Annotated in this window: 58 protein-coding genes, 1 tRNA gene and 3 pseudogenes (1 of these 62 running past the window's edge); 28 read left to right on the top strand and 34 right to left on the bottom strand. The window is 67.0% G+C overall.

All coding sequences use genetic code 11. The features are described from left to right. Positions 1–1,226, top strand: the 3' portion of a protein-coding gene (locus tag A5711_RS01555) for a CHAT domain-containing protein (RefSeq protein ID WP_369829915.1). 136 nt of this gene lie to the left of the window's left edge; only the last 1,226 of its 1,362 coding nucleotides appear in the window; the start codon falls outside the window, past its left edge; it ends in the stop codon at positions 1,224–1,226. A 3-nt stretch (positions 1,227–1,229) separates the two neighbouring features. On the opposite strand, the gene A5711_RS01550 is transcribed toward A5711_RS01555, so the two are convergent. Next, a complete protein-coding gene (locus A5711_RS01550) occupies positions 1,230–1,568 on the bottom strand; it encodes a hypothetical protein (protein ID WP_067943380.1) in 339 nt (112 codons plus the stop codon). Between the two features lie 44 nt (positions 1,569–1,612). Between A5711_RS01550 and A5711_RS01545 the strand changes: the two genes are divergently transcribed. The 4 genes from A5711_RS01545 to A5711_RS01530 are packed head-to-tail and all read left to right on the top strand — an operon-like array spanning position 1,613 to position 5,791. Continuing rightward, complete coding sequence (locus tag A5711_RS01545; RefSeq protein WP_067943443.1) at positions 1,613–2,926, top strand: hypothetical protein; 1,314 nt, start codon at positions 1,613–1,615, stop codon at positions 2,924–2,926. Beyond that, positions 2,923–4,059: a hypothetical protein gene (locus A5711_RS01540; protein ID WP_067943378.1), complete on the top strand. Its 1,137-nt coding sequence runs from the start codon at positions 2,923–2,925 to the stop codon at positions 4,057–4,059. Before A5711_RS01545 ends, A5711_RS01540 begins: the two co-directional genes overlap by 4 nt. 29 nt (positions 4,060–4,088) lie before the next feature. Continuing rightward, on the top strand, positions 4,089–5,156 hold the full coding sequence (locus A5711_RS01535; protein WP_067943376.1) for a dihydrodipicolinate reductase: 1,068 nt from the start codon (positions 4,089–4,091) through the stop codon (positions 5,154–5,156). Next, entirely contained in the window at positions 5,153–5,791 is a 639-nt protein-coding gene (locus tag A5711_RS01530; protein WP_082975621.1) for a cutinase family protein, read from the top strand. Before A5711_RS01535 ends, A5711_RS01530 begins: the two co-directional genes overlap by 4 nt. Here A5711_RS01530 and A5711_RS01525 read toward each other — a convergent pair. Further along, positions 5,786–7,060, bottom strand: a complete 1,275-nt coding sequence (locus A5711_RS01525; protein WP_067943439.1) for a serine hydrolase domain-containing protein — start codon at positions 7,058–7,060, stop codon at positions 5,786–5,788. The two genes, A5711_RS01530 and A5711_RS01525, sit on opposite strands and share 6 nt — an antisense overlap. A 66-nt stretch (positions 7,061–7,126) precedes the next feature. Further along, a complete protein-coding gene (locus A5711_RS01520; RefSeq protein WP_231971948.1) occupies positions 7,127–7,279 on the bottom strand; it encodes a hypothetical protein in 153 nt (50 codons plus the stop codon). A gap of 59 nt (positions 7,280–7,338) precedes the next feature. Here A5711_RS01520 and A5711_RS01515 point away from each other — a divergent pair, with 59 nt between their 5' ends. The 5 genes from A5711_RS01515 (at position 7,339) to A5711_RS01495 (ending at position 11,928) form a co-directional block, all read left to right on the top strand. Then, on the top strand, positions 7,339–7,512 hold the full coding sequence (locus tag A5711_RS01515; RefSeq protein ID WP_046182002.1) for a CsbD family protein: 174 nt from the start codon (positions 7,339–7,341) through the stop codon (positions 7,510–7,512). Beyond that, the gene (locus A5711_RS01510; RefSeq protein WP_197520721.1) at positions 7,509–8,216 is read left to right on the top strand and encodes a cutinase family protein; all 708 of its coding nucleotides are present in this window, start codon (positions 7,509–7,511) and stop codon (positions 8,214–8,216) included. The genes A5711_RS01515 and A5711_RS01510 overlap by 4 nt, the downstream gene beginning before the upstream one ends. A 27-nt stretch (positions 8,217–8,243) precedes the next feature. Further along, a complete protein-coding gene (locus tag A5711_RS01505) occupies positions 8,244–9,227 on the top strand; it encodes an NAD-dependent epimerase/dehydratase family protein (protein WP_067943372.1) in 984 nt (327 codons plus the stop codon). A gap of 121 nt (positions 9,228–9,348) precedes the next feature. Beyond that, complete coding sequence (locus A5711_RS01500) at positions 9,349–10,752, top strand: wax ester/triacylglycerol synthase family O-acyltransferase (RefSeq protein WP_067943435.1); 1,404 nt, start codon at positions 9,349–9,351, stop codon at positions 10,750–10,752. Positions 10,753–10,764: 12 nt separating this feature from the next. Next, positions 10,765–11,928, top strand: coding sequence for a zinc-binding dehydrogenase (locus A5711_RS01495; protein WP_067943370.1), 1,164 nt, complete (start codon positions 10,765–10,767; stop codon positions 11,926–11,928). On the opposite strand, the gene A5711_RS01490 is transcribed toward A5711_RS01495, so the two are convergent. Next, the gene (locus tag A5711_RS01490) at positions 11,912–12,298 is read right to left on the bottom strand and encodes a PPOX class F420-dependent oxidoreductase (RefSeq protein ID WP_067943433.1); all 387 of its coding nucleotides are present in this window, start codon (positions 12,296–12,298) and stop codon (positions 11,912–11,914) included. The two genes, A5711_RS01495 and A5711_RS01490, sit on opposite strands and share 17 nt — an antisense overlap. 132 nt (positions 12,299–12,430) lie before the next feature. On the opposite strand from A5711_RS01490, the gene A5711_RS01485 reads away from it, so the two are divergent. Then, entirely contained in the window at positions 12,431–12,994 is a 564-nt protein-coding gene (locus A5711_RS01485) for a TetR/AcrR family transcriptional regulator (protein WP_067943369.1), read from the top strand. Position 12,995: 1 nt separating this feature from the next. On the opposite strand, the gene A5711_RS01480 is transcribed toward A5711_RS01485, so the two are convergent. After that, a complete protein-coding gene (locus tag A5711_RS01480; protein ID WP_067943431.1) occupies positions 12,996–14,198 on the bottom strand; it encodes a cytochrome P450 in 1,203 nt (400 codons plus the stop codon). A gap of 201 nt (positions 14,199–14,399) precedes the next feature. On the opposite strand from A5711_RS01480, the gene A5711_RS01475 reads away from it, so the two are divergent. Then, complete coding sequence (locus tag A5711_RS01475) at positions 14,400–15,704, top strand: diaminopimelate decarboxylase (protein ID WP_067943366.1); 1,305 nt, start codon at positions 14,400–14,402, stop codon at positions 15,702–15,704. A 98-nt stretch (positions 15,705–15,802) separates the two neighbouring features. Beyond that, positions 15,803–16,459 (top strand): rhomboid-like protein, encoded by a 657-nt coding sequence (locus A5711_RS01470; RefSeq protein WP_231987401.1) that lies wholly within the window; start codon positions 15,803–15,805, stop codon positions 16,457–16,459. Here the strand turns inward: A5711_RS01470 and A5711_RS01465 are convergent. Then, complete coding sequence (locus A5711_RS01465) at positions 16,456–18,498, bottom strand: glycoside hydrolase family 172 protein (RefSeq protein ID WP_082975620.1); 2,043 nt, start codon at positions 18,496–18,498, stop codon at positions 16,456–16,458. The genes A5711_RS01470 and A5711_RS01465 overlap by 4 nt on opposite strands. Before the next feature lie 1,510 nt (positions 18,499–20,008). After that, positions 20,009–21,047 (bottom strand): annotated as a pseudogene (gene ligD, locus A5711_RS01460) (non-homologous end-joining DNA ligase). A 26-nt stretch (positions 21,048–21,073) separates the two neighbouring features. Between ligD and A5711_RS01455 the strand changes: the two are divergent. Further along, complete coding sequence (locus tag A5711_RS01455; protein ID WP_067943361.1) at positions 21,074–22,144, top strand: ATP-dependent DNA ligase; 1,071 nt, start codon at positions 21,074–21,076, stop codon at positions 22,142–22,144. Here the strand turns inward: A5711_RS01455 and A5711_RS01450 are convergent. After that, positions 22,141–23,676 carry an HNH endonuclease signature motif containing protein gene (locus A5711_RS01450; RefSeq protein WP_067943359.1) on the bottom strand — a complete coding sequence of 512 codons (1,536 nt, stop codon included), beginning with the start codon at positions 23,674–23,676 and terminating at the stop codon, positions 22,141–22,143. The two genes, A5711_RS01455 and A5711_RS01450, sit on opposite strands and share 4 nt — an antisense overlap. A 127-nt stretch (positions 23,677–23,803) precedes the next feature. On the opposite strand from A5711_RS01450, the gene A5711_RS01445 reads away from it, so the two are divergent. Continuing rightward, positions 23,804–24,172, top strand: a complete 369-nt coding sequence (locus A5711_RS01445; protein WP_067943357.1) for a hypothetical protein — start codon at positions 23,804–23,806, stop codon at positions 24,170–24,172. 1 nt (position 24,173) lies between these two features. On the opposite strand, the gene A5711_RS01440 is transcribed toward A5711_RS01445, so the two are convergent. From A5711_RS01440 to A5711_RS01425, 4 genes are read right to left on the bottom strand one after another with little or no spacing between them, the layout of a single operon-like run. Continuing rightward, on the bottom strand, positions 24,174–25,400 hold the full coding sequence (locus tag A5711_RS01440; protein WP_067943427.1) for a cytochrome P450: 1,227 nt from the start codon (positions 25,398–25,400) through the stop codon (positions 24,174–24,176). Positions 25,401–25,436: 36 nt separating this feature from the next. Next, entirely contained in the window at positions 25,437–26,342 is a 906-nt protein-coding gene (locus A5711_RS01435) for a haloalkane dehalogenase (protein WP_067943355.1), read from the bottom strand. A 1-nt stretch (position 26,343) separates the two neighbouring features. After that, entirely contained in the window at positions 26,344–26,829 is a 486-nt protein-coding gene (locus tag A5711_RS01430; protein ID WP_067943353.1) for an NUDIX domain-containing protein, read from the bottom strand. A 4-nt stretch (positions 26,830–26,833) separates the two neighbouring features. Beyond that, the gene (locus A5711_RS01425; protein WP_067943352.1) at positions 26,834–28,189 is read right to left on the bottom strand and encodes a wax ester/triacylglycerol synthase family O-acyltransferase; all 1,356 of its coding nucleotides are present in this window, start codon (positions 28,187–28,189) and stop codon (positions 26,834–26,836) included. 93 nt (positions 28,190–28,282) lie between these two features. Here A5711_RS01425 and A5711_RS01420 point away from each other — a divergent pair, with 93 nt between their 5' ends. After that, positions 28,283–28,780: an adenosine-specific kinase gene (locus A5711_RS01420; RefSeq protein WP_067943425.1), complete on the top strand. Its 498-nt coding sequence runs from the start codon at positions 28,283–28,285 to the stop codon at positions 28,778–28,780. A gap of 1 nt (position 28,781) precedes the next feature. On the opposite strand, the gene A5711_RS01415 is transcribed toward A5711_RS01420, so the two are convergent. Both A5711_RS01415 and A5711_RS01410 read right to left on the bottom strand, forming a co-directional pair. Next, a complete protein-coding gene (locus tag A5711_RS01415; protein ID WP_067943350.1) occupies positions 28,782–29,168 on the bottom strand; it encodes a DUF1330 domain-containing protein in 387 nt (128 codons plus the stop codon). 8 nt (positions 29,169–29,176) lie between these two features. Continuing rightward, entirely contained in the window at positions 29,177–30,034 is an 858-nt protein-coding gene (locus tag A5711_RS01410) for an SDR family NAD(P)-dependent oxidoreductase (RefSeq protein ID WP_067943348.1), read from the bottom strand. Between the two features lie 105 nt (positions 30,035–30,139). Between A5711_RS01410 and A5711_RS01405 the strand changes: the two genes are divergently transcribed. The 3 genes from A5711_RS01405 to A5711_RS01395 are packed head-to-tail and all read left to right on the top strand — an operon-like array spanning position 30,140 to position 32,597. Then, positions 30,140–31,219 (top strand): dihydrodipicolinate reductase, encoded by a 1,080-nt coding sequence (locus tag A5711_RS01405; RefSeq protein ID WP_067943423.1) that lies wholly within the window; start codon positions 30,140–30,142, stop codon positions 31,217–31,219. Further along, on the top strand, positions 31,216–31,989 hold the full coding sequence (locus A5711_RS01400; protein ID WP_067943346.1) for an SDR family NAD(P)-dependent oxidoreductase: 774 nt from the start codon (positions 31,216–31,218) through the stop codon (positions 31,987–31,989). Before A5711_RS01405 ends, A5711_RS01400 begins: the two co-directional genes overlap by 4 nt. Next, positions 31,986–32,597: a TetR/AcrR family transcriptional regulator gene (locus tag A5711_RS01395; protein WP_067943344.1), complete on the top strand. Its 612-nt coding sequence runs from the start codon at positions 31,986–31,988 to the stop codon at positions 32,595–32,597. The genes A5711_RS01400 and A5711_RS01395 overlap by 4 nt, the downstream gene beginning before the upstream one ends. On the opposite strand, the gene A5711_RS01390 is transcribed toward A5711_RS01395, so the two are convergent. After that, positions 32,598–33,596, bottom strand: coding sequence for a D-2-hydroxyacid dehydrogenase family protein (locus A5711_RS01390; protein ID WP_067943342.1), 999 nt, complete (start codon positions 33,594–33,596; stop codon positions 32,598–32,600). Between the two features lie 30 nt (positions 33,597–33,626). Between A5711_RS01390 and A5711_RS26720 the strand changes: the two genes are divergently transcribed. Continuing rightward, a complete protein-coding gene (locus A5711_RS26720) occupies positions 33,627–33,803 on the top strand; it encodes a hypothetical protein (protein ID WP_197520720.1) in 177 nt (58 codons plus the stop codon). A gap of 10 nt (positions 33,804–33,813) precedes the next feature. Here the strand turns inward: A5711_RS26720 and A5711_RS26715 are convergent, their stop codons facing one another. From A5711_RS26715 to A5711_RS01360, 7 genes are all read right to left on the bottom strand, one after another. Then, positions 33,814–34,089, bottom strand: a complete 276-nt coding sequence (locus A5711_RS26715) for a hypothetical protein (protein WP_156744710.1) — start codon at positions 34,087–34,089, stop codon at positions 33,814–33,816. A 49-nt stretch (positions 34,090–34,138) separates the two neighbouring features. Further along, on the bottom strand, positions 34,139–35,110 hold the full coding sequence (locus tag A5711_RS01385; protein WP_067943340.1) for an LLM class flavin-dependent oxidoreductase: 972 nt from the start codon (positions 35,108–35,110) through the stop codon (positions 34,139–34,141). 1 nt (position 35,111) lies between these two features. Next, complete coding sequence (locus A5711_RS01380; protein WP_067943338.1) at positions 35,112–35,591, bottom strand: VOC family protein; 480 nt, start codon at positions 35,589–35,591, stop codon at positions 35,112–35,114. Between the two features lie 15 nt (positions 35,592–35,606). Beyond that, complete coding sequence (locus tag A5711_RS01375) at positions 35,607–36,356, bottom strand: SDR family NAD(P)-dependent oxidoreductase (RefSeq protein WP_067943336.1); 750 nt, start codon at positions 36,354–36,356, stop codon at positions 35,607–35,609. Further along, a complete protein-coding gene (locus A5711_RS01370) occupies positions 36,353–37,594 on the bottom strand; it encodes an MBL fold metallo-hydrolase (RefSeq protein WP_067943333.1) in 1,242 nt (413 codons plus the stop codon). Before A5711_RS01370 ends, A5711_RS01375 begins: the two co-directional genes overlap by 4 nt. Before the next feature lie 18 nt (positions 37,595–37,612). After that, complete coding sequence (locus A5711_RS01365; RefSeq protein WP_067943331.1) at positions 37,613–38,875, bottom strand: sulfotransferase; 1,263 nt, start codon at positions 38,873–38,875, stop codon at positions 37,613–37,615. Positions 38,876–38,945: 70 nt separating this feature from the next. Further along, on the bottom strand, positions 38,946–39,332 hold the full coding sequence (locus tag A5711_RS01360; RefSeq protein WP_067943329.1) for a DUF2237 family protein: 387 nt from the start codon (positions 39,330–39,332) through the stop codon (positions 38,946–38,948). A 201-nt stretch (positions 39,333–39,533) separates the two neighbouring features. Here A5711_RS01360 and A5711_RS01355 point away from each other — a divergent pair, with 201 nt between their 5' ends. The 3 genes from A5711_RS01355 (at position 39,534) to A5711_RS25905 (ending at position 42,950) form a co-directional block, all read left to right on the top strand. Then, positions 39,534–40,667, top strand: a complete 1,134-nt coding sequence (locus A5711_RS01355; protein WP_067943328.1) for a 1,4-beta-xylanase — start codon at positions 39,534–39,536, stop codon at positions 40,665–40,667. A 75-nt stretch (positions 40,668–40,742) separates the two neighbouring features. Continuing rightward, the gene (locus A5711_RS01350) at positions 40,743–42,422 is read left to right on the top strand and encodes a DUF4185 domain-containing protein (protein WP_067943326.1); all 1,680 of its coding nucleotides are present in this window, start codon (positions 40,743–40,745) and stop codon (positions 42,420–42,422) included. Positions 42,423–42,443: 21 nt separating this feature from the next. Beyond that, positions 42,444–42,950, top strand: a complete 507-nt coding sequence (locus tag A5711_RS25905; RefSeq protein WP_082953198.1) for a hypothetical protein — start codon at positions 42,444–42,446, stop codon at positions 42,948–42,950. Between the two features lie 8 nt (positions 42,951–42,958). On the opposite strand, the gene A5711_RS01345 is transcribed toward A5711_RS25905, so the two are convergent. Both A5711_RS01345 and A5711_RS01340 read right to left on the bottom strand, forming a co-directional pair. After that, positions 42,959–44,269 (bottom strand): hypothetical protein, encoded by a 1,311-nt coding sequence (locus A5711_RS01345; protein ID WP_231987400.1) that lies wholly within the window; start codon positions 44,267–44,269, stop codon positions 42,959–42,961. Between the two features lie 134 nt (positions 44,270–44,403). Next, a complete protein-coding gene (locus tag A5711_RS01340) occupies positions 44,404–44,883 on the bottom strand; it encodes a CAP domain-containing protein (protein ID WP_197520723.1) in 480 nt (159 codons plus the stop codon). 193 nt (positions 44,884–45,076) lie between these two features. Here A5711_RS01340 and mtf2 point away from each other — a divergent pair, with 193 nt between their 5' ends. Beyond that, positions 45,077–45,919 (top strand): fatty-acid O-methyltransferase Mtf2, encoded by an 843-nt coding sequence (gene mtf2 / locus A5711_RS01335; RefSeq protein WP_156744709.1) that lies wholly within the window; start codon positions 45,077–45,079, stop codon positions 45,917–45,919. 27 nt (positions 45,920–45,946) lie between these two features. Here the strand turns inward: mtf2 and A5711_RS01330 are convergent. The 3 genes from A5711_RS01330 to A5711_RS01320 form a co-directional block, all read right to left on the bottom strand. Then, positions 45,947–46,036 (bottom strand) — tRNA-Ser (locus A5711_RS01330). A 29-nt stretch (positions 46,037–46,065) separates the two neighbouring features. Then, positions 46,066–46,524 carry a nucleoside deaminase gene (locus tag A5711_RS01325; RefSeq protein WP_067943321.1) on the bottom strand — a complete coding sequence of 153 codons (459 nt, stop codon included), beginning with the start codon at positions 46,522–46,524 and terminating at the stop codon, positions 46,066–46,068. Next, positions 46,521–47,042, bottom strand: coding sequence for a tRNA adenosine deaminase-associated protein (locus A5711_RS01320; protein WP_067748783.1), 522 nt, complete (start codon positions 47,040–47,042; stop codon positions 46,521–46,523). The genes A5711_RS01325 and A5711_RS01320 overlap by 4 nt, the downstream gene beginning before the upstream one ends. Positions 47,043–47,172: 130 nt before the next feature. Here A5711_RS01320 and A5711_RS01315 point away from each other — a divergent pair, with 130 nt between their 5' ends. Next, positions 47,173–48,117 (top strand): prephenate dehydrogenase, encoded by a 945-nt coding sequence (locus A5711_RS01315; protein ID WP_197520123.1) that lies wholly within the window; start codon positions 47,173–47,175, stop codon positions 48,115–48,117. On the opposite strand, the gene A5711_RS01310 is transcribed toward A5711_RS01315, so the two are convergent. From A5711_RS01310 to A5711_RS01290, 5 genes and pseudogenes are all read right to left on the bottom strand, one after another. Next, a complete protein-coding gene (locus tag A5711_RS01310) occupies positions 48,080–48,679 on the bottom strand; it encodes a putative glycolipid-binding domain-containing protein (RefSeq protein WP_156673061.1) in 600 nt (199 codons plus the stop codon). The two genes, A5711_RS01315 and A5711_RS01310, sit on opposite strands and share 38 nt — an antisense overlap. Positions 48,680–48,683: 4 nt before the next feature. Then, positions 48,684–49,393, bottom strand: a pseudogene (locus A5711_RS01305) (ABC transporter permease). Beyond that, the gene (locus tag A5711_RS01300) at positions 49,390–50,076 is read right to left on the bottom strand and encodes an ABC transporter permease (RefSeq protein WP_067943312.1); all 687 of its coding nucleotides are present in this window, start codon (positions 50,074–50,076) and stop codon (positions 49,390–49,392) included. Before A5711_RS01300 ends, A5711_RS01305 begins: the two are co-directional and overlap by 4 nt. Then, positions 50,034–51,181: pseudogene (locus tag A5711_RS01295) on the bottom strand (ABC transporter ATP-binding protein). The gene A5711_RS01300 and the pseudogene A5711_RS01295 overlap by 43 nt, the downstream one beginning before the upstream one ends. After that, a complete protein-coding gene (locus tag A5711_RS01290; protein WP_067943308.1) occupies positions 51,178–52,125 on the bottom strand; it encodes an ABC transporter substrate-binding protein in 948 nt (315 codons plus the stop codon). The pseudogene A5711_RS01295 and the gene A5711_RS01290 overlap by 4 nt, the downstream one beginning before the upstream one ends. Before the next feature lie 100 nt (positions 52,126–52,225). On the opposite strand from A5711_RS01290, the gene A5711_RS01285 reads away from it, so the two are divergent. Further along, complete coding sequence (locus tag A5711_RS01285; protein WP_067943306.1) at positions 52,226–52,573, top strand: lipopolysaccharide assembly LapA domain-containing protein; 348 nt, start codon at positions 52,226–52,228, stop codon at positions 52,571–52,573. A gap of 3 nt (positions 52,574–52,576) precedes the next feature. Here the strand turns inward: A5711_RS01285 and A5711_RS01280 are convergent, their stop codons facing one another. Then, entirely contained in the window at positions 52,577–53,623 is a 1,047-nt protein-coding gene (locus A5711_RS01280) for a phosphotransferase family protein (RefSeq protein ID WP_067943304.1), read from the bottom strand. Between the two features lie 9 nt (positions 53,624–53,632). Next, positions 53,633–54,241, bottom strand: coding sequence for a histidine phosphatase family protein (locus tag A5711_RS01275; RefSeq protein ID WP_067943302.1), 609 nt, complete (start codon positions 54,239–54,241; stop codon positions 53,633–53,635). A gap of 104 nt (positions 54,242–54,345) precedes the next feature. On the opposite strand from A5711_RS01275, the gene A5711_RS01270 reads away from it, so the two are divergent. Further along, positions 54,346–55,002 carry a class I SAM-dependent methyltransferase gene (locus tag A5711_RS01270; RefSeq protein WP_067943301.1) on the top strand — a complete coding sequence of 219 codons (657 nt, stop codon included), beginning with the start codon at positions 54,346–54,348 and terminating at the stop codon, positions 55,000–55,002. Between the two features lie 62 nt (positions 55,003–55,064). Beyond that, positions 55,065–55,967 (top strand): phosphotransferase family protein (locus tag A5711_RS01265; protein WP_067943299.1); only part of this gene is annotated, 903 nt, incomplete at its 3' end.

Raw genomic sequence — 55,967 nt, 5'->3', positions numbered from 1 at the left:
CGCTGTTGCTGGCCGCGCTGGAAGAACTGGCGAACGCCCTGCCCGAGCCGCACGGTTCCGAGGACCCGCGGGACGCCATCGAGCGGGCGCTGACCGCCGGGCCGTTCGCGGCGGCGGACAGCGAGCTGACGCTCGCCTACATCCTTGGGGTGCTGCTGATCGGCTCCCCCGGCTGGCAACTGTTGGCCGAATGCGTGGCCACGCCGCGGCCCGTGCTGTTCGTCTCGCCCAGCGCGCGGCTGGCCCGTGTCCCGTGGGGGCTGCTGGCGGTACCGAAATCGGGTCCCAGCAAGGAAGAATTGGTGCGCGCCCGCCAGGAGGCCATCACCGCCAGCGGCCGGGCCGCCGCCCGGATCCCCTGGCAGCTCGCGGACATCGGGAAACACACCGACGGCTACCGGCTGATGGAACTGGTCGACGTCCTGATGGCGGTACCGCCGAACATCGTGCATTCGCCGCGGGCGCCCGCCGGATGGGACGCCAGGAAGGACGGCCCGCCGCTGCTGGTCCTCGACCCCAGGGTGCCGGGGCAGCGCCCGGACTCCGCGCTCGGGTCGGTGTTGGGCAGGCCCGCGCCGGACACACCCTTGGCGCGGCACTTCACCGGGGTGCTCGAGCACCGACCGGTCCTACCGGCCATTGAATCGGCGGTCGAACTGTTCCGCCGCCAGGATGCCGATCGCACGTGGCTGGCCAAGCTGCTGGCTCAGAGCCCGAGCAGGCTGCTATATGTGGGCCACGCGAGTTCGGCGGACGGCCAAGCCGATCGGGCCGCGCTGCACCTGGCCGATACCGCCGACATTCCCGGCGACGCCGACGCCATCGGCGATCACCGCCCGCTGACCGCGTCGGACCTGATGGCCCTGCAACTGCCGATGCCCCCGCGGGTGGCCCTGCTCGCGTGCGGTTCGGGCGGGGACTACCAATTCGACGAGGCCACCGGGCTGGTGGCGGCGATGGTCCTGGGCGGCGCCCAGTTGGTCACCGCCACGCTGTGGTCGCTGCCCACCACCGCGGCCTACCGCCAGTTCACCACGGCCACCGCCGATCCGATGGCCGACGTCGTCGCCGCCGTCGATCGCGCACATGACGCCGACGGAGACGCCGGGTGCGCGGTGAACCGTTGGCAGCGCGAACGGATGCGGCGCTGGCGCGACGGCGAGGCCACCGCGAGCCCGCTGTACTGGGGTGCGGTGGTCAGCTTCGCCGTGGACGGCGCGCGCTAGCCCTCAGAGCGACGCGACGAAGGCCGCGTGTACCGCCAGCACGTCGTCGGGCAGCGAAAGTTCTTCGCGCGCAGCGGGATCGAACGCCACCAGAACGACCAGGCCGGGCCGCAGCATCGACACGTCGAGATCGTCGCCGCAGCGTGCCAGCTTGCCGATGAAGGTCTCCCCGGAGACGGCGACCACCTCGATGAAAACCTGACGCTCGACCGCGCGCACGGTGCCGATCCCGACGGCGCGGTCCCCACCGCCGCGACGCCGGGCGCACCTGAGCCGGTCAACCAGCACCAACAGCTTGTTCATGCGACCAGGGTGAAGCCACCGACCGGCTACCGAACCCAAGTTTTCGGCTGCCGCGTTTCGCGCGATGCCCCTATTCTGTGCAGATGAGCGCGGATTCGCAGCTTGCCGTCGCGGTCGGCCACCCACGCCGGTCGGTGATCGACGCGGCGTGGCGGGCCATCGGCCCGGGTGTGGAGGTGCTCAGCAGCGACGACGGCGGCCCGTTGAGCCGTACCGTCAAACGCATCATCGACCCTTTAGTGCTCCGGTTGCGGTCGAACCCGCAATATTCCGCTCCCGTCGTCACCCCCGAGACGGCCGCGGCGATGCGCGACCTGATCGTCGGCAGTGGAGCCGAATTACGCTCGGCCGCAGCGTGGTTCGAGGTTCTCAAGATGGAGCGCCGGCGACAGCGCATCCGCACGGGGAACGCCCAGGAACTGTACTTCCCGGTGTGCTTCGAGCTCGCGGTAACGAAAGGCCCACCGGCACCGCAGGATCGCGAGACGGCCGCCGCGGTGCTGGGCGACGTCCACCAGGGCCGCGACCGCACCGCGATCGAGGTCCTGAACCAATACGTGGCCGACCCCGAAGCGGTCGCGAAGCTGGCGGACCAGCTCGACCACAGCTGGCGGGACGTGCGGCCTGGTGACACCGTCACCGCCCCCTTTCTGGCCGAACTCGCCACCGTGCTGGGGCCCGCCAACAGCCACCGGAGCGCGACGGCGCGGCAGCGGGTCTGGTCGGCGATGATCGCCGACGCCACGCCGTACAACCTCGGGGCGCTGGCCCGCGTCGAGGCGGCGGAACTGCCGTGGTCGATTGTCGAACTCGGCCTGAGTTCCGTTGCCCCGCAACGTCCTCCGCAAGTCGCAGGCGACTGCGACAGCGACCGGCCGCTGGACCGCAGCGTGGTGGACCGGGTGCGCGCCACCCTGCGCCGCGCCCTGGACCGTGACGCACTGCCCGATATCCCGCTGCTCTGCGAGGAAGAGGTCGACCGGGCCTGCGCGCCCTGGGGGCTGATGGCCGAGGACAAACAGGCCACGCTCGTCGCGGGGATCGAGGTCGCGGTGGAGCTGGCACCGCTCGACCCGTCCGTCGCCGGCCGCTATGCCCTGGCGGCGCAGATCCAGGCCCGGTTGCGCAAGGAGGCCTACGTACTGCACGCCAGGCGCTACCTCGTCGAAGGCGGCCCCATCCACCCGCGCCAACGGCAGGTGGTCGACGACCTCGCCGCCTACGCGCAGCCGTACCTGAGCCGACTCTGGGCACGGCTGCACGGGCGCGACGTATGGCAGGAGTCCTGCGACGATGTCGACGATGTGCGATCGCTGCTCGAGGGCGTCGCGCGCTCGGTGAGCCTGGACCACCGGCAGCGGATCAAGGCGATGCTGGAATTGCAGGTGGCCGGATGAGATTGGTTGCCGATTCCGGCCTGTGGAGCACCGGACCCGTCAGCGAGGCGACGCCGCTGGCCGCGGTGCTGGAGGTCAGCGGCGCGGTGCTGTCGTGGACTTTGGACCAGCCAGGCGAGCCGGACGGTGCGGCAACCCACATCACGTTCACCGATTTCGGCCGCGCCGACTGGCTTTGGCGGATCCTCGGCGAATCCGGACACGTCGCCCTGGCTTCGGCGATCGGGTCGGCGGACGACCCGCACGGCATCGACCTCGCCGGCGTGGACATCCTGCCGGGCTCGGTCGCCCCGCTGCGCAGGCTGGCGGTGGGCCATTGGCTGCGGCGCTGGTGGCCCGCAAGCCGGCGCGACGGCATCGCCGGCCTCGACCGCGCGTTGCTGGACCTCGAGGTCGCGTTGCTGACCGCCGGCGCGCAGGGCTTCTTCGCCGACGACACCTTGGATTCCGACGTGGCGGGATTACTGGCGCCGCACGCCGATGCCCTGGCCGCCCACGTCGCCGACGGCGATCCGCGCGCACTCGATCTGGTGCGGGCGGGCGCCGGCCTGGCCGACGAACTGGGCGTGGACGGCCCCGGCTGGCCCGAACTCTGTGCCGCCCTTGATGATTCGAGTATGCCCCTGAGCGTGCCGAGCGGCCGCCGCGACGACTACGCCCTGGCCGCGGGTGCGGGAGCGGGTCCGGGCGCCGCGGCTCCGATCACCCGCGGCGTCGCGTCCGTCAACTGGGGCGGGGTTCCGCCCGGCATCTTCGACGCGGGCGAAAACACCGTCGACTGGACGATCGAGGCGGCCGGGACGGCCGTCGCCTTGGTGCGGACCGCGGTCATCGGGCCGGACGCGCCCACCGGCATCGCCGTGCGGCTGCGCTCCGGCGCCGTTTCCGGCACCGGTGCCCTGGACGCCGACGGCCGAGCGACCCTCCCCCTGGTCGATGGCGCGCAACATCCGCTGACCGAATCGGCGGCGTGGGGCCACGATTGGTCGGCCACGGCGGTGCACGTCGGGGCGGAGACGACGGAGTCCCCCGAAACCCGGGAACGCGTGCGGCGGTGGGCGCGGGCGCGGCTGGACCGGCCGGCCGGCGACGCGTTCCTGGCCGAAATTCTGGCGGCCGAATCCTCCTACTAACGCCGGCCCCGATTCCCTATGCTGAGCGAGTGCCAAACAACTATCGAGTGGTTCAGTGGAACACCGGCAATGTCGGCAAGAGCTCGCTGAAGTCGATCGTCGCCAACCCCACCTATGAGCTGGTGGGCTGCTACGCCTGGTCGGCGGAGAAGGTCGGCCGCGACGCCGGCGAACTGGTCGGGATCCCCCCGCTGGGTGTGGCGGCCACCAACGACGTCGACGCGCTGCTCGCGCTGAAGCCGGACTGCGTGGTCTACAACCCGATGTGGATCGATGTCGACGAGTTGGTGCGCATCCTGTCCGCGGGCGTCAACGTGGTGACCACGGCGTCGTTCATCACCGGGGGAAACCTCGGGAACGGCCGCGAGAAGTTGGCGCAGGCCTGCGAGAAGGGCGGCGCCACCATCTTCGGCTCCGGGGTGAGTCCGGGCTTCGCCGAGCTGCTGGCCATCGTGTCGGCGATGGTGTGCAACCGCATCGACAAGGTCACGGTGAACGAAGCCGCCGACACCACGTTCTACGACTCACCTGAAACCGAGAAGCCGGTGGGCTTCGGCCAGCCGATCGACCACCCCGACCTGCCGGCGATGGCGGCGAAGGGAACGGCCATCTTCGGCGAGGCCGTCCGGCTGGTGGGCGACGCGCTCGGCGTCGAGCTCGACGAGGTTAAGTGCGTGGCCGAGTTCGCCCAGACCACGGCGGATCTCGAGATGGCCTCCTGGACCATCCCCGCGGGCTGTGTGGCGGGCGTCTACATCAGCTGGCAGGGCATCGTCGGTGACACCACCCTGATCGACCTGAACGTGCGGTGGCGCAAGGGACAGACGCTCGAACCCGACTGGAAGATCGAACAGGACGGCTGGGTGATCCAGATCGACGGGCAGCCGACGGTGACTACCAAGGTCGGCTTCCTGCCGCCGCCCTACTTCGAGGCCACCACGCTCGAGGAGTTCATGGACCTCGGCCACATCATGACCGCGATGCCGGCGATCAACGCGATCCCCGCCGTCGTCGCGGCGGCGCCGGGCATCGTCACCTACACCGATCTTCCGCTGACGCTGCCGCGTGGGAACGCCTGTGTCAGCATAAAGCGGTGATTGCGAAGCGCATCGTCATTGGTGTTGCGATCGCGGTGACTTCGGCGGCGTCGGGCGGCACGCTCAACAGCCCTGGCGCGCATGCCGATCCGTGTCCCGCGGTCGAGGTGGCCTTTGCCCGCGGCACCGGCCAGCCCGCGGGTGTCGGCAACGTCGGCCAGGCGTTCGTCGACTCGCTCGGCTCTCAGATTTCTGGTCGCTCGATGGGGGTCTACCCGGTGAACTACCCCGCGACCGAGGCTTTCGCGGCGAGCGCCCAGAACGGTGCGGATGACCTGGTCGCTCACGTACGGGACATGATCGGACGCTGCCCCAACACCCGAATGGTGCTCGGCGGATTCTCGCAGGGCGCGGGTGTGATCGATCTGGCCACGCCGGCCATGCCGCCCCAGGCGGCCGATCATGTCGCGGCGATCGCCGTCTTCGGCAATCCGACGAGCGCACTCGCGAATCGCTTGTCGGGCACCGTGTTTCCCACGATCGGCCCGCCGTACGCCGCGAAGACCATCGACATGTGTGCCGCCGGCGACCCGGCGTGCTCCGATGGCTCCAGCATCAACGTCTTCGCGCACGGCTCGTATGTGCAGTCCGGGATGACGGCGCAGGCCGCGAACCTGGTCGCCGCCCGGTTATAGAACCGCCTTGCGCCGAGTGGTTTTGGCGTAAGTGGCCCCGAGCTGCGGCACCCGCAGCGGGCCCTGATCGCGGGCCGCCAGGATGGCGTTGCGCAGCGGACGAGCCAGGCCCGCAAAGGATCCCATGTCGAACAGCAACGGCGTCAGCAACCGGTTGTGGACGAAGCCGAACGAGCTGCCGGCCTCCGGGTCGGCCCAGCCGAGCGTCCCGCCGAGACCGACGTGGCCGAAACCCTTTAGCAGGCCGGGCACCGGCGATTCGTGGTAACCGAGGTGAAATGGCATGGGCACCACCATGTTCGCGTCCGGCCACTTCCGGCGCGCCTGTCCGGCCAGGCCGCGCGCCAGCTCCTCGGACAGGTACTTCTTGCCGTCGATACGCCCGCCGTTGGCCAGCACGGCATACATCTTCGCCAGTCCACGGCCGGTCACCACGCCGTTGGCGGCGGGCACCTCGCCGTCCAGGAAGGGGGTGTCCCCCTTGATCAGGGATACGACGCCGGGAAAGTACATCGCGCCCAGCGCGCCGGAGAACGGCAGGCCGGCCATCTTGGGTGCGATGAAGTTGAACACCGGGGCGCGCAGCCTGCCCTGCGGTATCAGGATCTCCGCGGGCGTGGTCGGCGAGCCTTCCGGAGGGCGGCCGAGGTGCAGGCCGTCGGTGTTGAGGGGCCGCGCTATCTCCTGGCGGATCAGCTCCCGCATGCCCTTGCCCGTCACCGCCCTGGCCAGGCCGGACAGCAGCCATCCGTAGGTCAACGCGTGATAGGCCTGCACGCCTCGCAAGTGGTCGACCGGCGCGGCGGCGAGGCGTTCCTCCATCAGGGCGTGGTCCATCAACTGCGCCTTGGTTACGCCGCGCAGGTGCGACAACCCGGAGCGGTGCCGCAAGACGTCGCGGACCGTGATTTCGGCCTTGCCGTTAGCCGCGAACTCGGGCCAGTATTCGGCGACGGGCTCGTCATAGGACAGCAGGCCCCGGTCGGCCAGCCGATGGATCACCGTCGACGCGACACCCTTGGTCGCCGAGAACACCATCGCGCCGGTGTCGGCGGTCCAGAGCTGGGTGCCGGCCCGGTCCGACCAACCCGTCCAGACGTCGACCACCGGCACGCCGTCGATGTAGACGCTCAACGCTCCGCCACCGAACCGGCGCCCGGGAAACAGCTGCGCGAACAGCTTGACGACGTTGCCGAAATGGGGGTCGGCCGCACCGGAGACACCGCGTGGCAGACCATCGTCGGCGACCAGAAGAGCCGACGGCTTCACGGTGCCGCGCCGCCCCGCTGCCACGAGGACGAAGCTATCAGCCGGCCCCGCGCGGCGGGCCGGTTTCTAGCCGGGCGGCTCCGTGGGCTCCGGGGCGGGCGGTTGCGCGGTCGGCGAGTCCCTCAGATACCTGCGCAGCCGAAGCAACTGGTTGACCACCATGCCGATGCCCAGCAGCATCAGCCCCACCACTATTGCGACCACGATTGCGGCGCTCACCCCTCCATGATGGCAGGACGGGGTTTCAACATCTCCCATTGCTGGGTAGCCACACCGGCATGAGTAACGAGGACAAGCTGAAGAACAAGATCGAAGACCTGGGCGGGCGGGCCAAAGAGGCCATCGGCAAGGCGACCGGCGACCACGACACCCGGGACGAGGGCCGGGCGGACCAGGCGAAGTCCAGCCTCAAGGACGCGGGCGAAAAGGTGAAAGACGCGTTCAAGAAGTGATCGGGCTTTCCGCGTTGCGCCGGCTGCCGGCGCTCGTTGGACTGGCGGCGCTGACAGCCGGCGCCCTGGTGTCCAGCGCGCCCAGCCCGTCGGCCTCCGCGGACCCGTGCCCCGATGTCGAGGTGGTGTTCGCCCGCGGGTCGGGCGAGCCGCCCGGCATCGGCGGCATCGGCGGGTCGTTCGTCGATGCGTTGCGCTCGCAGATCGGCCCGCGCTCGCTCAGTGTGTATGCGGTCAATTATCCTGCCAGCACGGACTTTTCGGCCCCCGACTTCCCACAGACGGTAGTCGACGGCATCCGCGACGCCAGCTCGCACGTCGAAGCCACGGCCAAGAACTGCCCCAACACCCGTGAGGTGCTGGGCGGCTACTCGCAGGGCGCCGCCCTGGCCGGGTACGTCACCTCTGCGGCCGTGCCGCCGGGCGTCCCAGCGTCGGCCGTGCCCCCGCCCATGCCGCCCGACGTCGCCAACCATGTCGCCGCGGTCACTTTGTTCGGAACGCCGTCGGGCGACTTCCTGCAGAAGTACCACGCACCGCCGCTGGCGATCGGCCCGCTGTATCAGCCGAAGACCATCGAGCTGTGCGCCCAGGGCGATCCGGTGTGTGGCAGCGGCAACGGCAACGACTTCGCCGCCCACACGTCCTACGGGATGAACGGCATGACGGGCCAGGCCGCCAACTTCGCCTCCAGTCACCTGTAGTCCGGACGGCCCTGCAAAGATCGCACCATGCGCGTTCTGATCACAGGCGGTACGGGATTCGTCGGCGGCTGGACGGCCAAGGCCATCGCCGACGCGGGGCACTCGATCCGGTTTCTGGTGCGCAACCCCGGCAAGCTGGAGACCACTGTGGCCAAGCTGGGCGTCGACGTGTCCGACTTCGCCGTCGCGGACATCACCGATCGGATCGCGGTGCGCGAGGCGCTGGACGGCTGCGAGGCCGTCGTGCACAGCGCCGCCCTGGTCGCCACCGATCCGCGCCAGACGACGGAAATGCTCACCACCAACATGCAGGGCGCCCAGAACGTCCTCGGCCAGTCGGTCGAGCTGGGCTTGGACCCGATCGTCCACGTGTCCAGTTTCAGCGCGCTCTTTCATGCCGGCCTGGAAGAGCTGTCGGCGGACCTGCCGGTCGTCGGTGGGGCGGACGGCTACGGGACCTCCAAGGCGCAGGTCGAGATCTATGCCCGCGGTCTGCAGGATGCGGGCGCGCCGGTGAACATCACCTACCCGGGCATGGTCATCGGTCCGCCGGTGGGCGACCAGTTCGGGGAGGCCGGCGAAGGCGTCAAGGCCGCTTTGCAGATGCATGTGATCCCGGGGCGGAGCGGGGCCTGGTTGATCGTCGACGTGCGCGATGTGGCCGCGTTGCATGCGGCGCTGCTGGAACCCGGCCGCGGCCCGCGCCGGTACATGGCGGGCGGCCATCGCGTTCCGGCGGCGGAGTTGGCGAAGATGCTCGGCGAGGTGTCCGGGTCGGCGATGGTCTCGGTTCCGATCCCCGATACCGCCCTGCGCGTCGCCGGCGCGGTAATGGATCGCGCCAGCCGGTTCGTACCCTTCGACACGCCCTTCACGTGGGCCGGGATGCAGTACTACACGCAGATGCCGGCGTCCGACGATTCGCCCAGCGAGCGCGAACTGGGCATTACCTACCGGGATCCCCGAGAGACTCTGGCTGACACATTCGAAGCGCTCCGCGCCGTCAGCTGAGCGTCACCGGGCTGAAGGACCAACGACTGCCGTAACGGGGTCCTAATGCCCTCGCGGGGCGTGGTCTGCGGAGAGAACATCACCGTAACGTTCGGCTCCTCCGCGTCCGGGGATGTACAGCATGACCAAACCGATTCCGCCCCTGGATCTTTCATGGCTCTTGATCGAGTCGCCGGCCGGCACGACGCATGTCGGCGCCATGCTGTTGTTCAAGAAGCCCGCCGGCCGCGCGCCCATCGTGCGCGAGATCGTGCAGGCGTATCGCGCGTGCGTGCCGGCACCGCCGTTCAACTACGTTCCGGAGCTGCTCGGTCGGGGGGCACCTCATTTCCGGGAGGTGACGCACTGGGATCCCAACTACCACGTGGGACACCTGGCCCTCCCCGCTCGCGCCTCCTACGACGACCTGCTGCGGCTCGTCGCGGATCTGCACGAGCCACAGCTCGACCGCAACCGGCCGCTATTCCGGTGCTGGGTGATCGACGGGGTGCCGGGCGGTAGGTTCGCGATCTACACGAAAACCCATCACTCGATCATCGACGGCGAATCCGGCCTCAAGCTTCTGTACGCCGGGCTGAGCACGACCGGGGAGCGCACCGTCCCGACACCGGCCTTCGCGCTGGGCGCGCCTCAAACCACGCCGCACCCGCCGACCCCTTTCACGTCGCGGATCACCGACTCGATTCGCGCGACCCTCACGCAGGTCGAGGCGCTCAGCCAGATTTCGATCGGCGCGCTGCGCAAGCTCTTCGCGACCATCGTCCGATCGCACCTGGAGGGCAGTCTGCCGTTCGGGGCGCAACACGCCCCGACCAACGCCCCGCTGCAGATCGGGCGCAGCTTCGCGACGCTTTCCCTGCCGCTCGAGGAGATGCACGAGGTCGGGCGGCGCCTCGGGGCGACCCTGAACGACGTGGCTGTCACGGTCATCGATGCGGGGCTGCACGACTACCTACGCGAGACGGGCCAGGCCTTCGCGCATCCCTTCATTGCGATGTGCCCGGTCTCGCTGCGTGGCGGCGCGGACACGACGATCGGCACGCGAGTGTCCGCGGTGTTCCCGCGACTCGGAGAGCCCGGAGCGAGCATGCGGGAACGGATCCAACAGGTGGTGAACTCGGTCGCCGCGTGCAAGAAAGAGCTCAGCCGCATGTCCAGCGAGGCGGCACTCACCTATGCGGCCGGGCTCGTTGCGCTCGCCGGGCTGGGTTCATCCACGCACCTGGACCGTGTCGCGCACCCGGCGTGCAACCTCGTCATCTCCAACGTGGCGGGCGCAGAGGAGGTCAAATACCTCAACGGTGCGCGCCTTCTCGGCATCTACCCGGTTTCCGCCCTCGCGGCCTCCATCGGACTCAATGCCACCTTCGCGTCCTACCACGACACCATGGACTTCGGTTTCGTCGCCAACGCCGCGGCGCTCGGTGACCTCCCGCACCTCGCCCGGTGCACCCGGCGGGCCTACGGACAGTTGAGAGCAGCGGCAGGGCTGCAACCTTCGAGTTCCAAGTCGGCCACCGTGTAGGAGGATCGACTGATGAAGAGCGTAACGTGCACCAACGCGAAGCTGGAGGTCGTCGACCTGCCTGCACCGACCCCGGCCAAAGGCCAGTTGCTGATCGACGTCCTACGGTGTGGCATCTGCGGATCGGATCTGCACGCGCGCCGGCACTGCGACGAACTCGCCGACGTGATGGCCGAGTCGGGATATGACGCGTTCATGCGCTCGGATCAGCAGGTGGTGTTCGGTCACGAATTCTGCGGAGAGGTCATCGATTACGGTCCTGGCACCCGCAAGGCCCCGCGGCCCGGCACCCCGGTCGTGGCCCTGCCGCTGCTGCGGCGCGGCAAGGAGGTGCATGGGATCGGGTTGTCGACGATGGCGCCGGGCGCCTACGCCGAGCAGCTCCTGGTCGAGCGGTCGCTGACGTTCGCCGTGCCGAACGGGCTGTCCCCCGACGTCGCCGCGCTGACCGAGCCGATGGCCGTCGGGTGGCACGCCGTTCGCCGCGGCGAGGTGGGCAAGGGCGACGTCGCCATCGTCATCGGCTGCGGCCCAATCGGTCTCGCGGTTATTTGCATGCTCAAGGCGCATGGGGTCCGCACCGTCGTCGCGAGCGACTTCTCGGCGGGCCGCCGGGCGCTCGCGACGGCCTGCGGCGCCGATATCGTGGTCGACCCCGCACAGGACTCGCCCTACGAGACCGAGGCCGGCCGCAAGCATCTGCAAGGCATCCTCGAGGCGTTCGACCTCGCGGTGGGGACGATCGAGAAGCTACAAAGGCTGCGGCTGCCGTGGTGGCACGTGTGGCGCGCCGCCGAAGCCGCCGGCGCGGCAACCCCCAAACATCCAGTCGTCTTCGAATGCGTCGGCGTCCCGGGCATCATCGACGGCATTATCTCCAGCGCGCCGCTGTTCTCGCGGGTCGTCGTCGTCGGCGTCTGCATGGGCGCCGACCGCATTCGGCCGGCGATGGCGATCAACAAAGAAATCGATCTGCGGTTCGTGCTCGGCTACACGCCCCTGGAGTTCCGCGACACCCTGCATATGCTCGCCGACGGCAAGGTCGACGTCGCGCCGCTGATCACCGGGACGGTCGGATTGGCAGGCGTCGAAGCCGCTTTCGATGCACTCGGTGACCCCGAGGCGCACGCGAAGATCCTGATCGACCCCAAGAGCCACGCTACGCGGCCGGTTTGATCTCAAGTCCCACGTGCACCTTGTCGACGCCGCCGCGCACGATCGAGTGGGCATAAAACCACCACGCGTGGTACCAGTACCGCTTGAGCACGGCGTTGTACACGCGCCGCGTCTCCGACTTCGGCAGAACGCGCGCGATCCCTTCGACCGGCTCGCTCTTCGGCTTCCCCAGGGATCCACTCCTCGCGATCGTCACCCGCGGCGTGTTGTTGATCCGCTTGACCTTCCACGAACCGTCGTCGGTGATGACCAGGAGCTTGTCCCCGTCGGGCACGCCCCAGATCGCCGTCGGTTTGGGGCGACCGTCCTTGGTGAACGTGGTCAGAAGCAGGTACTTGGATGCGATGACGTCTTTAAAGCTTGGGGCCACGGTATTTTCCTTCACTTTTTGAACTGTCCGGATGGCAGTTCCCCGGCCGCCGATTCCTTAATCATGGACTTGGCCTGCGCCTGTCCAGGCGCCGTGTTGATTTTTAGCGATCGCCCAAATTAGGGTCCGTTGATGGCCAGGGACTCCGCGACCCGCGACACGCTCATTGACGCGACGATCCAGATCATGGTCGACGAGGGTTATGCCGCGGCGACGTCGCGCCGGGTGGCGGCCGAAGCCGGCGTCAAGCCCGCCCTGGTGCACTACTACTTCCCCACCATGGACGACCTTTACCTGAACGTCTTCCGGCGTGGCGCGGCCGCCTACCTGGAGCGCCAGCAGCGGGCGTTGGCGTCCGACCGCCCCCTGCATGCCTTCTGGGACACGCTCATCGAGCCGAAGGACACCCGCCTGCTGCTGGAGTTTATGGGGCTCGCCAACCACCGCAAGGAAATCAGGACCGAGATCGCGGCCTGGTCGGAGCGTTGGCGCGAGATGCAGATCACCGCGCTGAATTTCATTGTCCGCGAACATGGTTTGGACACCGGTGATTTCCCGCCGGCCGGCCTCGCGGTCATCCTCGCCGCGGTAGGCCGCATGCTGATCCTGGAGCAGGCGCTCGGCGCCACCACAGGCCACGCGGAGGCGGTCGCGCTGGTGAGTCGCATCGTCGGTCGATTCGAGATGCCGAGCTAATTCAGGGCAATATGACCCGCAACCGCTCCCAGCCACGAACTGTCGATGTCGAGGCCAATTGCGCTGTGCAGTAGTCGATGCCCCATTCTGGCCAGCGGTTCAGAATCTCGTCCAGCGCAACGCGACCCTCGAGGCGGGCCAGGTTGGCGCCAAGGCAGTAGTGCACACCCTTGCCGAACGTGATGTGCGAGATATTGTCGCGGCGAACGTTGTAGGTGTCGGGATCGGTGTACCGGCGGTGGTCGCGGTTGGCTGCGCCGAACAACAGCAGCATGGCGCTGCCGGCCGGAACCGTAGTGCCGTAACACTCGAAATCCCTTGCCATCCAACGGGCGACGTGTGGTCCCGTCGGCTCGAATCGCAGCGTCTCGTCGACGGTACGGGTCAACAGTGACCGGTCCTCGTAGACGGCGCGCCGCTGATCGGGATGCTCGGCGAGCACCTTGGCCAGCCAGCCGATTAGCCGGCCGGTCGTCTCGTTGCCCGCCCCCGCGACCACCTGCGTGTAGTGCAGCACCTCCTTGCGCGTCAGCTTTCGGCGCACCCCGTGCTCGTCGTCGAACTCGACGTTGAGCAGCGTCGTCATCAGGTCGTCAGAAGGGTTATTGGACCGCCATTCCACATAGTCGGCATAGATTCGGCCGTCGGCGATCGAGTCGGCGTCTGCAACTTTCAGCGGCGCACCCGGCTTGGTCCGCAGGTTGGCGTCGTTGGCGTCGCGGACCGAGACCTGTTCGGACTCAGGGATTCCCAACAGCATCCCGATCACCCGCATCGGCATCATCGAGGCCAGCTCCGCGATGATGTCGAAGCCCCCAGAGCCGACGAGCGGGTCCAGACACCGCACGCAGTATTGCCGGATCTGGTCCTCGAGCTCGGCCATGCGGCGGGGAGTGAACACGCGCGACATCAGGCCGCGCAGCCGCGTGTGTTCGGGCGGATCCTGGAACATCATGACGCCGCCGGGCATGTCGAATTTCGACTTGATGAGCTCGAGGATGTCGCTGCGCTTGTTGGAGAACGTCTCCCAGTTGGCCAGCGCCCGCTCGACGTCGGAATGCCTGGACAGCGCCCAGAAGTCGTAACGATCGTTGTAGTAGATCGGCGCCTCTTCACGCAGCCGGGCGTAGGTCGGATACGGGTCGGCGTTGATGTCGACGTCGTAGGGGTCGTAGTAGACGTCCGTGTCGCTGGTGACGGTCATCGAATGCTCCACCTCCATTTTGGGCGATCGCCCAAATTCGCGCGCACCCCTGTCTAGCAGCAGGTAGACCGCGCAGTCAAGGCGTCCGAGGCAATGATGTCCGCGCGACATTTGGCAAGGATCTGTGAAGATTTGCCACCCGGGTGTGAAGGCTTCGTTAAGAAGGCGGCACGCCCGCGGCCGGACCGGCACCGTGGAGGCATGACGCTCTTCGAGCTGCTTCCCTCGGTGAGGCACGGGTTTAACCCGCACCTCGATCGCGCGGTGTGGCCGCTGAGCGCCTACGTCGACGACCTGGGCCGATTGTGCGTCGGGGACGTCGCAGCCGACGATATTGCCGCCGAGTACGGCACTCCCACCCACATGGTGGACGAAGAGGATTTTCGGGCCCGCATCCGTTGCTATCGCGCGACGCTGCCAGATGCCGAGCTGATTTACGGCGGCAAGGCGCTGTTGAGCGTGGACGTGGCCCGCTGGGCCGCGGATGAAGGGGCCGGCGTGAACGTCAGTTCGGCCGCCGAGCTGGCGACCGCGCTGGCCGCCGACGTCCCGCCCTCGCGGATAGTCCTGGATGGCGCGAAGACCGCGACTGAGCTCGGTGACGCGATCGCGGCCGGCGTCGGGCGGATCGTGATCGACTCACCCAGCGAGATCTCGCTGCTCGCCTGCCGGGTGCGTCACCGTCAACGCGTTCTGCTGCGGGTCATTCCCGACGCCGGGACGCCCGACCGGAAATTCGGCTTCGCGCTGTCGGGGGGCCATTCGGCCCTCAAGCGTGTCCTGGACCAGCCGTCGCTCGACCTGGTGGGGTTGCACTGCCAACTCGGGGCGCACCTCATCGATGCCTCGCTCTACGGTGCGGCGATCCAGCAGATGATCGGCGTGATGGCCCAGGTCCGCGACCACCATCAGGTCGTGCTCACTGAGCTCAATCTTGGCGGCGGACACGCGATCCCATACCGTTCGGGCGACCCGGAGCTCAACCTGCGGTCACTCGGCGCTGCTGTGGATGCCGCACTGGAATCCGCTTGCGCGGAGTACGGATTCCCGCGGCCGAAGATCGCGATCGAGCCGGGCGGGGCGATCGCCGCACGCGCGGGGGTGACCCTGTGCCGGGTCACCGCTGTCAAGCGGCAGCCGGGCGGGCATACCTTCGTCGCGGTGGACGGCGGCCTGGCCGGCCACCCCGGGAATCCGGGCGCGAAATACACGGTGGCACTGGCGAACCGCCACCGGCCGACCGCGAGCGCACCGGTCACCGTCGTGGGCCGGAATGGAAACGGTGACGAGATCGCCCGCGGCGTCGAGCTGCCCGCGGACATCCACCCCGGTGATCTGCTGGCGGTGGCCTGCACCGGTGCCTACCAGCACTCCACGGTATCGGGCGTCAGCCTGGTGGGCCGGCCGCCGCTGGTCGCCGTCTCCGGCGGTCGCTCCCGAGAACTCGTGCGCCGGGAGACCGTGGCCGACCTGCTGGCCCGCGACCGCGGTTGGAACGGCCAATGACGTCTTCCGGCACGAACGTTCGCGCGCGCGCCGACCGTTTGCGTGTCACTGCTGCGTACGCCGTCCTGTTGCTCACGGTTTCGGTCACCCTGACGGCCATGGGTGCACGCACCCGCGCCTCAGTCGTCAGCGAAATGAGCACCAACCTGCACAACCTGGCGCACGGCCATCTGGCCGCCCTGGTCGGTAGCGCGTTCGTCAGCGACGGGGGCGACGTCTATCTCTGGTTGCCCGGGCTGGTGTGCCTGCTGGCGCTCGGTGAACTCACCTGGCGCGGTAGGGGCTTGCTGATCACGTTTGCCGTCGGCCACATCGGCGCCACGTTGATCCTCGCGGTGGGGCTGGTCGCCGCGGTGGAGACGGGATGGTTGCCGTTCTCGGTCGCCCGGGCCACCGACGTCGGGATCAGCTACGGCGCCGTGTGCGTGCTGGGCGCCCTGACCGCATCGATACCGTTGCGCTGGCGTCCGGCCTGGATTGGTTGGTGGCTTGGCATCGGTTTGGTGGCCACGCTTGACGCGGACTTCACCGCGTTCGGTCACGTCCTGGCACTGCTCCTTGGCATGGGGTTGTCGTTCCGGTTGCCGTCGATCACGCGCTGGACGCCGGTGCATGCGGCCTTGCTCACCGTCGGCGCGGCGTTCGGTTTCTTCGTGCTGTCGGGATGGTCATCGTCGGTGGCTCCCCTCGGTGGATTGACGGGCGTGGTGATGGCCCTGCTCGCCAATCGGGTGGTGCGGTCGGCCGCGGTCTAATCGGTTGACCCGGTCAGCGTCTCGATCTGATAGCGGCTGGCCGTCCACGGCGGGGAGTCGGGTGTGGGCATGAGGGTGATTGTCAGCTGCGCTTTGCCCGCTGTTGCCGACTGCGGCAAGAGGTAGGTGTCGTCGAGCCAGCGATGAAAAGTGTTGCTGCGCGGCTGCAACCAATTCCCCACGGGGACGCCGTCGATGGTGACGTCCGCCGACTGGAAGCCGTCCGCCTGATCAGACGTCCGTCTGAGCAGGATTCCGCGGTTGTCCGGGTCGGTCTCAAGATGGAACGTGACCGCACCGTTGGTGGCGCGGACCGACCCGATCACCGGATGGGTGTCGTCGGCGCCTTCATATTCGCTGACCAACAGCTGGTCCGTGCCGTCAGCGTCGGCATAGCCGTGCAGGAGTCGACTGATCGCGTCGCCCGGGCGAACGTTGTCGCCCGGCGCAAGAGTGTCATTCGGCTGCGTGTAGAGGAAAGCGGTTGAGCTGTAGTCGGGTTGAACCATGTTCCGTTTACCGTGCTCGATGCCGAAGCGGATCGCGGAGTGGTAATCGATGGCGTCGGCGAGCATGAGCCGATAGACGGCGACGCAGTAGTCGGCGCACCCGGCGGTCGACGTGCGGCGGTCGGGTTGACCGGTGAGCGGGTCACTGAAGCGGGTGCCGTCCTTGAAATACCAGCCGCCCTCGTAGAGGTCCTCGGTGCCGGTGCCATACCACTGGGGCGACCCGGCGCCGTCCGTGTAGACGCGCTCGGCCCCTTCGAGAAAGTAAGGGGCGGCGTCACTGAACGCGGTCCTGATCCGAGAACCGCGGATGGTGTGGCTGACGCCGACGAATTTCCCGTGGCCCTGCTCGTCGGCGAACAGCCAGTCCTGGCCCGGGACCGTCGGACCGGCATGCGAGCGAGCGGTGAAGTAGCCGGCGCGACCGCTGGCCAGCGCGGGCGCCCACTGGGCGTCGGGGGAGGTCGTCACGTCGCTGTCGATTCCGGCCACCGGGTCACCGGTGGTGTTCACCAGAGTGATGCGGGCCGCGTGGGCGAATGGCATGGGCCACCATGCGGACAACGACAGCGGTCCTCCGGGCTGCTGGGCCACGGCGAACATCAGGGACCGCACGGTATTGGTCCCCAACCCGGCGCCGAAAAACTCCCCGAGTGGGGAGTCGACCATGGTGCGGCCGTCGAAGTCCATTTGCAGCCGCAAGCCGCTCAGAAGTTGGTCCGCCGGTTCGGGCAGTTGCAGGCGTATCGCCGAGATGCTGCCCGGGCCGGCCGATTCCGCGATGGTCGTCCCGGCGCCGGCCGGGACCTCGACAACCCGGCCCTCATGAACAGCCGCAGCCGCAAACGGTTTGGGGTCGACGGTGCCCGCGGCGCGCAGCGTGGCGAGCACGTCGAGCGCGGGGTCGGCGGGTGAGAAAGTGGATACGCCCACGGCGTTCGAAAATTGGCGATAGTCGACGTGGTAGTACTCGAGATTGGATGCGACGCTGATCCGCATCGACTGCCGGTAGGGCATCGGCACCTTGATGTACACCCCGCCCGGCGACTGCGCCGCATTCGCAACGAGCGGCCATTCGAACGGCGCACCCAACGCACCGTCGACCACCGATTGCAGGGGAGCGTCGAGCACCGTTCGCCCGTCCAGTTCGACGCGGATGTTCCCGATCCGCGTCACCTTGCCGCCGTCGCGGGTGAGCCAGATCGAATCCACCTCGCCGGCACCGCGATCCTCGGCGATGACGCAACCGGCACCGCCGGAGGTCAGACATCCCCCGGTGCCGTTGCGGTTACCGGTGGAGAGGTCGAAATCACCGCCGCTGCGGTCGAAACTGGAGAGCTGCAGGGCCTGTGTGTCGGCGCGCAGATACGGCAGCCGGTCCAGCCGTCGATAGGTGTCCCAGCCGACCAGCCGGTCGGCGGCGCCGATGCCGCTCGGCTCCGCGAGCGCCGCGGCCGCGACGGTGATACTGGCCGCCCCCGGGAGCAAAAAGGCCAACGTTGCACACCACGCACGAATAGCCACCGGCATAGCGACAAAGCTTACTTTTCTCGGCCGGGTTGACCGGATTTGGAATCTAATACGCCCGGTGTTGCAGGACACCAACGATCGCTCTCGCATGAAATGCATTCAACGTGTTGGCGGTTCGGGGAAGGGCAGACCCTAATTGGCACGAGCAGATACGCCGGCGCGGTCGGTGGTCGTGCGGATAGCTTACCGAGCTCGCGGGCAGGATGGCAATGGGCACGACGGATGCCGCGATCCGGCGACAATGGCCGCTCCGCGGCGCCAGGAAGCTGGTATCTCGGCCCCCCCGAACACGTTTCGGATCGCCCTGCATTGTTGGAAATGTAGGTCGGATCGTGCGCTATTACGAATCTTATGCCCCGGGCCGCCCCTGCGGACGAATTTGGAAAATGAATGCAAATCAGGCGCTCGGCCGCCAGCACGGAGGCATCGCCGGCCGTGCCGGCCCGTTCGGGCGACGACTGTGGCCCGCTTTCAATCAGTTGAAGTAGATCGCCGCAAATTTGGTGAATCGCATGGCATTCCGCATTGCACTCACGTAACATAACTCCCCTCGGGCGTACATCTCTCCTCTAAAGGATGGAGTGGTCCATGTCTCGTGTGAAGTACAAGGTTGTCCTCGGGCTGATTCTGGCCGCCACCGCGTTGACATCCTCGGGTTGCACTATTCCGTTGACCATCGACTGCAGTACCGCTGCCACCGGGATAACCTGCTCGCCATAGGCGGCTGATCGGGCCGTCGAGGGGTTGCGCTACTGGCACGCTTCGCTTGGTAGGGGCTCACTTTGAGCCTACCGAGTGCACCGTTGGTGATATGGCGTGCCAGCCAGCGTACTGGTTTACGACGTCCTGGCTCAGGTGAAATCGCCTGCCTGTCACGCGCTTAGCTAAGTGGCGTGCGCATCCTCATGGTGCGCCGCGCGAGGAAGTTGCAGTGCGCATGTCCGCGGTAAAGCCCTGTAGCACAATAGGATCAATCCCGGGCTGGAATGGAAGTATCGACGGAGGATTGTCGCATGCCCTTTGATCGAGTCGGCATGAACTGCCGCAATTTTGTTGAAAGCCATAGTGTTTCGAATTGTGCTCACGTACAATAGCCCTCTCGGGCGAAGCATTTCTTCTCAACGAATGGAGTGGTCATGTCTCGTTTGAAGTACAAGGTTGTTCTCGGCGTGGTCCTGGGCTTCACCGCATTGGCGAGCTCCGGATGCACGTTGCCTACCATCTCGTGCACCAGCGGGGCCACCGGAATCACCTGCACGCCATAGGCGAAACTTCCGCCGTCGGGGTTGCGCTACTGGCACGCTCTATTTTGTAGGTCCGCCTTCGGCCGTGGGCGTGCCAGTCAGCGTACTGACTGCCATCGGATGGTTCCCTGAAAGCGTCTGTCTACCAGACGTTCTCGCACAGCCAGCGGGTGGGCGCTTGCGTCACTGTGACAAAAAGCCGTACGCCCTGTGGCACTTACGAAATCACCGCTGGGCGGCCGGCGGCGGCCAGGGGCCGAGCTCTGTCACCTTGACTTGCCGGTGTTCTTCAAGTCCGTATCCCTGCTCGGCTGAACTCGTTTCGGCTCGCCGGGCATCTTGGGATAGTTCGGCGGATACGGCATATCGCCAAGGCCGCGCTCTTCGTCAGCGTCGGCCATCTCCAGTAGAGGCGTGATCGACTGGGCCACGTCATTCATTGCGGCCCAGGGATCTTGGCGGGCCTTCACCAGATCGGGAACGGTTGCGATGGTGTAGTCGTCTGGTTCCGCGCCGGCCAGCTGGTCCCAGGTCAGCGGCGTCGACACCGTCGCGATCGGGGTGGGCCGTACCGAGTAGGCCGACGCCATGGTGCGGTCCCGGGCATTCTGATTGAAGTCGATGAAGATGCGCTCGCCGCGTTGCTCTTTCCACCACGCCGTGGTGACGGCCTCGGGCGCGCGTCGCTCTACCTCGCGGGCCAGCGCGATGCCGGCGCGGCGAACCTCGATGAAGTCCCAGTCGGTGGCGATCCGCAGAAAGACGTGGATCCCGCGCCCACCGGATGTCTTGGGATATCCGACCAGACCGAGCTCGTCGAGCAACGGCCGCAACACGTCGACCGCGACCTCGCGCGCCTGCTCGAAGGCGACACCGGGCTGCGGATCCAGGTCGATGCGCAACTCGTCGGGATGGTCGGTATCGGGGCAGCGCACCTGCCATGGGTGCAAGGTGATGGTGCCCATCTGTGCCGCCCACACGATGGCGGAGGGGTGCGTAACCTTCAGGGCATCGGCGGTGCGTCCGGAGGGGAACGTCACCTGGCAGGTCTGCAGATAGTCGGGGTGGTGCTGCGGCACCCGCTTCTGGTAAATCTCCTCCCCGTCGATGCCATCCGGGAAGCGCTGCAGATGGGTGGGCCGGTCACGGAGCGCATCGAGCATCGGACCACCAGCCACGGCGAGGTAGTACTCGACGAGCCGCCGCTTTGTGCCTTTCGAGCCCAGCTTGGGGGAAATAGACCTTGTCCGGACTGGTCAGGCGAACCGCAATTCCGTCGACGTCGAGCTCTTCTGCAGCGGCCATACCAAAGATTCCAGCACAATCGGCCTATGGACTTACCCGTCATGCCCCCGGTGTCGCCGATGCTTGCCAAATCGGTGCGGTCGATCCCGCCCGATGCGTCATACGAGCCGAAATGGGACGGATTCAGGTCCATCTGCTTTCGTGACCGCGACGAAGTGGAGCTGGGCAGCCGCAACGAACGGCCCATGACGCGCTATTTCCCCGAGTTGGTGGCCGCGGTCCGCGCCGAGCTGCCCGAGCGTTGCGTGATCGACGGGGAGATCGTCATCGCAACCGACCACGGCCTGGATTTCGAGGCGCTACAACAGCGCATCCACCCGGCGGATTCGCGGGTACGGATGCTCGCCGAGGCGACGCCGGCGTCCTTCATCGCGTTCGACTTGCTCGCCCTGGGCGACGACGACTACCTGCGGCGGCCATTCAGCGAGCGGCGCGCCGCCCTCATTGAAGCCCTGGCGGACACCGGGCCTTCGATCCATGTCACGCCGGCCACCACCGACGTCGATGTTGCGCGGCGCTGGTTCGACGAATTCGAGGGGGCCGGCCTCGACGGTGTCATCGCCAAGCCGCTGACCGTCACCTATCAGCCCGACAAGCGCGTCATGTTCAAGATCAAGCACGAGCGCACCGCCGACTGCGTGGTCGCGGGCTATCGCATGCACAAGTCCGGCGGTCAAGCGATCGGCTCGCTGCTGCTTGGGCTCTACCAGGACGACGGTCAGCTCGCGTCCGTCGGGGTGATCGGCGCCTTCCCGATGGCCGAACGACGGCGCCTGTTCACCGAGCTGCAGCCGCTCGTCACCGATTTCGAGGACCACCCGTGGAATTGGGCTGCCCACGAAGCCGGCGAACGAACACCGCGCAAGAACGAGTTCTCGCGCTGGAACGCCGGAAAGGATCTCTCGTTCGTGCCGCTGCGTCCGGAGCGCGTTGTCGAGGTCCGCTACGACCACATGGAAGGCCGGCGCTTTCGCCACACCGCGCAGTTCAACCGGTGGCGCCCGGACCGCGAGCCTCGCTCGTGCACATACGAGCAACTCGAGCAGCCGGTGACCTTCAGCCTCGGGGACATCGTTCCGGGCCTGGGAGCGGACTAGAAGGGCGGCGGTTGGTTGCGTTCAGCGATGTGGACTGCGTTGAGCGCTCGTTCGGCATTGACGCGGCGGGCCCGATCTTGATTCCGGGTCCGGCGGCGTTTGGGCATCATGACTCCGCGCTCGCCGAGGGGCCCATATTGCGTTGAGGGAATTCGCAATTCGCCCGTCGGCAGGCACAGCGCGGGAAACAACAGCCGACTGCCCGGACGTGTGGTGTACGTCTGACCGGTGGGCGACGTCCACACCACCGTGCCGTCCGGCAGTTGCTCGTCCCGCCAGCCCGTCCAGAAAGTCTTCAGAAGATGGTGTTTTCTGCAGAGGCACTTGAGGTTCGACGCGTGGGTGGGGCCGAGCGGGTAGGGCACCGTGTGGTCGATGTCGGCGAACTCGGCGGGTCGATCGCAACCGGGGAACCGACATGTCATGTCGCGGCATCGGACGAACCGCTCCAGCTCGGCCGAGGGGCGATATCCCGGCTCGGGCTTCGCGTCGCCGGGATGACGCACCGGCCGGACTTTCGCGCCGCCGCGGATCAGCTCGGCGACCACCGCAGGCGAAATCACGCCGCCGCCGGTAATCAGCGCGGGCGGCCGGGACGGCGGCACGTCGGGCTCGGGATCGGGGGTGAGTGCCTCAACGAGCGTGGTCTGGTCCGTGATTGGCGTCCGCTCCGGTTGGCCCGCCATGTGCGGGTCCGGCTCGGCATCCAAGGCCGATGCGTCGGCTACGACGTGGATCATCACGCTGGCTGCCCGCCCGTCCTCGACGGCGCCGGCCGGGCAGTCCGCATTGCCGCAGCCGCAGGCGAGCCGGTCCGCGCCAGCGGCCAGCGCACCCAACGCGTCGGCACGGCGCTGCGCGACGGTGCGCGGATCCTCTTCGCACACCTCGTGAGCCATCTGCAGCAGGCGCCGGTCCAGTGTGGCCGCGTCGTGCGCATAGAGCCGGCCCCACAAGGCGGCGGTGCCCGACGGGTCGTCGGATTGATCGATGACGACGTCGCGGCTGCGGGCGCTTGCGCGCGTCCTCCGCAGCGCCCCCGGATCGTATTGGTCCACCACCGCGTCGATGGCTTGCGCGGTCTTGCTAGCCGACATCGGCCCGAACCTCATCGCCGCTTCGGCCAACGTCGTATCGATCAAACGCAGTGTGTCGGGGTCTTTTACGAGATCCGTGTGCCAGACGATGGTCGACGCCAGCCGGGCGCTGATCGTGCCCTCGGCGAACAGCGCCGCCACTTGCGGCACTCGATTGCGCAGCGCGGCGGCGAGGTACATCTGCCCGGAGGCCATGGCGTGGCTGATGTTTTGTGCCGCGGCGACTTCGGCGGCCACGGCATCCCAGTTGTCGCAGGACCAGTGGGCGGACACTGTGGGCCCTTCGGCTCGGCGATGCACCAGCTCCGCGATGGCGGCCAGCCGGCGTGCCGCGGCCGCCGCCTCTACCCGTGAACAGTCGGCGATCGCGGCAACCACTTCACCGTCGTCGGCGCGCGCCAACTCGTCGGCGACCGGAAGCGACCTATCGAACATATTTTCGATGATAGCCGCGCAGAGCAGCGCATCCCCGCCCGAAGGTGCCACCCTGTGGACAAACTTCCAACTGTGGATAACTTCGGCCGGGCGTTTAATACGACCCAGAGCGGGCAAGCGAACTCACATGTCTGTGACAGCGTTTCAGGATCTGCCGTTGGCCGATCGCGATCGCAAGTGGGACGGAGACGCCGCCGAGAAGCGGGTTCGCAGCTGGGCCGGGGCCGAGGACGCGCCGAACCAGAAATACCGTGATGCCCACGTCTGGTACGACAACGACAAGAAGGACAACTTCACGGCGTACAAACTGTTGATCGCCGATGTGGTCGGCGGCGACCTCAAGGCCGTGCCGCGTGGGGTGATGGCGGCCGGCGCCATCATGGACGGCGCCCGTGGCGGCATCGACCTGCCGAAGGCGGACGTCGACCGTGTCAAGAGCCACTTGGCGAAGTACTACAAGAAGATGGGCGAGAGCCCTCCGTGGGAGCGCGGGTGAGCTAGACCGCGACGGACAGGTGCGACAGTCCGCGCAGCGTGACGTTCGCCTTGTACTGCGGCTCGCCGTCGGGCCGCGCGTGCGGGAACCGCGCCGTCACCGCCGACAGCGCCACGCCGGCTTCCAGCCGGGCCAGCGGCGCACCCAAGCAGTAGTGCGCGCCCCGGCCAAAGCCCAGGTGTCGCAATCCTTTCCGGTCCGGATCGAAGATATCGGGCCGGTCGAATTCCGCAGGGTCACGGTGGGCGGCGGCGAGCACCAACATCATGACATCGCCCGCGGGAACCTCGGCTCCCCCAATCACCATGTCGGCGAGAGCAATTCGGCCGACCAGTTGTACGGGTGGGTCGAAGCGCAGGGTCTCTTCCACGATCGCCGGCGCTCGGCCCGGCTCGGCGCCCAGGGCGGTCCAGTGCGTGCGATGGCGCAGCATCGCCAACATGGCGTTCCCAATCAGGTTCACCGTGGTCTCATGTCCCGCGATCAAGAGCAGGTTGCAGGTGGAGACGATCTCCTCCTCGGTCAGTTGATCTCCGGACTCCTCCACCGCGATCAGCCCCGACAGCAAGTCATCACCGGGTGTCGAACGGCGGCGGTCGATCAGACCGTGGAAGTACTCGCGCAACCACGCCCCGGCCTGCTGTCGCTCGTTCGCCAGCTCCGGCGGCACGCCGGTGATCGTCGAAAACGGATCAAGCGCCTGGGCGAGCAACGCCGATGCGCGACTGAACTGGGGCTCGTCATCGAGGGGGACACCGAGCAGCCGGCAGATCACCGCGACCGGCAGCGGGTAGGCGAAATCCTCGACGACATCGAAGTGGCCCTTTTCGGCGACCCGATCGAGCATTCCGTCGACCAGCGAACGGATATCGGGTTCCAACGCGTTCACCACCTTCGGCGCGAATGCCTTGCTGACCAGCCTGCGCAGCCTGGTGTGATCGGGTGGATCGAGAAACAAGAAACCCGGCGGACCCTGCCTGCGCGGCGACGTGCCGGCCTCGGCCTGCCGCTTGGCGACCGTCGAGTTGACGTTGTCGCTGCTTGACGACGGGTGCCGCAATACCTCGTCGCAGTCTCGGTAGCTCGAGAAGACGGTCAGGTTGGCGCCGGGCAACTGCAACGCTCCCCCGTCGCGAAACTGCGCACACAGGGGATACGGGTCGGGCCGGTTGGCCGGGTCCAGCAGCTGCAGCAGCAACCCCTGGGAATCGGTCGGCGCGGTCGTCATGCGGCCATTCTGCCCCTCGGCGGGCCGCACACAGTTTCAGCGACGGAGGAACTCGACGATGTGGCCCGCTAGTTCCTCACCCGCATCCTCTTGCAGGAAGTGTCCGGCGCCGCGGATCAGGGGATGATCGATCCCCTGCGCGCCGCGCATCTCGCGCTGGAAGATCGCGCCCATCGGACCGGTGATCGGGTCGCTGTCGCTGAAGGCGACCAGCATGGGGGTCGGGCTCGCGGCGAGTGTGGCCCATGCCGCTTTGTTGGCCGCCGCCGCGGGATCGTCCGGCGAGGTCGGCACCAAGCCCGGCATGGCGCGCGGACCCGCACAGTACTCGTCGCCCGGAAACGGCGCGTCATAGCTTGCGCGTACGTCGTCGCTCATCGGTTGGCGGCATCCGCCCTGCACGAACGCGCCGACGTGTAGCTCCGGCGCGGTGGTGATCGCTTCGCGAAATCGCCACCAGACGTCGGGCATCGGCTGCTCCCCGGTCGGCAGACCGGTGTTGGCCACGACCAGCTGGGCGAATCGGTCGGGGTGTTCGGCGGCGAGGCGCAAACCGATCAGCCCGCCCCAGTCCTGGCCGACGAGGGTCACGTTTCGAAGATCGAGGACATCGAAGGCCACCGCGCGCATCCATTCGACGTGGCGCGCGTAGCTGTGATCCTCGCGGCGGGTGGGTTTGTCCGAACGACCGAACCCGACCAGATCGGGGCAGATAACCCGGTGTCCGGCGCCGACAAGTACCGGAATCATCTTGCGGTACAGGAAAGACCACGACGGTTCGCCGTGCAGCATGAGGATCGGGTCGGCTCGCTCGGGACCGTCTTGCACCCAGGCGACCCGCAGCGTCCCGCCTTCGCCGTCCGATATTTCGCAATACCTGGGCGCATACGGAAAGTCGGGTACCCGGTCGAACGACTCGTCGGGTGTGCGTAACGTCTGCATGTCAGGTCCCTTCGTGTAACCCCGCCAAATCGGGATGCGCCATCAACCGGTCCAGAAATCCAAGTTGCCCCTTCAGCAGCTTGACGCGGGCCTGCGCCACCGAAAACCAGCCCACCCGATCGACTTCCGGGAACTCGCGCAACTTGCCCGAACCCTTCGGCCATTCCAATTCGAAGGTGTTGCTGCGCGCGTCGGTCACGTCCAGGTCGCCGCAAACGGCGAAGGCGGTGACTACCTTGCCGCCGGACTGTTTGAGTTGGCCGAGGTCCAGCCGTTCCCCGCCCGGCGCCGAAAGCCCGAGTTCTTCGGAGAACTCGCGTCGCGCGGCGGTCCACGGATCGTCGCTCTCGGCGTACTCCCCTTTGGGAATCGACCACGCCCCGTCGTCTTTTCGCGCCCAGAACGGGCCTCCCGGATGGGCGATCAGGACTTCGACGACGCCGTCGCGGGTCCGGTACAACAGCACGCCCGCACTGAGCTTCGGCATTCCCTCAGGACCCGACCGAGCGTTCCAGGTCCTTGAGCGATGACTCGAGGTGCGCGAGCAGCCGCTGCAGGTGCGGCACGCTGCGCCGGCATCCCACCAGACCGAAGTCCAGGTTTCCGGCGTTGTTGGCCAGCGTGATGTTCAACGCCTGTCCGTCGAGCGCGATCGATAGCGGATAGTTTCCGTCGAGGCGAGCGCCCCCGTAGTAGATCGGCTGGGTGGGCCCCGGCACGTTCGAAATGATGATGTTGAACGGCGGCGACGTCGACGCCACCCAACCGGGGACCGCCGCCAAAGCGAGCGCTGACGTATTGGCGGCGGACAGCGCCAGCGCTTGGAAGCGAGGCAACTGCGAGAACACCTTCTTGTTGCTGCGCATCGAATCGCTGATGGTCTGCAATCGCTGTGCGGGATCGTCGGTATCGGTGGCGAGGTTGCACAGGATGGCGCCGACGAGGTTGCCCCCGGCGTCGGCCTCCTCCTCGGTGCGCAGGCTCACGGGGACCATCGCGATCAGCGGGGTGTCCGGCAACGCGTTCTGCTCGAGCAGGTAGTAGCGCAGGGCGCCCGAGCACATCGCCAGCACGACATCGTTGACGGTCACGCCGGCGGCCTTCTTGACGCTCTTGATGCGGTCCAACGACCATGACTGTGCCGCGCAGCGGCGCGCGCCGCCTATCTTGACGTTCAGCATGGTGCGCGGGGCCCCGAACGGCAGCGTCAGCTGCTGTTCGAACAGCGCCGCCCGGGCCAGCGAGAGCGTCGACGGGGCAAGCGCCGCAAGGGATCCCGCCGCATGCAGCGCCGAAGTCAGGGGACTCACCGGGTTCCGCTTGCGCTTGCTCTTGGGCAGGCTCCACGGCGCGCGGATCTCGGTATCGTCGGGGTCGGTCGACAATGCGCGCTGCATCAGCTTCTGCGCGGAGACGCCGTCGATCAGTGCGTGGTGGATCTTCGTGTAGACGGCGAACCGGCCGTCCTTGAGTCCCTCGATGATGTGTGTTTCCCACAGCGGGCGATGACGATCGAGCAGGCTGCTGTGCCACCGCGAGGTCAGCTCGAGCAGTTCACGGATCCGCCCGGGCGAGGGCACCGCCGAGCGCCGGACGTGGTAGTCGATGTCGACATCTTTGTCGTAGGACCAGCCCAGGTTCGCGATTCCGCCGACGAACGTCGCCGGATGCTTGCGGAACGTGGGCTGGAAATCATCCTGCGCCACCAAGCGGTCGTAGAGGTCACGGACGAAGCCGCGGCCGGCGCCCTCCGGCAGCTCGAACAACTGCAGACCGCCGACGTGCATGGGATGTTCCCGCGACTCGCCCAGCAGAAATATCGCGTCGGTGGGCATCATCAGTTCCATCCATCAATTAGACCTCGACTAGCGCCCGGGCGAAGGCCCTCTTCGAACATCGCGGTCTTTCGGCCGGCGGTGGACTGGTGGCAGCATGGGTTCGTGGCGACGCGATCGTTGAACTGGGATGTGGTGGCCGTTGACAAGCCAGCGGATGTCAACGTGATCATCGGCCAGGCGCATTTCATCAAAACGGTCGAAGACCTGCACGAGACCCTGGCCGGAGTGAGCCCGTCGCTGCGGTTCGGAGTGGCCTTCTGCGAGGCGTCCGGGCCGCGGTTGGTTCGCCGCAGCGGCAACGACGCGGACCTGGTCGAACTGGCAACTCACGCCGCGCTGGCCATCGCGGCCGGACACAGCTTCGTGATCTTCTTGCGTGAGGGCTTTCCGGTCAATGTCCTCAACCCGGTGAAAGCGGTGCCCGAAGTCTGCGGGATCTACTGCGCCACAGCCAATTCAGTGGAAGTCATTGTGGCGGTGTCCCCGCACGGTCGCGGCATCGTGGGCGTCATCGACGGAGAGACTCCCCTCGGAGTGGAAGGCGACAGCGACGCGGCCGAACGCCACGACTTGCTGCGCGCCATCGGTTACAAGCTCTGAGTCAGTCGGCCGCGAGTGACCACGCTGACGTCGCGATGAGGTCACCGCGGTCCAAACCGGCGGCGCGATGTTCGTGCACCGCCGCGTACTCGGCGGTGGTCACCATGTCGATGAACGCCTGCGGCGTCGGATACTCAACGAGGAGAATAGCGTCCCACCAAGGCCTTTCGCCATCGCCGATGACGAAGGCCGGCGCGGTTCCCGCGTAGCGGACGGTGGCACCCACCCGCTGCAGGTGCGGTGCGACCTCCTGCCCGTAGCGCTGGTAGGACTCCAGACCACCCGGCGTCTTGAACTTCAACAAGTTGACCATCACCACCGGTGCGTCGGCCGGCCGGGCGGCTAGGGCCGCGAACTGCTCGCGGGTGGGCTCCAAGGAACTGCTCATGTAAACGATTAGAGCAGATCGGTGATGGTCTTCAGGCCCGCTTCGTACAGCACGCCGGGCAGCATGCCCCCGTCGTGCTCGATGGTGGTGCCGTTGACGAAGTCGGCCTCGCCGCCGGCCAGGAACACGCAGACCCTGCCCACCTCCGCGGGATCACCCGCACGCCGCAGCGGGACGGCGGCGAAATACTTTGCGCCGGTTGGGTCGTCCTTGGGCAGCACGAACGACCGGAAGTTCTCGGTCATCGTCGGTCCCAGCGCGATGCAATTGACCCGCACCTTGGGCCCCCACTCCTCGGCCAGCGAGCGGGTGAGATGGTTGAGCCCGCTCTTGGCCGCACCGTAGGAAACCAACGTCGGCGACCCCGCCGGATGCCCGGCGCCGCTGGAGATGTTGATGATGCAGCCCACGCCCTCTTGGGTGCGCATCTGCCGGTAGGCGCGGATCGCGAACCACAGCGGGCTGATCAGGTTCATCTGCACCGCGTACGCGTGGAACAGCGCCGTTCGCTCGTACTCGTCGTCGCTGGCCGGCGCCCCCTGGATGCGTTGCACCAACTCGGGAATGCTGTCGACGTGCGGCGCCGGAACGGTCCCGCCGGCGTTGTTCACCAGAATGTCGATCCGGCCGTGCTCGGCGACGACCTCGGCAACGAAGGAGTCGATCGCTCGGTAGTCTCCTTGATCACAAACCTTCTGGAAGGCCCGTGCGGCCCAGTCGGTTTCGCAACCGGGGATGGCGTCCAGCGGTGAACGCGAACAGCCGACGACGGTGGCGCCGGCCCGGAGCAATTCGTGGGCGATGCCGACGCCCACGCCGCGGCTCGTTCCGGTGACGATCGCGACCTTGCCGTCGAGGATGCTCATGACAGGCCTTCCTACTCCAGTCGGATGTTGACAGTCACTGTCAACCGGTCATACTGTGCCAGTCCGGTCGTGGGCGTGTAAAGCATGCAATTCGGAGGTCAGCAGATGAGTAGTCCGTCCAAGCTTCGTGTCATTCAGTGGGCGACCGGAGGCGTCGGCAAGGCGGCCATCGCGTGCGTCCTGAACCATCCACGGCTGGAGCTGGCGGGCTGCTGGGTGCACAGCGCCGACAAGAACGGGGTCGACGTAGGGCGAATCCTCGGAATTCAGGACCTCGGTGTCACGGCCACTTCCAGCATCGACGAGATCCTGGCGCTGGACGCCGACTGCGTCATGTACAGCCCGCTGATTCCCAACGACGAAGAGGTGATCGCGATCCTGCGATCCGGCAAGAACGTCGTCACCCCGGTCGGCTGGGTGTACCCCGATCCGGGTAACCCCAGGCACCAGGCCGTCGCAGACGCCGCGGTGGAAGGTGGCGTAACTCTGCACGGTTCCGGGATCCACCCCGGCGGCATCACCGAACGATTCCCGCTCATGCTGTCGTCCCTCTCGTCGGCGGTCACCCACATCCGGGCCGAGGAATTCTCCGACATCCGCACCTACAACGCCCCGGACGTCGTGCGCCACATCATGGGCTTCGGCGGCACCCCCGAGGAAGCAATGCAAGGGCCCATGGCCGGCCTGCTCGAGGCCGGCTTCAAGCAGTCGGTGCGAATGATCGCAGACCACATGGGGTTTCGTATCGAACCGAACATCAGGACCATTCAGGACGTCGCCGTCGCGACCGCCGACATCGACTATGCGCCGTTTCCGATCACCACCGGAACCGTGGCCGCGCGCCGGTTCCGTTGGCAGGCCCTGGTCGACGGCGAGCCGGTCATCACCGCGGCGGTCAACTGGCTGATGGGTGAGGAGAACTTGGAGCCGGCCTGGAATTTCGGCGGCAAGGGTGAACGCTTCGAGGTCGAGATCACCGGTGACCCCACCGTGAGCCTCACCTTCAAGGGTCTGCAGCCCGAGACGATCGCCGAAGGGCTGGTGAAGAATCCGGGCGTGGTGGCCACGGCCAATCACTGCGTCAACGCCATTCCCGACGTCTGCGCCGCCGAACCCGGCATCAAGACTTACCTCGACCTGCCCATGTTCGCGGGCCGCCCGGCGCCCGCGCTCGCCTCCTCATGACCTACAGCCATCCCTTCTCGCTGCGCGACCACGTCGCGATCGTCACCGGCGCCGCCCAGGGCGTGGGCAGGGGCACCGCGGCCGCGCTGCTGGAACGCGGGGCGGCGGTGCTGCTGGTCGACATCCAAGACGAGTTGCTGGGCAAGACAACCGACGAGCTGTCATCGTTGGGACGCGTCGAGAAGCTGACCGCCGACTTGCGCGACCCGGACAGCGCCCGAAGGATTGTGACGGCCGCGGTCGACGCCTTCGGCACGGTGCACGGGCTGGTCAACAATGCGATCGCCACCAACGAACCGAAGGCGTTCGTGGATATCACCACCGAGGACTTCGCACTCGGTCACGACGTCGGCCCGCGGGCGACGTTCCTGCTCATGCAGGCCGTTCATCCCGTTATGGTCGAGGCGGGCGGCGGGTCGATCGTCAATCTCGGATCCGGGACGGGCACCGGCGGCGAACCAAAATGGGGCGGATATGCCGCCGCCAAGGAGGCCATCCGGGGCCTGTCGAAGGTCGCCGCTCTGGAGTGGGGACGCGACAACATCCGGGTCAACGTCATCTGCCCGTTCGCCGAATCGGACGGGGTCAAATTCTGGAAGTCGTTCGCGCCCAAGGAGTACGAGAAAGCCGTGGGACGCGTGCCGATGAAGCGGATCGGGGATGTCCGAACCGACGTGGGCGCGCTGGTCGCCTTCCTGCTGGGCAGCGACGCGACATTCATCACCGGCCAGACCATTCACGTCGACGGCGGAATCGGCTGCTTCCGGTGACTTTGCCCAGAGGAGAGTCGCTGCGCGATCGGCAGCGCGCGCAGATCCGGGCCGACATCAGGCGCGCGGCGTTCCGGCTCTTCGTCGAGCGCGGTTACGACGCCGTGACGACGGAAGAAATCGCCGCCGCCGCAGGCGTTTCGCCGCGAACCTTCTTCCGGCACGTGCCGACGAAGGAAGAGCTGCTGCTCGCACCCGTTCGCCATGGCGGCGCGGCGATCGTCAACCTGCTCGAGCAGCGGCCCGCCAGTGAGCCCCCTGATGTCGCGCTGATCAACGCCATCATCACGCGGACCCGATCGTTCGAGCAGGCGGACACCGACGAGTGGCGAGAAGCGCTGCTGGTGGCCCCCGACCTGCTGCGTAAGGTGACCGTTCACACGCCCGCCGACAAGGAGCGGGCGGCCAAGCTGATAGCCGAACGCATGGGCGTGAACTCCGATGTCGACCTACGCCCCGGCTTGCTGGTCCAACTCGCCTTCGCCGCAGCCGATTTCGGCTTCCAGCAATGGGTACGCCAGTCCGGTCGCCCATGGCCGCTGGATCGCTACGTCACCGAAGCGCTCGAAGCGGTCAAGAGCCCGCACTGGAAACGGAGACGCCCCTGATCAACCCCGAAACGCCTCAGGGTTCGCGATCCGGATCGGGGCCGCGTCCAACCAGGCGGCCACCGCCTCCACGGTGTCGGAGTAAAAGGCACCGAGCATCTCACGAGTGACGTATCCCAGGTGTGGAGACAGCGTCACATTCGGCAGCAGCCTCAATCGGTGATCGGACGGCAGCGGTTCGACGTCATAGACGTCCAGCCCCGCACCGGCAATGCGCCCGGTTTCGAGGGCGGCGATCATCGCGGCCTCGTCGACGATCGGGCCCCGCGACGTGTTGATCAAGTATGCCTGCGGCTTCATCAGGGCCAGCTCGGCTTCACCCACCAGACCACGAGTGCGTTCCGACAGGACGACGTGGATGGAGACCACGTCGGACTCCTCGAACAGCGTCACCTTCTCGACCCGGCGCGCGCCGGCCGCCGCGGCGGCGTCGGCGGTGAGGTTCTGGCTCCACGCGATGACCTCCATGCCAAAGACTTTCGCGTATTCGGCCATCCGCTTGCCCACCCGGCCGAGGCCCAACAAGCCGAGCGTCTTGCCGGACAGCGTGAGACCCGTCGTCACCTGCCAGCCGCCGCCTCGCATCCGCCGGTGTTCCTCGGCCAGGTTGCGTACCGTGGCGATCAGCAATCCCCAGGCGAATTCGGGGGTGGCGTCGTGCACGGATCGGAATCGCGGATGGGCGAAGTCGGTATGGGCGACGAGGATGCCCCGCTCTGTCGCCGCACCCAGGTCCAGGTTGGGCAGGCTTCTTCCGACGATCGTGATCAGTCTCAGGTTCGGCAGCCGCGCGAGCAGCGTTCGTGGTAGCGCCATCCGTTCGCGCAGGGTGCAGATCACATCGAACGGCCGCAGCTCTTCCGCCGCCTCGTCCTCGGACAGGTGCCGGTCGAAAACTGTTATGCGGGACCGGTTTTGCACCGGTGACCAGTCCGCAAGCCGCAGGGCCGCGCCGGCGTAATCGTCCAGGATCGCCACTTCGGGCGTGAGGTCACCCATCTCCCCATTGAAGCACCGACCCTTGGTCTGGTGATGCGTCGGCTCGCCCTGATTCTGATCGCGGCGATGTGGACGATCAGCGCGCTCATCTCCGCCCTGCGCGACGGCGCCTCACCATTCCAAGCGGGTAGGCGCGCGTCAACGGCCGCCAGCGCCACGGTGCAGCGCCTCGGCGGGCGGCCGGACCTGAGCGGGCTCGGCGGGTGATCGCGACGGCTCAGCCGCCGCCGCCACCCGCGCCTCCGCCTCCCCCACCGGCACCCCCGGCGGCGCCGCCACCACCCGTGCCGGTGGTGCCGCTGCCACCGTAGGTTCCTCCAGGAGCGGGCGGTGGGGGCGGCGGTGGCACCTGGCTGGATGACGTGGGCACCGGCGCCGCGGGAGGATTGCTTGCCAATGCGCTTGCGCCGGCACCGCCGCCGAAGGCGACCGCCAAACCGAGTGCGGCGGTGCCACCGGCGAGCGCCAGCGTCTTCTTAGCTCCAAACTTCATGACCGGCCGCATACCCGATATCGGCTTGCACAATCACGGGTTTGGCGACTCAGCCGAGCGCGGGCAGGACCTTGTCGGTGAGCAACTGAACGGACTTCCACGCTTCGTCGACGGGCATGCCGCCGACCAGTGGGTGCATCACGAGCGGGCCGTAGTTGTCGGCGTCGCGGACCTCCGCGATCAGCTCGTCGGGAGTCAGGAAGCGATAGCGACCCGACGCCTTGACCTCGTCCAGCGTCTGCACGCCGGGCAAATGCATCAGCGACCGTTGATCGGTTGACCATCCCCCGTAAGTAAACGCCTCCCAGAGGATGTGGTCGCCGAGTTCCGCCCAGGCCCGGTCGGGGTCCTCGTGCAGGAAGATCATTCCGCGGTTAACGGGCCCCGGCATGAGAATGAGCGGCGTCATGCCGGCCTCGGCACAAAGCTCGCGGTAGTAGGCGGCGATGTCGGGCAGGTGGTCGGCCAGGCTGAGGGGCAACCCGAATCGCGCCGCGCGTCGCGCCGTGGCACGGGCGCCACCCCCGACGTACAGCGGCGGATGCGGACGGGTCCAGGTGCCGGTGCAGATTCCCTCGTCGGCGCCGGTGCCGGACCATACCGACAGCATCCGCTCGAGCAGGCCGTCCATCAGAGCGCCCCGCCGCGCGAAATCGGCTCCCATGGCGGCATATTCGGCTGTGCGGTAGCCGAGGCCGACAGTGGTGTGCAGCCGGCCCCGGCTCATGTTGTCGACGAGCGCGATGTCCTCGGCGAGCCGCACCGGATTCCACAACGGGCCGAGCGCACAGTCCACGCTGGCGATCAGCGTGGACGTCCGGGCTAAGAACATTGCCGCCGCCATGATGGGATTGCAGCTCCAGCCGTGTCCGGTCGCGTGGTGCTCGTCGACACTGATGGAGGTGATGCCGTGCGTCTCGCCCCACTGCGCCAGTTCGAGGGCGGCCGACAACAGCCGGCTCTGCGTGCGTGGTTCGCCGTGCGGGGAGGCGAAGTTGAAGCGCAGTACCGTCAGCAACACGTCATGCCTCGTCGGGGGCTGCCATCGACCGCAGGAACGCGGGAAAGTCGGGAAACAGCGCGCGGTCGACGATCTCGATGCGGGCGCCGAAAGCGTCCGTGTAGTAGGCGAATAGCCCGAGATCGGAACCGGGAACGTCCGCCGTCATCTCGAGCGTGAAGCCGTTAACCTCCAGCGCGCGCGCACTGTCGGCCAGGTCGTCGCTGAAATAGCCGAGGTGGTGAACCGCGTTGCCCGGCGCGGCCGTCCACGGACTCCCAGGTACCTCCTGTACGAGTTCGACGTGCGGACTCTGCAGGGAGTAGACGATCGTCGAGGTCAATTCGCGGACACCCGTCGGGGTGCGGAACGGTAGGGTATAGCTCATCGGGGTGATCCACCGGTAGCCGGCCAGAGCGCTAAGTCGGCCCATGGCCGCATCGAGGTCGGGCACGATGATGCCGGTATGGTAGAAGTCCTCGGGCCGCAACGCAATTGACATGGCTTTCCTCGTGTCTCAGACGCAGTCCGACGCGGCGTCGACGACGAAAACCGCGCCGCTGGTGTAGCTACTCTGCTCGGTACAAAGGAAGGCGATGGTCGGGGCGATCTCCCCGACGGTGCCGAACCGGCGCAGCGGGATATGCGCCAGCTCCGAGTCCACCAATTCGGCCGAGCCCTGCATGGGCGCGGTCATCGGAGTGTCGATCGCCCCCGGCGCCACAGCGTTCACCCGGATCCCCTTACCGGCCCATTTGACGGCGAGGTTCCTTGTGATGCAAACGATCCCCGCCTTCGCCGCGCCGTATCCGGGTACCAGAGGAACGGCCCGTAGCGCGGACATCGACGCCAGGTTCACCACGCTGGCGCCGCCCGCGGCCGTCGACGCCTTCAGGGCACGGTAGAGCCCGACCGTCAAGCGGTACGGCCCGGTGAGGTTTAGCGCCACCGACGCGTCGAACCCGTCGGGCTTGGATTCATCAAGGCCGCCAGGGAAATTGGCCCCCGCGTTGTTGATCAGTACGTCGAGCCGGTCGAACCTGTCCGCCAGTGCGTCCACCGAACGCGGGTCGCTGATCTGGAGCTGGTGATAATCCATGCCGGACAGGTCGACGTCGTAGTCGTCCGACGTCGGTTTGGTCCCGGTTACCGCGACGCGGGCGCCGGCGTCGCGGAACAACACCGCGGTGGCGTGTCCGATCCCGCTGGTGGCGCCCGTGATCAGAGCGGTGGTTCCGGTGAAGTCGAAGCTGACGCGCGCCGTCATGAGTTCCTCGCTATCTGGTTGCGCAGCCAGGCGGTTTCCCAGAAGTTCGTGCTGGCGGCCAGAAGTTCTTCATGGGCGTCCCGAAGCACGTCCCGAGCGCCGGCATGGTCCGACGGAAGAAGCTCGGCCAGGTGGATGGCCTGTAGCGGGCGGCCGTCGGCGAGGTGTGCCCGCGCCCGGCTGACCAATGCGTCGGCTCCGGCCAGCTCGACCACGTCCGGTGCGACGCTGTCGAACCCGACCGGATAGAGCTCGGTGGTCGACTCGTGGTGAAACCAGCCGGAGTAGTTCTCCCAGACGGCCCGCACGTCCCAGGCCACCTTTCCATAGCCTTGTCCCACTTCGTATTCCGCAGGCAGTGCGATGTCACGCATCAGGGTCCGGACGTCCTTGCCTGCGTTCATCCCCTCGACGGTCCGATCGTGGACGTACCGGATCGCGTCGCGCAGCCGGGTCAGTTCGGCGTATATCAGTTCGGCCCCCGCTATCGGTTCGAAATGACCGGTCACCAGGAGGTCGGGCCGCAGGTCGCGCACCCGCTCCACGGAGGCGATGGTTGTGAGCGCGTCGCGATACCGGTCGCCACGGATGGTGACCAGGTTGGGTATGTGCCCGAATAGCGGGCCGAAGACGTTCCCGCACAGGCAAATCCGCTCGTCCGGCAGCCACACCACCAGCGAATCGGTGGTTTCGCCCCCGGGCACGGAGATCAGCTCCATCCGCCGGCCGCCAACCTCCAGGGCCAAGGTGTCTTCGAAGTCGAGATCGACGACGGGAACGCTCTGGCCGGCGAGCCGGCTACTCCCCAGCCGCCGCTGGATGGCTTGGATGCCGGACGCCAGGGTGTCCTTGAATGCAAAGGCGCTACGGCTGGCGCGATACGGGATGAGGCGTTCGTTGTCGTCGCGCCACAGCGTCCAGTTGGCCTGCGCGATCACGGTGGTGTCGGGGTCGCGCACGCTGTCCAGACCACCGACGTGGTCGACGTGGCCCTGCGTGAAGACGATATAGCGCACCGGCGAGGGGTCGACGGCGTCGAAGTTCGCGCGATGCACGGGGCCCTCGAAACCCATGCCGGTGTTGATGATCACCCGGCCCTCACGCGTGGTGAGCAGGTAGGAATTCGACAGCCCCGGTGAGACCCACAGCCCGGGCGCGATCTCCTCGGCCCGTTCGGCGGCCGCGGGACGCATGGCGTCGGCGCCGGGCCTGCCGCGGTAGACCGGTTCGAAACTCATCGATGTGTCGCCTTCCGGCTAGCTCTCGGCATGGACATCGAACCGGTCGAAGTAGAAGTCGAATCGTCCGCGCAGCTCGTCGGCCGTGACGCCGAAGTGCCGCCGCAGGTCATAGTGGATGCGGCCGTGTTTGCCGCGCGGATTGCCGTCCAGATACTGCTGGAAGCGCGCCCGCACCTTCGGTGGCAGTTCAACGCCGCCGCGTTGGTAAAGCTGTTCGAGCACCGGCATTTCGTTGCCGTTCAGCTGGTGGAAGCTGACATCGATGCTGCGTTCGGCCGGGACGAGATCGCGGTCGCGCACGCACGCGCCGAGCAACCGGTGTACCCGATCGCTCCAATAGTCCAGCAGCCAGTCTGGCTCGATGCTCGTGCGGCGCAGCCGATCGGAGTAGGCCATCATCGTGATCGCCGACTGGATCACCGCGACGGGATCGCGGTGGGTGAAAGCCACTGTCGCGTCGGGGAACGTCGCCATGAGCGGGCCGAGCTGCTCGCAGTGTTGCGGGCTTTTCAGGACCCAGGTCCGCGAGCCCCGCAGGAAGGTCAACGCCTGCAGCACTTTCCGCAAATATGCGTAGTGCCGGGTTTGGTCGAGGCCCAGGTAGTAGTCACGCCAATCCGGCACCCGCGCGTGCCATTCCAGGACGTAGGCCGCCACATCGAGGTCGAGGAGTTCGACCTCTTCCTCGATCGCCTCGGGGAATCGGTCGTGCATGGCGGCGACCACCGGGGCGCTGGCCATCAGCGCGTCGTGCTCGGATTTAGCTCGCGCGTAACGCGGATCGACCCCGGAGATGCCGGGGCCCTGGCCGCGCGCGGGAATCGGTTCCTGGCTCTCCCAGTACGGCAAGGCCCGCCGGCGCGGGTCGGCGGCAATGAGATTCACCAGGTGGGTGGTCCCTGAACGCGGCATCCCGACGACGATGAACGGGCGCTCGATCGGGATTGCCTCGATCTCGGGATACCGCTTGAGAAGCTCGGTCAGGGACAGCCGGTTGCGCAGCAGCCGTACGACGCGTTGCCGCAACGACGCGCGCGTGAGCTGGCGCAGACCCTCGTCGGCTTCGATCGCGGCGACGTGGGCGGCGAGCCGATCACCGAAGCCGTCGACGTCGTCGAGGTCGTCGAGTCCTGCCTCCTCGGCCGCTTCCGCGAGCATCCGGTCGATGTCGAAGTCAACGACTCTGGCCTCGGTGAAGTCCAGGATCTGGCGTTGGACGTCGGTCAACTTGGGCGCGGTCAGGTCGTCGAAGTCGATCTCGTCAACGGCAGAGCCCACCGGATCCTCTTTTCGACGTGTCGTCGAAGAGAAATATGACACAGACGTCGGGCGTCGATCCGCTGTGGTCCTACAGGTTCGCCAAGTCGTCGGGCACGTCGACCTTGTGTTCCTGCAGCACCTCCAACGGCACCACCTCGAGGGTGCGTTCGTGCGTGGAGGCCAGCACCACGGGTGCCGCGCAGCCGTCCTGGTGCGCCCGAAGCCAGTTCAGCGCCGTGACGCACCAGCGGTCGCCGGGCAACAGGCCCGGGAACCGATATTCGGGCACGGGTGTCTGAAGGTCGTTGCCGATGGAACGCTGGTGCTCCAGGAATTCGGCGGTCATGACCGCACAGATCGTGTGGCGGCCGAGGTCCTCGGGGCCGGTGGAGCAGCAACCGTCACGGTAGTAACCGGTCACGGGTTCTGTGCCGCACGGTTCCAGCGGGCCGCCTAACACGTTTCGATCGGGCACGGCTTCAGTATCGCGCTCTCTGGGGTGAAGTTTGAAGTAACTTTGCCGTCTCCGCCGGGGCAAATTTGTCCGGCTCCTGTACGTGTGGGGGCGGCGTGCGTGCGGGCGCTAGTGACGAACCGATAACAATTCCCACGTCAACCTGGCGCGACGCGCTGAGCAAATCCCGGGGAAATCGCCGGGAAAATTTATCGTCACATCGTGCAACGAAGAATGGCCCTCAAGCTGCCACTTCTGCTGGCAGCAGGCACCGCGCTGGCGCGAGCGCCACGCGCCTCCGCAGAGGAACCGGGCCGGTGGCCCGCCGACCGCGCCAACCGCTGGTATCAGGCGCAAGGCTTCCTCGTCGGATCGAATTACATCACCTCCAACGCCATCAATCAGCTCGAGATGTTTCAGGCCGACACGTATGACCCGCGGCGCATCGACACCGAGCTCGGCTGGGCCAGGTTCTACGGGCACAACACCGCCCGGGTGTTCCTCCACGATCAGCTGTGGGCGCAGGACCAACGCGGCTTCCAGACGCGCCTTGCGCAGTTTGTCGACATCGCCGCGCGCCATCGCATCAAACCGCTGTTCGTCTTCTTCGACTCGTGTTGGGACCCGGCGCCCAGGGCGGGTCGACAACGCGCGCCGAGGCCGGGCGTGCACAACTCCGGCTGGGTGCAGAGCCCGGGCGCCGAACGGCTCGGCGACCCCCGCTACGCCGGCGTAATGCGCGATTACGTCACCGCGGTGTTGACCCAATTCCGCAGCGACGACCGGATTCTGGGCTGGGACTTGTGGAACGAGCCGGACAACCCCGCGCGGCAGTACAAGAGCGCCGAGCGCAGCGACAAGGATCAGCTGGTCGCCAACCTGCTTCCCCAGGTGTTCCGCTGGGCGCGCGCGGTTGACCCCAGCCAGCCGCTCACGAGCGGCGTGTGGCGCGGCGACTGGGGACAACCCCAGGGCCGCAGCGCAATCAGCGACATCCAGCTCGCAAACGCCGACGTCATCACGTTCCATTCCTACGCCGAGCCCGCGGGCTTCGAGTCCCGGATCGGCGAGCTCGCGCCACTGGGGAGGCCGATCCTGTGCACGGAGTACATGGCGCGGCCCCGCGGCAGCACCGTGGAGGGAATCCTCCCGGTGGCCAAGCGCCACAACGTCGGTGCCATCAACTGGGGTCTGGTCGCCGGAAAGACCCAGACCTACTTTCCCTGGGATTCGTGGGACCACCCGTACACCGCGATCCCCAAAGTGTGGTTCCACGACCTCCTCCGGCCCGACGGCCGGCCCTTCCAGGACACCGAAGCGCTGACGACCCGGAAGCTGGCCGGCAGCCAAGCCTGAGCCGTTGGGTTAGGCGAATTTGCCGTTGACCGCCCTTTTTGCGGTAGTAGGGTTGAGCCGCAGAAGGGGGCGGCGGTGACTCTGAATCATCTGAGCGAACCAGAGCTGATCGCCTCGGGCGGGGGCGACCCGTGGGCGATCAACCAGACCGTGCAGGCGGGTCGCCCATTTCAAATCTCACGCCTGGCCGAGGCGTTTTACGCCGCGGGCCGGCACACCGCCGAAGCCGACCATGCCTTCCAGATAGCCCAGAAGCGCTTCGGCGAGTCGTGGAACCATCAGAACGGCGACAACCCGATCAACGACTCCGCCGAAGTTCAGCGATTGACGAAATCCCTTGGCGCGCAATCGGAGCAGCTGCCAAAGATCGGGGCCGACTTGGAGAACATCGCGGCCGCGCTGGCCGACGCGCAGAAGCAGGGTGCCGCCGAGATCGCCAACTTGGACCGTCAGCTGCAGTTTCTCGACAAGCTTTATGGTGCCGCGCAAGCGGATCTGCGGGATCCGAGCCTTCCGCCGAAGGAGGTAGCAAAGCTGCACATGATCATGGACGCAGCCCACGCCGACGCCGTGGATGACGTCCGTGACGCGGTGAAGCAGATGCATTCGATCCGCAACGCCTACTCCGACACGCTGCACAAAGCACTTGGCTCGTTGCACACCGAGGGCTACGACCCACCCGCGAACGTCGACGACACGTTGGAACAGCCGTTACGGGGTGAGGTGAGAGATCTCGGCCCGATCGCCGGGACCGGAGCCGTTCCTGGCATTCCGGGCATCGGGGCGGCGGATCTTGGTGAGATCGTTGAGGTGCCCGGAGAGAACGGGCAACCCACGAAATTCTTTGCCATCTTCGGAGATTCCTTCACGGGTGATAAGGCCTACGACGGCAAGCACTATCCGTCTGTTGCTGTGCCAGTCACCTTCGATGCGCAGGGGCGTCCACACTTCGGCGCGCCGCTGACGGGGGACGACAAGAGCAACAATGTCCTGTTCCCCCCGCCGCCTGAAGCAGGGAAAACCAATACTCTGCCTGCCGGGAGCATCCGGATGAGCGACGGCACCACGTACATGATGGTGGCGGGCACCGACAACCTGAACCCCACGGGAGGAACATGGCTCGTCAAAGTCACCGGCGACCCGGGACAAGGTTGGAAACCGATTGACAAGTCTTGGCGTCCTTGGACGCCTAATCTGCCCCATCCGAACGACCCGATTCCCCCGGGCACCCATCCGGGCACAGCCCCTGGGAGCCAACCCACCCAGATCAGCGGGTTTCAGGCTAAAGACGGCAAGGTGTACATCGCCGCAGACTCATTCGACCGCAGCCAAGGCGTCACCATGTACCGTGTCGATCCCGACCAAGTCACCGACCGCAGTAAGTGGCAACCGTGGAACGGCAGTGGTTGGGGTAACGCGGGAGACCCTGCGACGGTGCCAGTCAGCCAGACTCCCTTCGGAGAACTCAGTTTCAGGGAAGTCGACGGCAAGCCCGTACTTTCGGCATTCAACCAGGGCACTGGAAACGTTGAAGTCCGGGTCGCAGATGACCCCACGAAGGTAATGGCTGTTGGACCGACAGTTGTTGTACAGCAGAGCGATCCACACGCACCAAACTTCTTGCCACAGAATTACGGCGGCTTCATACTGCCCCAGTCCACACTTAGCAATCTGAATCTTCTGGTAAGTCAGTGGGATACGAACAACAATACTCCGTACAACACTCGAGAATTCCACGTTGATGCAAACCGGTAACCGTTCAATGATAGGACCAGAATGACTAGCAAGACTCTTACGATCACCGCCGGAATCGTCAGCGCGGTCGTCGTGAGCTGCAGTGCGCGCGCCGACGCACCCGTGTTCCCGGACATCAAGAGCTACACGCCAGTGAATGTGGCAGACTACACGATTGGACTTCCTAACACCGGGCGCACTCCGCTGAATACGGTGTACTTCCTTACACCAGACGGCATCACTTGTGATTTCTTTTCCGGTCAGGCCCAGTGCACCGGCAATAACTTTCCCGCTGTCCCGCCGGCAGCTGGGCCCGGCACGGTGAATGTGATCGGCACCGCCTCCGGCTTAACACAATCCGGCAATCCCATCGCCCCGAACGGGCAGGTGTACGGGCGTTCTCTAAAAACGTTGCCCCCGAAGCATTCCATCACGGTGGACGGTGTGATCTGCGGCGTCGATGACTCAGGCGTGACCGCCTGTAAAGACCCGCAAGGCCGTGGATTTGTGCTGTCACCCCATGGTTCTGCATGGCTGCCACATGTGTGAACGATCCTTCATGCGGTCTTGATCCGGCGTACCGTCTCGGCGAGAAGCTCGTCGAGAGTACTCAGCGGCAGGGGCGGCGTGTCGCCCTTGAACAACCACCCGCCGTCGCTTGCGCTGCTGATGACGATCAGTCCCCGCACCTGGCTGACTCGCAACGCCTCGACGCCTTCACCGCACACGGTGTGACCGCGGACATCAACCTCGCGCATCCACCGGTGCGTGATTCGCACCGTGTCCTCGCCCTCGGCGACAGCCGAATCCGTCTGGAGGAACTGGCGATTCTCTCGGTCCCCGCATACCGCCGGCTTATCTGCCAAATGCTTGGTGCAAGTACCGATTTCGCGCCGGAGGTCGGCCAGGAAATCGTCGCCAACATGCGCCCGGCCGATCATCACTTTGGGCATTGGTGGCTTCCCGGGCCGGCCCGACTTCGACTGGTCGAAGTCCTGCCAAACCGCCAGGGGTTCGTAGCGCGGTGCGGGGACCTGGCCAGCGGATGGGCAAAGAGACCACGACGCGCTACCGGGCTCGCCGGCTAGGGTGTTTTTGTCACCGGAGGCGGTCTCGATGCTGGTGTTCACCGAGAGCGCCGGAAGCAGCGAAGAGATCTGAGCCTGGCTCCAGTCGGCGAGCATCGGCGGCAGCGCCGAACGTGTCAGCGAGCGTCCTGCAGCGCCGATCAATTGGGACAGAACTTGGTTACGCGAAGCCGACGACGGATCGGGTGTGCGATACCAGGCCTGCACGGCCACCCTGTTGGGAAGCACCTTCGCCGCCATGTTGACGACCGAGAACCATTGCCCGCCAGTGTCGCCTGACTGATACTGCATCAGCTTTTCGCTGGATTCACCGACCAGCCAACCTTGAATGCCGTCGCTGTCCATGGAGTGGGCAATCGCCCACCCAGGACACCGGCGAGACCATGCGGCCATAGCGCTCGTGAGGTCGCCGCCGTCGCTCGCGACGGTGAACCGGACCCGGACGGGTTCGCCGCGGGTGAATCGATTGTTAGCGGGCGCCCCGCTGGCGGGGGTGTACTCCACATCCAGTTCCGGTTTATCCGTTGCCCCGAACCGGGGCAGACGTTGGCAGTCTTCGGGAGCGGCCGTTTGACCCGAAAAGGGTGGCCCGGCGCCGAAGTCTGGAATAGGCTCATAAACGCTGACGCCGTTGAAGAGGTTGTCGACGTCGGCCAGCCCGGGTATACAGCGTGGCAACCGATCGGGCGCGCAATCCCCGCTCTCGGTCGGCGCGGCCGTGAGCGTCGCGGGACTCGACGTCGATCCATGCTTGTGGGTTGTGCACGCGCCGTCAGTCATCACGAGCCCCGCTACAACGGCAACCCCTGCGAGGGCACGAACGAAACCCCGACCAACCGGCGCCACGGGGCGACTCTACGTCACCGGTCTCGGCCGTGGCGTTGACCACCGAAAGAGCTTGCATGCCAAGGGAGTTAGGCGGCCGCGAAGTCCCCCACGGCGGTCATTTTGGTGCCGTCCCAGGCGGTGGCGAAACCACCCGCGGTGAAAGCGCAGTTTCCGATGATCCCTCGATGCGGAGGGCTTTGCATCCATGAGTCGAGGGCCTGGCCGGGATTAGCGGCAGATCCAGTTCCCCAAAACACGATCTCACCCGTGGCAGGCGTTCCGGTGTAGCCGGCTTCTGCGATGCGCATCCGCGGCGAAGAGCCGTCGGAGCCGATATGGCCGCTCAAACCGGTGCGCAGCATGTCGTCGGCGTGCCGCTGCGCCGCCAGCCTCAACCGCGGGTCGTCTCGCAGTGGCCCGCATGGCTGACGAAGCCCATTGACACCGCTGTACAGCGCCGTGCCCGAATCGTCTGCACGCGCGGCGAATTCGGCACCGGAAACCGGAATCCCGAAGAGGACACAGCAAGACGCGAGGATGGCGACGATTTCGACTTTCTTCGTCATGTGGCCTCTTGCCGCGCGCCTTACAGTTCTCCGTGAGGCAATGCTATCGATTTTCGGCCCGGCATGGCCGAGAATCACGAGGATAACGGTGCACTCACAACGGAGGACGGTCGCCGACTACGCGGACAACCCGGCCCGGGTCGACTGCGTCGAATTTGATCAAAACCACGCCGGCAATTGCTATGCTCCGCCGATGGCGCTGCAGGGTCAACAGCGCGGCTTTCGTCGCATACTCCTGGACAAAGTCAATGTGAAGTATGCGCAATATATCCACGAGTATTTCTATCAGAAGTTCTTCTACCACTACATAACCCGCAAGCTGTCCGCCAGAGACGTGTTATTCCTCAACTATGGCTACGAAGAAGACCCACCGATGGGCATTCCGCTTTCGCCGTCCGACGAGCCGAACCGGTATTTCATCCAGCTTTATCACCGCACGGCGACGCAAGTAGACCTCAGCGGTAAGCACGTACTCGAGGTCGGTTGCGGCCACGGCGGTGGGAGCTCATACCTCACCCGAACCCTGCACCCGGCCTCATACACCGCACTGGACTTGAACTCGGCCGGTATCGCCTTTTGCCGGGAGAGACACCAGGTGGCCGGCCTGAAGTTCATGGAAGGCGACGCGGAGAACCTGTCTTTCCCGGACGAATCGTTCGACGCCGTGATCAATATTGAATCGTCGCACCTTTACGCGCAGTTTCCCCGCTTCCTCTGCGAGGTTGTGCGTGTGCTGCGCCCGGGCGGTCATTTCCTCTACGCCGATTTCCGTCTCACCGAGGGTCTTGCCGCGTGGGAGGCGCAATTAGCCGACGTGCCGCTGCGGGTCCTCTCGCAACGAGTTATCAATGCAGAGGTCATGCGCGGGATGGAGAACAATTCACAGTGGTGGATGGCGGCGGTCAATGCACTTGTGCCCGCGTTCGCGCGCAGCTTTGCCGTAACCCGCGGCTACCGATTCGTGTGGAACACGTACCAGGGCTTCCGAAGTGGGGGACCGACGGAATACCGGATGTACTGCTTCGTCAAGGCGTGAGGCGGTCTCCCGTGCGGAGAACGCCGTTGGCGGTGGCGGAGGGATTTGAACCCTCGGACGGTTTTAGCCGTCACACGCTTTCGAGGCGTGCTCCTTAGGCCGCTCGGACACGCCACCGCCGAGCAGCTTACCGAACGGTTGGCCCCTCACCCCAATCGCTGGCGGGCGAAGAACTCCTCCAGCGGCGCGGCACACTCGTCGGCGAGCACCCCGCCCCGCACTTCCGGGCGATGGTTGAGCCGCCGGTCGCGGACCACGTCCCACAGCGATCCGACCGCCCCGGTCTTGGGTTCCCACGCCCCGAACACCAGACGGCCCACGCGCGCCAGGACCAGCGCACCGGCACACATCGTGCACGGTTCGACGGTGACCGCCAGCGTGGCACCCTCCAGCCGCCAGCCGTCGCCGAGCGCGCCCGCCGCGGCCCGCAGCGCCAGGATCTCGGCATGCGCGGTCGGATCACCCAAGGCTTCCCGGGCGTTGACCGCGCGGGCCAGCTCGGTTCCGTCGGGCCCGACGACCACCGCACCGATGGGCACGTCGCGCGGACCCGCCGTCGCGGCGACAGACAAGGCGGCGCGGATCAGCTCTTCGTCAGCGATCACCGACCGATGCGGTCGATCACGGCCGAAAGCTGGTCGGCGAAGCCCATCTCCCGGGCGATGCGGCCGAGCTGCTCGTCCGCGTACAGGTCGGCCTCGTCGAGAATGACGCCCAGCACCGCCTCGGGCAGCCCGATGTCGGAGAGCAATCCCAGGTCGCCCTCCTCGAACGGGTCGGAATCCTCCAGGTCCTCGGGGTCGATGTCGGCGTCCAGCTTGTCCAGCACTTCGGCGGCGATGTCGTAGTCCAGGGCGGCGGTGGCGTCGGAGAGCAGCAGCCGGGTACCTGACGGCGCGGGGCGCACGATCACGAAGAACTCGTCATCGACGTCGAGCAGCCCGAACACGGCGCCCGCGCTGCGCAATTCCCGCAGCTCCGTCTCGGCGGCCTTGAGGCTCATCAGCGATTTGCGGGCCATTGGGGAACACCGCCACTGGCCTTCTTCACGCACGACCGCTACGCCGAAACCGTCCGGCGTATCCGCGGACAGGCCTTGGGCTGGGGCCCGTTGTGCTCCCATGGCCGCTTACGGTAGTCGCAGACCAGGCCCCCTGACCAGATGGAGCGAACCGCGGCGACATCTTGACGCACCGCCGACGCCGGATTGTGCCAACCTTAGGTCTGTGGCTAGCCCTGTTTCTCAACCACCGGTGTGCGTGCTCGGGCTGGGGCTGATCGGGGGGTCGATAATGCGGGCCGCGACGGCAGCGGGCCGGGAAGTGTTCGGCTACAACCGGTCGGTCGAAGGCGCGCATGGAGCCGCCGCCGACGGCTTCGACGCGACCACCGACCTGACGGCGACGCTCACCCGCGCCGCCGACGCCGGCGCATTGATCGTTCTGGCCGTGCCCATGCCGGCGCTGGCCGGCATGCTCGCCCACATCGCCGAACTGGCCCCGACCTGCCCGTTGACCGACGTCACCAGCGTCAAACGGGCGGTGCTCGACGAGGTTGTCGCGGCCGGCCTCCAGGAAAAATTTGTCGGCGGCCACCCGATGGCGGGCACCGCCCATTCGGGCTGGGCCGCCGGCCACCCGGGCCTGTTCACCCGGGCGCCGTGGGTGATCAGCGTGGACGACCACGTCGACCCGGTGGTGTGGTCGATGGTCATGACGCTGGCCCTGGACTGCGGTGCGGTATTGGTCCCGGCCAAGTCCGACGACCACGACGCGGCGGCGGCCGCGATCTCGCACCTGCCGCACCTGCTCGCCGAGGCGCTGGCGGTCATCGCCGGGGACGTGCCGCTGGCGTTCGCGCTGGCCGCCGGGTCGTTCCGCGATGGGACGCGGGTGGCCGGCACCGCCCCCGACCTGGTGCGGGCGATGTGTGAGGGCAACTCCGACCAGCTGGTGCCGACGGTCGACCGGGTGATCCAGTTGCTCAGCCGGGCCCGCGAGTCGCTGGTCGCGAACGATTCGGTGGCCGAACTCGTCGAGGCCGGCCACGCCGCCCGCACGCGTTACGACAGCTTTCCGCGTTCCGACATCTTCCACGTCATCATCGGCGACGAGAACTGGCGCGAGGAATTGGCCGCCGCGGGCCGGGCGGGCGGCGTGATCAGATCCGCTCTGCCAAGCCTGGATAGTCGACGATGAAGCCCTCGTCGTCCACGCTCACGACGGTGTCGGCGACCGGGGAGTGCAGCTTGATCCCGTCGTGGCCGCCCGTGCTGGTGTAACTCACGAGGTCCGCGGTGATCGCCATGTCGGGCAGGTTGACGTAGACGACCGGCAAGGTGACCGAGTCCGCCCGCTCGTGCAGGCCGAGCCGCCGGATGGGCAACGCGTTGAAGAACGGGCTGAAGACCACATCGCAGTCAAGCGCGCCGTTGTACCCGGCTCGCCGCTCGCCCTGGTGGTCGGTGACCAGCCACATGTTCTCTTCGTCCCGGGCGATGGACAGCACGCGTTCCCGTTCGGCGAGGGTGACCGTCATTCCCAGCCGCTTGGTGGCGCCGGTCTCGTCGGTCTGCAGGTCGTAGTACGCGCCGAACGCGGGGTTGGTGGCGGTGGCGGCGGCGACGATACGGCCGTTCGCCTTGATCCTCTTGCCGGACACCTGGATTCGTACCGATTCCATCCGGGAGACGTCCTGGGCACGCCAGGTCAACATTGCCTGCCACACGCGCCGAGGGCCATCAGAGGGGTCTGCGTTCACTCACCTACCGTAAGACGTGCGGGCGAACCGCGGCAGGCCTGTCGGGTAAGTGTGGCGAAGTCGTCCGGTGCCCGGCACCGACGCCCACACCACCAACGCGAGCAGCCCGTCCAGCGCCAGCGCCAGCGCGGCCACCATCAAGGCACCGACCAGGGCAAGGTGGAACTCGCGTTCCTTGATTCCGTCGATCAGGTATCGGCCCAGCCCGCCGAGGCTGGCATAGGCCGCCACCGTGGCGGTGGCGACCACCTGAAGCGTCGCGCTGCGCAGCCCACCGAGGATCAACGGCAGCGCGTTGCGCGCCTCCACCCACAGTACCTGCGCCTCCGTCATGCCCATCGCCCTGGCCGCGTCGACCACGGTCGGCTCCACGTTGGCGATTCCCGCGTACGTGCCGGCCAGCAGGGCCGGGACGCCCAGCAGCATCAGGGCGACCAGCGGCGGCCCCATCCCCAACCCGAACAGCAACGTCCCGAGCAACAGCACACCCAGCGTCGGCAGGGCGCGCAACCCGTTGACCGTGCCGACCACCAGCACCGTGCCGCGGCCGGTATGCCCGATGATGAGCCCGGCCGGAACCGCGATCAGCGCCGAGGCGCCCACCGCGACCGCCGTGTACTCGAGATGCTCCAGGACTCGCGCCGCGAGCCCGACCGGGCCGGTCCAGTTGTCGGCGGTCAATAGGTAGGAGATGGCCCCCTGGACGAAGTTCATCGCGCGCCACCCACTATCGGGGCCACCACCGACCGCCGGCGTGGTGAACGCCCGGCGTGCTCCCACGGCGTGGCCAGGCGGCCGGCCACCACGATCAACGCGTCGATGACGACAGCCAGCACGAAGAGCGCGATGATGCCGGCAAGGATCTGATCGCTCTTGTTCGTCTGGTATCCCTCGGTGAACCAGGTGCCCAGGCCGCCGATGCCGATCACCGACCCCACCGAGACCATCGCGATGTTGGTGACAACCACCACCCGCAACCCGGCGACCAGGACCGGAATGGCCAGCGGCAATTCGACTTTCAGCATGCGGGCGATCGGCGAGTAGCCGACGGCGGTGGCGGCGTCGCGCACCTGGGCCGGCACCGCGTCCAGTGCCTCGAGCACCGCCCGCACCAGCAGCGCCGCGGTGTAGGCCGTAAGCGCGACCATGACGTTGGCCTCGTCGAGGATGCGGGTCCCGATGACCATCGGCAAGACCACGAACAGCGCCAGCGACGGAATGGTGAACACGACACTCGCGGTCGCCGTCGTCAGCCGGCGGGCAACCGGTGCGCGTTGCACCGCAGCGCCCAGCGGGATCGCGAGGGCCAAGCCGATCAGCACCGGCACCAACGACAACCGCAGATGGACGATGGTCAGCGCCCAGGCGTCGTCGAGGTGGGTGAGCAGGTAGTGCATGTCGGTTCCCCGGTCAGGTCTTTCTTCGGGTTTCCACCGCGGCGAGCACGTCGTCGGCCAGCACACCGCCGACGACTTTTCCGCCTTCGTCGACGGCGAGGCCCACACCCGACGGCGACGACAGCGCCGCATCCAGCGCCTGGCTGAGGTTCCCGCGCGGACGAAACAACGAGCCGAGGCCACTCATGCTGTCCGACAACGGCATTCCCGCACGATGCCGGCGCAGGCCTTCGGAATCGATCCAGCCCAGCGGAGCGCCATCGCCGTCCACCACCACCGCCCAGCCGTCCGCCGGGCCGGTGTCGGCGAGGTCGTACGCCCTGATGCGTTGCACGTCATGCACCGGCAAGCCGGCCGCGTCGATGAGTTGCAACCATCGATAGCCGCGGCCGAGACCGATGAACCTCGAGACGAAATCATTGGCAGGGCGTGACAGCAGCCGTGCGGGTTCGTCGTACTGCTGCAACGTGCCGGCCCTGAAGACCGCGACTTTGTCCGCGAGTTTGAGCGCCTCGTCGATGTCGTGGGTGACGAAGACGATGGTCTTGTGCAATTCGCTCTGCAGACGCAGGATTTCGTTCTGCAGGTCAAGCCGAACCACCGGGTCGACGGCCGAGAACGGCTCGTCCATCAACAAGACGGGCGGGTCGGCCGCCAGCGCACGCGCCACACCGACGCGTTGTTGCTCACCGCCGGACAGCTGCGCGGGGTAGCGGGTGGCCAGCTTGGCGTCCAGCCCGACACGTTCGAGCACCTCGTAGGCGGCGGCACGAGCCGTCCGGCGGGACTGCCCCTTGAGCACCGGAACCGTTGCGACGTTGTCGATTACCCGCAGGTGCGGCATCAGGCCGGCGTGCTGGATGACGTAGCCGATCCCGAGGCGCAGCCGCACCGGGTCCAGGGTGGACACGTCCACGCCGTCGATGGTGATGGTGCCGGACGTGGGCTCGATCATGCGGTTGACCATGCGCAGGGCCGTGGTCTTGCCGCTTCCCGACGAGCCGACGAAGACGGTCAACTTCCCGTTCGGGATCACCAGACTCAACTGGTCCACCGCGGTGGTCCCGTCGGCGAAGGCCTTGCTGACTTTGTCGAAGACGATCATGCGCCGACCGGATGGTTGAAACCGTTGTCCCGCAGCCAGTCCCGGGCGGCCTGGTCGGGGTCGACACCGGAGTTTCCCGCAACCGCGGCGTTGAGTCCGGCCACCCCGGCGGTGGTCAGCTTCGCCGACACGGCGTCCAGCACCTGCTTGAGCCGGTCCGACTTCTTCTGCGAATTGACCAGCGGCACAATGTTGCCGGCCACGAAGTTGTGCTCCGGGTCCTCGAGCACCACCAGATGGTTCTGCGGGATCGCGGGGGACGTGGTGAAAACGTTTGCGGCGTTGACCCTTCCCTCCACCAGGGCCCGCACCGTCACCGCGCCGCCGCCGTCGTTGATGGCGACGAAGTCGCCCGGCCTGATGTCGAGTCCGTACTTCTGCCGCAGCCCGGGCAGGCCGGACGGCCGGTTCGCGAAGGCCGACGGCGCCCCGAACCGCACGTCCGCCGAATGCGCTGCCAGGTCGGCGATCGTCTTCAGCTTCCACGAATCAGCGGTCCCGCCCGTCACCGTCACGGTGTCGGTGTCGGTGGCCGGCGAGGGCGTCAGGACCGCCAGGTCGCCGGGCAGCCTGCGGTCGAGTTCCAATTCGACGGCGTCGAGCATGGTCGCCGTCGACTCGGGCGCGAAGTAGAGCAGCAGGTTGCCGATGTACTCCGGCACCAGGTCGATGGAATGGTCTTTCAGCGCCGGGATATAGGTCTCCCGGCTGCCGATCCCCATCCGTCGGCCCACCTCGAATCCGTTGGCCTGCAACGCTTGTGCATATATCTCGGCGATGATCTGCGATTCCGGAAAGTCGCCGGACCCCACGACGATGGATTTGGGGCTGCGGACCTGGGCGCCCAGCGGGTCGGAGCTGCTGCACGCCACCAGAACGGAGATCACCGTGAACAACACGGCCGCTTGGATGACCGCGCGGTGCGCGCGCGACGGCATCCCCATACCGCCGACACTAACCTCAGAGTCGCCCGCGCGCCGGGACCCAGCGGGCCGGTTGCGCGGTTTGGTTTCATTCTGTGCCGGATGGGACAAAGATGACCCTATGAGCAGCCATCCCCCTGCCTCGCCCAGCCAGCCGCCCCCCAAGCCCGCAGCGGCACCCAAGCCGGGCGCGGCGCCCAAGGAGCCGGCGATCGGGTTCACCCGCGCCGGCGCGCTGTGGTCGTCCCTGATCGGCGGCTTCCTGATTCTGATTCTGCTGCTGATCTTCATCACCCAGAACACGGCGGAGACGCCCTTTACGTTCTTGGGCTGGCACTGGCGCCTGCCGCTGGGCGTGGCCATCCTGCTGGCGGCGGTGGTCGGCGGGCTGATCACGGTGGCCGTCGGTACCGCGCGAATCCTGCAACTGCGCCGCGCGGCCAAGAAGCATCACGCGGCGGCGCGCTAGGGCCTAACCGGGGAGCTTGGCCAGCTCCGCCAGCCCGCGGGAGATCAGCGGGGCCACGACCTCCGGCATGTGGTCGGAGTCCATCCCGCGAGCCTGGTCCGACATCCGCCGGCGGAAGTCGATGCCGGCGGCGATGATGGCCAGCTTGAAGTAAGCCAGGGCCATGTAGAACTCCCAATGCGCCAGCGGCAGGCCGGCGACCAGCGAGTACCGGTCGGCCAACTCGTCGGCCGTCGGCAACAGCGGTGACGTCCAGGCCGCCTGCGCGTTGACGATCAAATCCAGCGCCGGGTCGCGGTACACGCACATCAGGGCCGCATCGCTGAGCGGGTCCCCGAGGGTGGACAGCTCCCAATCGACCACGGCGCGCACTTTCGTCGGGTCGTCGGCGTCCAGGATGGTGTTGTCGATCCGGTAGTCGCCGTGCACGATCGACGTGCGGCTCTGCTGCGGGATGGCCTCTTGCAGACCGGAATGCAGGCGCTCGACGTCGGCGTCGCGGCGGTCGTCGGGCAGCCGCACCAACGCCCACTGGGAACCCCACCGCCGCACCTGGCGCTCCAGGTAACCGCTGGGCTTGCCGAAATCGGCCAGTCCCACGGCCTCGGGGTCGACGTTGTGCAGGTCGACGAGGACCCGGATCAGCGAGTCGACGCAGCCCTCGATGACGGTGTGGCTGAAGGCTTCGAGCTGGGCCCGACGGCGCACCACCTGGCCGGCGACGAATTCGACGATCTGGAACGGCGCGCCCAGCACCGAGTCGTCCTCGCACAGCGCGATCGCGCGCGCCACCGGGACGGGCGTGTCCCGCAGCGCGGCGACGACCCGGTACTCGCGGGCCATGTCGTGCGCAGACGGGGTCAGGCCGTGCAGCGGCGGGCGCCGGACCAGCCAGCTGGTGGCGTCGTCATAGACGCGGAACGTCAGGTTGGAACGGCCACCGGAAATGAAGTCCGCGCGCAGCTCACCGTCGCGTCCGATGCCCCGTGAACGCAGGTACCGATCCAGCGAGGCCAGGTCGAGGCCCTCGAGTTGGTCAGCTGAAGTCACCGGACTTGTTTACCACCTCTGATTTCGGGGCAGCAGGTCCCACACGTGCTCGACTCCGTTGACCCCCGCCACGGTCGCCTGACCGGATCGCGAGAACAGCAGCCGGGTGACCGACGCATAGTCGACGGGAAACGACAACAGCCGGGACGTCCCCAGAATCTGGTGCAACAGGACGTTGATCACCCCGCCGTGGCTGAACACCGCGACGGTGTCCTCGGGATCGACGGAGGCGACGAGGTCGTCGACCGCCGCGCGCACCCGGGCCAGAAACGCGTCCTCGTCGACCGCGCTGGGCAGGTGCCCCTGGGCCAGGCGCGCCCACTCCTCGGGCATTTCCTGGCGGATCTGCTCGACCGGGATGTACAGCGGGAGATCCCGGTCATATTCGGCGAATCGGTCGTCGATCTCGACCGTGAGCTCCCGCGCCGCGGCGACCGGCTCGGCGGTCTGGATGGCGCGCCGCTGGGGGCTGCTCACCACCCGGGAGATGGGAAACCGGTCCAGCGCCTTGGGAAGTCGCTCGATCTGCGCCAGCCCCTCGTCCGACAGGTCCGGGTCGGAGCCCTCGCCGTGTTCGCTGCGCAGCGGCAGGGCGTGCCGGACCAGAAGCAATTGCATGGGTGTGTCCCTGTCTGTGGTTGAGCGCGACGCGTTCATTCAAAGCATGCGGACCGGTCCGCGCAAAATGGGGTTCAGCAGGAGGCCGACCGCGAGGAGGGCGAATGACCGAGCCGAGCAGGGATTGGGACGTGGCGTACCGGCAGGAGACGCCGCCGCCATGGAGCATCGGGCGGCCGCAGCCCGAGCTGGCCATGCTGATCGACGCGGGCAGTATCCGAAGCGATGTGCTGGACGCCGGCTGCGGCCATGCGGCGCTGTCGCTGGCCCTGGCCGCGCGGGGGCACACCGTGGTGGGCCTGGACAGCAGCGCCACCGCGATCGAGGCCGCCGCCATGGCGGCCGCGGAACAAGGACTGACGACGGTGACTTTCGCGCAGGCGGACGTCACAAACTTCCGCGGTTATGACGGCCGCTTCGCCACGATCATGGACAGCGGGCTGTTCCATGCGCTGCCGCCGGAGAAGCTCCAGGACTATCTGCAGGCGATCCTCCGGGCGGCCGCCCCCGGGGCGGCGCTCTACATCCTTGCCTTCGCCGCCGGCGCGCTGGGCGACGCCGATCAAGGGCCGCGCGGCTTCGCCGAAGCCGAGCTGCGCGACGCCGTCTCGGCGCTCTGGCGGGTCGACGAGCTGCGCCCGGCCAAGGTGTACGGCAACGCGCCCGCGGTTTCCGATGGTCCGTTGGCACACCTGGAACGCGACGACGACGGCCACTTCATGGCGCCCGGGTTTCTGCTCACCGCGCACAAGCCGGACTGAACGAAAGGGGCAGCGGCCCGCGTGGAGAATGCTATTCTCCACACAGAGAGCGGGGTGTGCGGATGACGACGATGGATCAGGACCGGCTTGACGCGGGGGTTCTTGCCCGCTGGCTGGATGCGAACGGTGCGCCGGGCGCCGGTGAGGAACCGCGGCTGGAGCAGCTGAAGGGCGGTTCGCAGAACACGCTGTATCTGCTCGACCGCGGCGGCGAGCGGATGGTGCTGCGGATGCCCGGCCCCCGCGCCGATGCGGCGCGCATCGACGGCTTGCTGCGCGAGATCCGGCTGGTGCGTGCCCTGTCCGGCACCGACGTCCCGCACGCGGCGCTGATCGCCGCCGACGACACCGGCACCGTGCTCGGCATGCCGTTCTACGTCATGCAGGCCATCGACGGCTGGAGCCCTATGGACGGCGGGTGGCAACCACCGTTCGACACCGACCTGAACGCCCGGCGCGGGCTGGCCTTTCAGCTCGTCGAGGGCGCGGCGAAGCTGGGGCGGGTGGACTGGCGGGCTCAAGGTCTGGACGGCTTCGGACGCCCGGACGGATTTCACGAGCGGCAGGTCGACCGCTGGCTGACCTTCCTCGACGCCTACAAGGTGCGCGACCTACCGGGCCTCGACGAGGCCTCGGAGTGGCTGCGCAACAATCGGCCCGCGCATTACCGACCGGGCATCATGCACGGCGATTACCAATTCGCCAACGTGATGTTCGCCCATGGGGAGCCGGCGCGGCTCGCCGCGATCGTGGACTGGGAGATGACGACGGTCGGCGACCCGCTGCTGGACCTGGCGTGGTGCCTGCTGGGCTACGACGGCGAAGAGCCGCGCGCCGACGGGTTCTATCTCGACATGACCGGCATGCCCACCCGCAGCGAACTGCTGCGGCACTACGAGTCGGTCAGCGGGCTTTCCACCGAAAACATCGACTACTACCTGGTGCTGGCGAATTGGAAGCTCGGC

Source organism: Mycobacterium sp. E2238 (assembly GCF_001672665.1).
GTDB lineage: Bacteria > Actinomycetota > Actinomycetes > Mycobacteriales > Mycobacteriaceae > Mycobacterium.
Note: the sequence above shows the minus strand (reverse complement) of the source record. Positions and strands in the feature narration are given on the sequence as shown.

Coding starts and splice junctions, on each gene's coding strand:
- A5711_RS01400 (WP_067943346.1), top strand. CDS start 31,216: ATGACCTACAGCCATCCCTTCTCGCTGCGCGACCACGTCGCGATCGTC.
- A5711_RS01455 (WP_067943361.1), top strand. CDS start 21,074: ATGGACTTACCCGTCATGCCCCCGGTGTCGCCGATGCTTGCCAAATCG.
- A5711_RS01470 (WP_231987401.1), top strand. CDS start 15,803: ATGGGTGCACGCACCCGCGCCTCAGTCGTCAGCGAAATGAGCACCAAC.
- A5711_RS01380 (WP_067943338.1), bottom strand. CDS start 35,591: ATGTCAATTGCGTTGCGGCCCGAGGACTTCTACCATACCGGCATCATC.
- A5711_RS01540 (WP_067943378.1), top strand. CDS start 2,923: ATGAGATTGGTTGCCGATTCCGGCCTGTGGAGCACCGGACCCGTCAGC.
- A5711_RS01485 (WP_067943369.1), top strand. CDS start 12,431: ATGGCCAGGGACTCCGCGACCCGCGACACGCTCATTGACGCGACGATC.
- A5711_RS01345 (WP_231987400.1), bottom strand. CDS start 44,269: ATGACTGACGGCGCGTGCACAACCCACAAGCATGGATCGACGTCGAGT.
- A5711_RS01340 (WP_197520723.1), bottom strand. CDS start 44,883: ATGACGAAGAAAGTCGAAATCGTCGCCATCCTCGCGTCTTGCTGTGTC.
- A5711_RS01425 (WP_067943352.1), bottom strand. CDS start 28,189: ATGGAACTGATGATGCCCACCGACGCGATATTTCTGCTGGGCGAGTCG.
- A5711_RS01475 (WP_067943366.1), top strand. CDS start 14,400: ATGACGCTCTTCGAGCTGCTTCCCTCGGTGAGGCACGGGTTTAACCCG.
- A5711_RS01320 (WP_067748783.1), bottom strand. CDS start 47,042: ATGGGAGCACAACGGGCCCCAGCCCAAGGCCTGTCCGCGGATACGCCG.
- A5711_RS01435 (WP_067943355.1), bottom strand. CDS start 26,342: ATGCAGACGTTACGCACACCCGACGAGTCGTTCGACCGGGTACCCGAC.
- A5711_RS01285 (WP_067943306.1), top strand. CDS start 52,226: ATGAGCAGCCATCCCCCTGCCTCGCCCAGCCAGCCGCCCCCCAAGCCC.
- A5711_RS01375 (WP_067943336.1), bottom strand. CDS start 36,356: ATGACGGCGCGCGTCAGCTTCGACTTCACCGGAACCACCGCTCTGATC.
- A5711_RS01275 (WP_067943302.1), bottom strand. CDS start 54,241: ATGCAATTGCTTCTGGTCCGGCACGCCCTGCCGCTGCGCAGCGAACAC.
- A5711_RS01495 (WP_067943370.1), top strand. CDS start 10,765: ATGAAGAGCGTAACGTGCACCAACGCGAAGCTGGAGGTCGTCGACCTG.
- A5711_RS01480 (WP_067943431.1), bottom strand. CDS start 14,198: ATGACCGTCACCAGCGACACGGACGTCTACTACGACCCCTACGACGTC.
- A5711_RS01300 (WP_067943312.1), bottom strand. CDS start 50,076: ATGCACTACCTGCTCACCCACCTCGACGACGCCTGGGCGCTGACCATC.
- A5711_RS01515 (WP_046182002.1), top strand. CDS start 7,339: ATGAGTAACGAGGACAAGCTGAAGAACAAGATCGAAGACCTGGGCGGG.
- A5711_RS01545 (WP_067943443.1), top strand. CDS start 1,613: ATGAGCGCGGATTCGCAGCTTGCCGTCGCGGTCGGCCACCCACGCCGG.
- A5711_RS01440 (WP_067943427.1), bottom strand. CDS start 25,400: ATGACGACCGCGCCGACCGATTCCCAGGGGTTGCTGCTGCAGCTGCTG.
- A5711_RS01410 (WP_067943348.1), bottom strand. CDS start 30,034: ATGAGCATCCTCGACGGCAAGGTCGCGATCGTCACCGGAACGAGCCGC.
- A5711_RS01415 (WP_067943350.1), bottom strand. CDS start 29,168: ATGAGCAGTTCCTTGGAGCCCACCCGCGAGCAGTTCGCGGCCCTAGCC.
- A5711_RS01465 (WP_082975620.1), bottom strand. CDS start 18,498: ATGCCGGTGGCTATTCGTGCGTGGTGTGCAACGTTGGCCTTTTTGCTC.
- A5711_RS25905 (WP_082953198.1), top strand. CDS start 42,444: ATGACTAGCAAGACTCTTACGATCACCGCCGGAATCGTCAGCGCGGTC.
- A5711_RS01290 (WP_067943308.1), bottom strand. CDS start 52,125: ATGGGGATGCCGTCGCGCGCGCACCGCGCGGTCATCCAAGCGGCCGTG.
- A5711_RS01405 (WP_067943423.1), top strand. CDS start 30,140: ATGAGTAGTCCGTCCAAGCTTCGTGTCATTCAGTGGGCGACCGGAGGC.
- A5711_RS01270 (WP_067943301.1), top strand. CDS start 54,346: ATGACCGAGCCGAGCAGGGATTGGGACGTGGCGTACCGGCAGGAGACG.
- A5711_RS01430 (WP_067943353.1), bottom strand. CDS start 26,829: ATGCCGAAGCTCAGTGCGGGCGTGCTGTTGTACCGGACCCGCGACGGC.
- A5711_RS26715 (WP_156744710.1), bottom strand. CDS start 34,089: ATGAAGTTTGGAGCTAAGAAGACGCTGGCGCTCGCCGGTGGCACCGCC.
- A5711_RS01450 (WP_067943359.1), bottom strand. CDS start 23,676: ATGTTCGATAGGTCGCTTCCGGTCGCCGACGAGTTGGCGCGCGCCGAC.
- A5711_RS01505 (WP_067943372.1), top strand. CDS start 8,244: ATGCGCGTTCTGATCACAGGCGGTACGGGATTCGTCGGCGGCTGGACG.
- A5711_RS01390 (WP_067943342.1), bottom strand. CDS start 33,596: ATGGGTGACCTCACGCCCGAAGTGGCGATCCTGGACGATTACGCCGGC.
- A5711_RS01500 (WP_067943435.1), top strand. CDS start 9,349: ATGACCAAACCGATTCCGCCCCTGGATCTTTCATGGCTCTTGATCGAG.
- A5711_RS01370 (WP_067943333.1), bottom strand. CDS start 37,594: ATGAGTTTCGAACCGGTCTACCGCGGCAGGCCCGGCGCCGACGCCATG.
- A5711_RS01445 (WP_067943357.1), top strand. CDS start 23,804: ATGTCTGTGACAGCGTTTCAGGATCTGCCGTTGGCCGATCGCGATCGC.
- mtf2 (WP_156744709.1), top strand. CDS start 45,077: ATGGCGCTGCAGGGTCAACAGCGCGGCTTTCGTCGCATACTCCTGGAC.